Here is a 53,527-nt window from a genome sequence, read left to right as displayed (position 1 = left end):
CCAGCGCCAGCGCCCAGATGCCCAGTTGCGGCGCTTCGTCACGCAGTGCCGCCTGCCAGGATGCGCCCAGCAGGATGCGCCGCGGCGGGCGGCTGTCACGGGCGGGCAACAGGCCGAGGCCCACGTCGCGGGCTGCCAGCATCGGCAGTGCGGCCAGGATCAACACGACGGTCACACCCAGTGACAGAGCCAATGCGGGCAGGCTGGGTGCCGCGGGCGGTTTGAGTTCCTCGATCCAGCCCAGTGGCGTCACCCAGCGCAGCCAACCGATTCCATTGCCGGTGTCGGCTGGCACCCGAATAATGAACGCGGCCACCAGGATTCCAGTCGCGAACAGTCGCGCCGCCCGCACCGTGTTCACCAGTTGACTGGTCACCGCGGCGACCGCGGCGAACAGCAATGCGGGCAGCATCAACTGCACGCCCAGTTCCAGGCTGTTGGTGACAGCGAGCAGATGCTGAGGGACGCCGACGGCGACCAGCGACACCATCGTGACCGCGCCGATAGCGAGAGTTTCCAGGGTCGTCGCGGTCAAGGCGGCGGCATACCAGCGGTGCCGGGGTTGCGGTGCGGCCAGCGCCAATTCGCCTCGACCCGCGTCTTCTTCACCGCGCAGCGCGCCGGTCGTGATGATCACCGCCCACACCGCCATGATGATCCCGACGCTGGTCATCGACCGCCACGAGACCCAGCCGGTCGGGTCGGCAATGTCGTATGGATAGCCGTAGAGAGCGCGTAGCGCACCGTTGTTCACCAGCGGTGTGAGCGCGGCCGCGCGGGTGGCCTCGTTCGGGAACACCGAATGGTAGGCCTGCAACTGCACAGTCGTGAAGACACCCATCAGCACCGCCATCGACAGCAGTGACATCTTGTTGGCGCGCAGCCGGAAACGCGTCATCGTCCAGAAGGTGCGGGCCTCGCCGCTGTTCATCGCGGTGATCCGTCGTTGTAGTGGACGAGGAAGATCTCCTCGAGGCTGGGCTCGCGGCTGTCGAGGGTGGTGACGGGCATACCGTTCAGCACTGACAGCAGTGGTCCCATGTCGCCGCGCACCTGCAAGGCCAAATGGTGATCGGTGGCGTCGGCGACCTCGACTCCGTTCAGCTGCCGCAGCGGGGCCAGGTCGACCTGCCCGGTAAAGTTCACCTCGACCGTGCGCGCGGACAGGTGCCGCAGCTGTTCGAGGGTGCCTTCGTCGATGAGCTTTCCCGAGCGCAGGATTCCGACCCGATCGCACAGCGCCTCCACCTCACTGAGCACGTGCGAGGACAGGAAGACCGTCTGCCCGCGCTCGCGGGCCTCGGCGACGGTATCGCGAAAAGCAGCTTCCATCAACGGATCCAGTCCGGCGGTCGGCTCATCCATGATCAGCACGGCCGCTCGGGTCGCGAACGCCGCGACCAGTTGCACCTTCTGCCGGTTCCCCTTCGACAGTGCGCGAATCTTCTTGCTGCTGTCGAAGTCGAACCGGCGCACCAGCCGATCCCGGTATGCCACATCGCAGCCGCCACGCAGATTGGCCAGGTACTCCAGGGTCTCCGCACCGGTGAGCCCCGGCCACAGGGTGGGTTCGGAAGCGATGTACGCGCAACACCGGTGTACGGCGACCGGATCGGCCCAGGCGTCGCGCCCCGAGATGCGAACGTCTCCGGCGCTGGGACGGTGCAGGCCCAGCAGCAGCCGGATGGTGGTGGTCTTGCCCGCACCGTTGGGACCGAGGAACCCGAACACCTCACCGGCGGCGATGTCGAGATCGAGTCCGTCCAGCGCCAGGGTTTCCCCGTAACGCTTGGTCAGCCCGTGCGCCTCGATGACACCCATGGGACACCTCCGTGCAGTCGAACCGTGTGCCACTCGGTTATTGTCGGCCGCGCGACCCCCTCCGAGCCACCCGACAACCACCACGTGACGATCGGGCCATGAGCCTGACATTTCAGCCCCGTGGATCTCATGGGCAGTCCCGCACCGCTGCCAGAGCCAACCCATGCCTCCTCGTCTTCATGGTAGAACCGGCCACCCTGAATCGTTTCCGAGTCGGCACCGCTGAGCGGAACATCCGCCCAGCTCGACACTCGAGCTATCGCACATGTGCGGCTATGTGCGCTCTGCCGCGGACGTGACTTCGAAAGCGGGCTGGGACAAACCCGAAAACCGTTCCGGCCCGGCAGGTCCGGCGCTCGTCCTGCCGAAGGCCGAACAGGGCCTATGGCAGGGCACAAAGACCTCGGTCAACGCCGGATAGCGCGAGTACTGTCACCGATGAGTGCCTTCAAACCGAGAATCTCCGATTCAAGAAGATCTCATGACCGACATCCGGATCGGTACCGAAGCTCAGGCCGTCGATCGCAGCGGTGACGCAGCCACCGCCGACACCGGTGCGGCCGATCGCGGCCCGGCCCGGTTCGCCGAGGTGGACGCAATGGTCGACACGGCGAGTGCCGCGGCGAGGGCGTTTCGCGAACTCGATCAACAGCAGGTCGATGCGATCGTCGAGGCGATGGCCCGCGCCGGGATCAGGGCGGCGGCCGAGCTGGCGCGGGTGGCTATCGAGGAGACCGGTTTCGGCGTGTTCGAGGACAAGGTCGTCAAGAACTACGTCGCCACCGAGTTCCTCTACGACTATCTGCGCGACAAGAAGTCCGTGGGCGTCATCGAGGAGGACGTCGAGCGCAGCATCGTCCGCATCGCCGATCCGATCGGAGTGGTGTTGGCCATCACCCCGGTTACCAATCCGACGTCCACCGTGCTGTACAAGGCGATCGTGGCCGCCAAGACGCGCAACGCGATGCTCTTCCGGCCGTCGCCCGTCGCCGTGCGGTCGTGCGAACGCACTGTCGAGATCCTTCGGCGAGCGGGGGAGGCGGTGGGTTTACCCGCAGGCGCGTTGCAGGTGATTCCCGACGCCGCCCGTGAGGTGACCCACTATCTGTTCAGGCATCCGGGGGTCGACTTCATCTGGGTGACTGGCGGTCGCAAGGTCGTCGACCTGGCCAACGCGGCCGGAAAGCCCACGCTGAGTGTCGGTCCCGGCAACGCGCCCATCTACCTGCATCGCACGGCCGACATCAAGGCCGCCGTCGTCGATATTTTGATCTCGAAGACTTTCGACGCATCGGTGATCTGCCCCGCCGAGCAGACCTGCATCGTCGACGACGCGATCTATGACGCCACCGTCGCCGAATTCGAGCGGATGGGCGCGCACCTGCTCACCGAGGAGCAGTCCGATGCCCTCGCGGAATTCGCGTTCGGCTGCGGCGACACGGCCAACCTCGAGGCTCTCGGCCGCCAGGCACCCGACCTGGCCGCCCGGGCCGGATTCGGCGTGGACCCGTCGGTCAAGATCCTCCTCGCGCCGCTGCCGGCCGAACTCGACCGGCTCGACACGCATCCGCTGGTGCGCGAGAAGCTGATGCCGGTTCTCGGGCTCGTCCGCGCCCGCGACGTCCAGCACGCCATAGATGCCGCGGTCCTCGTCACCGAGCACGGCGGCCTCGGTCACACCTCCGCGATCTACGCCAATGACAAGGCTGTCGTTGACGCCTACAGCCTGGCCGTGCGCACCGGGCGGATCCTGGTCAACGCGCCCACCGCGGTCGGGGCCCTCGGCGGGATCTACAACAACCTCACCCCGACCTTCTCCCTCGGCTGCGGCACCTGGGGCGGTTCGAGCACCACCGAGAACGTCAACTACACACAGTTGCTCAACATCAAGACGGTATCGCATCGGCGCAGCCCGCCCCAGTGGTTCCGGGTCCCGTCGAATACGTTCTTCAATGCAGGGGCGCTCGAGAACCTGCGCGATCTCGACTGCGACAGCGTCGTCATCATCACCGACGCACCGAGCGAACAGCGCGGCGTGGTGGACGAATTCCGCGGCAAACTGCGCGCCCGGCACACCAAGATCTTCAGCGAGGTCGAGCCGGAGCCGGGCGAGGCCACCGTCCGGCGCGGCGTCGAGTTGCTCGAGGCATACCAGCCCGACGTGATCATCGCCGCGGGCGGCGGATCGGTGATCGACGCGGCCAAGGCGATCCGCCTGTTCTACGAGCACCCCGAGAAGGACCTGTCCGAACTCATTTTGCCGTTCCTCGATCCGCGCAAGCGCATGGCCGACTACCCCCAGGATCCGCACACGGTGCGGCTGGTGGCGGTTCCGACCACCGCGGGCACCGGATCGGAGGTCTCCCCCGCGGCGGTGCTGACCTTGGAAGACCGTAAGGAAACATTGGTCGACTATTCCCTGGTGCCCGATATGGCGATCGTGGATCCGCTGCTCACCGTCTCCATGCCGCAGACCCTGACCGCCGACACCGGTATCGACGCCCTCACCCACGCCCTCGAGGCCCTGGCCTCGGTCTTCGCCTCGCCCTATACCGATGCCTTCTGTGTGCAGGCGGCGCGGCTGATCTTCGAGGCGCTTCCCCGAGCCTACGACGATCCCCGGGATCTGCCCGCCCGCACCGATATGGCCAATGCCGCCACGCTGGCCGGCCTGGCGTTCTCCAATGCCTTCGTCGGCACCAACCATGCGCTCGCCCACACTGTCGGCGCCCGGTTCGCCATCGCCCACGGCCGTGCGAACGGCGTCTTCCTGCCGCACACCCTGCGCTACAACGCCGGCCTGCCGACGAAGTTCATGCCCGCTCCCGGCTACTCGGCCTATGTCGCCCCCGAGAAGTACGCCGAACTCGGGCGGATCGTCTTCGGCGGGCGCGAACCCGGAGAGAGCCGCCGCCGGCTCTTCCAGGGTGTGCAAGATCTGCTCGACCGGCTCGAGATGCCGCGCACACTCCGGGAAATCGATATTCCCGAGGACGAATTCCTCGCGGCCCTACCGGAATTGGCGATGACCGCATTCCAGGACCTGAGCAATCGCACCAATCCGCGGATGCCGCTGATCAGTGAGATCACCACCCTGCTTCGACTCGGCTACTACGGGGACGGTGACCATGCCGACCGATAGCGCCACCAGGACCGTACGGGTCCAGGCCCCGCTGGCGACCGTGCTCGCGACGATCCGCGATCTGAACAGCCAGCCGGAATGGATCCCCGAGATCCGCCGAGCAGAGGTGCTGGAGGTGGACGAGCGGACCGGACTGCCGGTGACCGCCCGGTTCACGGCATCCGCGCCGGTCGGCACCGACAGCTACACCCTCAGATACCGTCATCGTGACGACGGCATGAGTTGGTCCATGGTGCAGGGGCGGCTGCAGACCGGTCAGGAAGGCCGCTACCAGCTCGACGAAATCACTCCGGACACCACCTCCGTCACCTATCAGCTGACCATTCATCACAATCTGCCGCTGCCCGGCTTCATCCGCAGCCGAGTCATCAAAGGGCTGGTAGGCGGCACGCTGACCGGTTTGCAGCAGAGGGTCGAATCCTGACCGATTCCGCCGGGGCGCGATGGACCCGGAGGACAGTCCCCAGCAGGCCGCCTTCCCTCGCTTACGGCACCACCACCTGCAGCGAACCCCCGCGGGCAGACGCTGGTCGGCGATCTCGAAAGGGTCTGCACGAGGATCACCCGCGCGGGACTGTCGGGGGGTGTCTGCAGCCGGTTGGTCGGCCGGGCGGCGTGGCCGGAGGTCGGCCGAGGTTGGTCCCAATCAGCCTGCCGCGCAATAGAACCGCGGATGGGCCAGCGGTGGTGATCAGCCGCCTCAACCGTGTGATGAGCGCGCCCGACCACACGATGACCGCCGAACAGGCCCAGAGGAAGCTCGATTCTTCTCTGGAGTAACCGAGGCAGCTGCGGGACGGGCATGGCCGTTGCCTGGAGTTATAGTTGTGAATGGCAGCGAAATAGGCCGCCGTGGGTAACCCGCGATCGGTGACTGATGTCCTGTCTGGGCTGTTGAGCAGGGGTCTACGAGTCCCGCAGTTGGCGCCGTCGCCGAGTTCTTCGGCCGCGTTTCATGATCTGGTCAATGACATTTCGCATACGAGCTAACTCTCAGCCAGGAATGGAGGAGGAAGCGGTGATGGAGTCCTACGCCGGTGAGGGAGACCAGCTGGTGATGGCCCGCGGTGACTTCGACATGCTGCTGGAGGCGATTACCCGGCGAGGCTTCCGGCTCATTGGGCCGACCGCCCGCGACGGCGCCATCGTCTACGACGACATCTCTTCGTCAGACGACCTGCCGGCGGGGTGGACCGATGACCAGGACGGTGGGACATACCGCCTCCGCAGGCGTGGTGATGACGCGCTGTTCGGGTACAACGTCGGCCCGCAATCGTGGAAACGTAACCTGTTCCCGCCGTCCAGCCTGCTGTCGCGGGTCCGAAGCGACGATGGCGTGTCATTCGCAGCCGCGGGCACGGAGACGGAAACTCCGCTGGCTTTCATTGGTGTGCGGTCCTGCGATCTGCACGCGATCGGGATCCAGGACCGGATATTCCTTGGCGGCCAACATGTCGACCCGATCTACGCCGATCGCCGTGAGGGTGCGTTCATCGTTGCGGTGAACTGCGGCCAGGCAGGCGGGACATGTTTCTGCGTGTCGATGCAGGCCGGCCCACGGGCGGAGTCCGGTTTCGACCTGGCGCTCACGGAACTCCTCGACGACGACCAGCATGAGTTCCTGGTGGAAATCGGCACCGGACGCGGCGCCGAGGTCATGGCCGAGGTCACCTGCCGGGCCGCGCAGGCCGTGGATACCGAGACGGCTGGCCAGATCATCGATCGCACCGCCGCGTCCATGGGCCGACAGATGGACACCGGTGGGATCAAGGAGTTGCTGTACGCGAATTTCGAGCATCCCCGCTGGGATGAGGTGGCCGGACGGTGTCTGGCGTGCGGGAACTGCACCATGGTGTGCCCGACGTGTTTCTGCTTCAGCGTCGAGAACGTCACCGATCTGACCGGGACTCGAGCGGAGCTGCACCGGTCCTGGGATTCCTGTTTCACCATGGACCACTCCTACCTGCACGGCGGCTCGGTGCGGGTCTCCAACCGCTCCCGCTACCGGCAATGGATGACGCACAAGCTCGCGACCTGGATCGACCAGTTCGACACCTCGGGGTGCATCGGCTGCGGGCGCTGCATCACCTGGTGCCCGGTCGGCATCGACATCACCGAAGAGGTCGCCGCGATCCGAGCGGACGATGGGGCGGTCGTGGGCGGACCACCTGTGCAGGAGGCAGAGACCGGTGACGCTTGAACCGCTGCTGCGCGAGCATCCGTTTTTGGCGGGTCTGGCACCGGAATATCTGGCCCTGCTCGCCGGATGTGCCCGGAACATCCGGTTCGGTGAGGGTACCTTCCTGTTCCGTGAAGGCTCGCCCGCCGGCCAGTGTTTCCTGATCCGCGAAGGCAAGATGGCGCTGGAGATCGCCGCACCCGGCCGAGGGCCGAGCATTATCGAGACCTTGGGGCCTGGTGAGGTAGCCGGGTTCTCATGGCTCATGGAGCCGCAATGGTGGGAGTTCGACGGCCGGGCTGTCGAGCCCGGGCGCGCCATCGTGCTGGACGGTGCCTGCCTGCGCGGTAAGTGCACTGCGGATCCGCGGCTGGGCTTCGAGCTGATGCAGGTATTCGCTCGCCTGGCCGTCCGACGGCTGCAAGCGACACGACTGCGGCTACTGGATGTGTACGGGAACGCCAGTGCACCCGCTGGCTGATCGGACAGCGCCGGTGTCCCATCCCTGGACTGAAACCGCGTCCTGGCGGGTGACCGGCACGCGGCGGGAATCGGCCGACACTTTCACGCTCGAGCTCGAGCCGCCACAGGGACACACGTTCGTGTTCCGGCCGGGCCAGTTCAATATGCTCGGCGCATTCGGCACTGGCGAGGTACCGATTTCCATCAGCGGCGACCCCGCCGCGTGCGGACCGGTACTGCATACCGTCCGCGACGTCGGGATGGCCACCCGTGCGCTGTGCGCCCTGCAACCGGGCGACCGCGTCGGTCTGCGTGGGCCGTATGGCACCGGCTGGCCGCTGCAGGAGGCCGAGGGCGCAGACGTCCTGGTCATTGCGGGCGGGATCGGGCTTCCTCCACTGCGCTCGGCGATGTATCACATACTCGCTCACCGCGACCGCTACCAGCGGGTCGCGCTGCTCTACGGTGCCCGCACCCCGACAGATCTGCTGTTCACCGACGAATTGGACCGCTGGCGCAGCCAGTTCGACATCGACGTGCGGGTCACTGTGGACGCGGCGGCAGGCGACTGGCGCGGCGAGGTCGGTGTCGTGCCGGACCTGATCGCCACGACGCGGTTTCAACCGGCAACCGCGACGGCGTTCATGGTCGGTCCGGAAATCATGATGCGGTTCACCGTCCGCACGCTCGAGTCAGCCGGCGTGCCCGCTGACCGGATCTTCCTGTCGATGGAACGCAACATGCAGTGCGCAGTTGCCCTGTGCGGGCACTGCCAGTTCGGCCCGTTCCTGATATGCCGCGACGGCCCAGTGCTCTGCTACCGGGTACTGGCCCAGTGGCTGCGCTTACGGGAGGTGTGATGACCAGTCCAGACGACACACGGCCGATGCCACGCAGACCGACACAGGCGGTATGGAAGTTCGCATCCTGCGATGGCTGCCAGCTCACCCTGCTCGACTGCGAGGACGAACTCTTGCAGATTGCCGAGTCGTTCCAGATCGCGTACTTTCCCGAAGCGTCCCGAGGGATGGTCGAGGGTCCCTATGACCTCTCGCTGGTCGAGGGATCGATCACCACTCCGGCCGACGCACAGCGGATCCGCGAGGTGCGTGCGGCGTCTCGGCATCTGGTCACGATCGGCGCGTGCGCCACCGCGGGAGGCATTCAGGCGCTACGGAACTTCCGCGACGTGGAGGAATTCCGCCGCATCGTCTACGCCCGCCCCGACTACATCGACACGCTGGCGAACTCCACCGCGATCGCCGACCATGTGCCCGTCGACTTCGAACTGCAGGGCTGCCCCATCGACCGAGGGCAACTTCTCGACGTGATGGCAGCGTTCCTGCACGACCGCAGGCCCAACGTCCGCGCACACAGCGTGTGCATCGAGTGCAAGCGGGCTGGGATCACCTGCGTGATGGTCGCGCACGGCACGCCCTGCCTGGGCCCCGTGACCCACGCCGGCTGCGGTGCGCTGTGCCCTTCATACACACGCGGATGCTACGGCTGCTTCGGGCCGATGGAGGCACCCAACACCGCCGCTCTCGCGTCCTGGTTGCAAAAACTCGGTGTGGACCACCCCGATCTGCTCCGAGTCTTCCGGACCTTCAATGCCAACGCCGCCGCGTTCCGCGCAGAGTCCGAATCCCATGACCGACAGTAGGCTGCCCACAGCAGCCGGTCAGCTGGCCGGGCGGGCCGGCAGCGATTTCCCGACATCCCCAACCCGTACTGTCATGCCCTGCACGCGCTCGAGCGGCTGGACCTGGGCGACGTCCGGCTGCGCCGTGTGTCACGACAACGCCGCGGGGCCTCTTCGCGCTCGGCCGGACACCGTTGCACCGGCGTCGAGTAGGAGGCGTCGGGACCTATGGCACGCGGCGTGTCGACCTGTGCCCCTGTGGAGCGGGCGCACGGCACGCGACCATCGAATTCATGCTGCGGTGGCGAGATTTCCTCGATAAATTCCGCCCGGCGGGCGCGCCCGGAGCGGCGGGACCGCACGGGGTGCCCGCTGATCGGGCTGCCGAAGCGGCTGCGGAGCTCACGCCGCTGCTGCGTCGGCTCGATACCGTTCAGGACGCGGCCGATCGGCTGCGGGCCGAGGCCGAGCGCCAGGCCGAGCGCATTCGCGCCGACGGTCTCGCCGAGGCCCGATCCATCGTCGAAACCGCAAGCGCCGCAGCCGAATCCGTATCGGATGCGGCCATGGCCGCGGCGCTGGCGCGGGCCGCCGCCGACGCGCCGGATGACGCGACGGTGGCCGTCGCGGCACTGCGCACGCGCGCGGACGAGCGTCTGCCCGAATACGTTCAGCGGGTCGTGGCCCGCGCCCGCGCCGACCTGGATGCGCTGTCCGCGCCCGATCGAACGGCAGCGCCGTGAACGCGCTCTGGGTGGCGGGCAATGTGCGCGCGACCGGGATGCTGGTGCGACGCCTCGACGCCGCGGCCGTGCACGAAATCGCCGCCTCGGGGTCGCTGCCGGCCGCGCAACGACGGCTGGCCGAGAGCTCCTACGGCCGCCGTGTCCGGGTCGGCGCCACGCTGATCGAGACCGAGCACGCCATCGGCGCGGAAACCGTGTGGCGGCTGCGGGTCCTGGCCGGATGGCAGCCGCGCACCGGGGTCACTGTGATCCGCTTGCTGGCCGGGGCCTTCGAGGTCGCCGATATCGCCGCACTCGCCGCCACACTCGCCGGGGCCGCACCGCGCCCGCCCTACGAGCTCGGCGCGCTCACCACGGCGTGGGGCCGGGTGCGTGACCGGCGATCGCCGCACGAACTGCGCGCGGCGCTCGCCCGGACCGCCTGGGGCGACCCAGGCGCGGACGACGTCTCCGATATCGCCGACGGTGTGGCGGTCGGCTGGGCGACCCGCGTGGCGAGCACCGTTCCCGACGCCGAGCGCTGGGCGATGGGCGCGCTGGCGCTGCTGACGGCCCGGCGTCACCTGCTGGACGGCCGCCCCTTCCCCGAACCGACCGCACGGCGGCTGACGCGGCTGCTCGGGCCCGCCGCCGCGACCAGCCGTGAGCTGACCGCCCTCCGGACTACCCTGCCCGCGTCGGCGCGCTGGGCGCTCGATGGCGTGGAACACCCCGAGGACCTGTGGCGCGCGGAGTTCCGCTGGTGGCGGCGACTCGAGCAGGACGGGCGAGAACTGGTGCGCGAGCGTCGATTCGGCGCGTCCACGTTGGTGGGCACCGTGGCGCTGCTGGCCGCGGATGCCTGGCGGGTGCGGGCCGCGCTGCAGGTCGCGGCGGGCGAGACGCCGGCCGGGGAGGACTTCGATGAACTTGCAGGATGACCTCGGACCCGTCCGCATGCGCCGCGTCGCTTTGATAGCGCCCTCGGATGCGGTGCGCGCCATGCTGATCGAGATCTCGGCCGCCGGGGTCGTCCAACTCGACGATCCCGCCACGGGCACCCCGGCCGGAGCCGGTGCCGATACCGCCGAGCTGGATACGCGAGACGCTGACGCGGTGCGCCGGCGCGGAGTGGCCGCACTGGCCGGGTGGTGCCCGGAACCCGAATTGGCCGGGCTCACCACACGATTGACGGCGCTCGGGGCCGGGGTAGTCCCGCTGCCGACCCCGCCCGGCATCGACCCGCCGACGCTGCTGACGGTACAGCGGCCGCTGCGCAAGGCATTCGCGCCCCTGGTGGGCGTGTACGGGGTGCTGCCGTACCGCGATCTCGACCCGACCGTTCCGGCCGGGATCGCCTACGTGGTCATGTTCGGCATGATGTTCGGCGACGCCGGGCACGGGCTGCTGCTGCTGGCCGCCGCGGCGGTGCTGGCCAGCGGGCGGGTGCGGCGGGTGGTCCGGGCACGGCCGCTGTGGCCGTTCGTCGCCGGTGCGGGATTGACCGCGACCCTGTTCGGTCTGCTCTACGGAGAATTCTTCGGCCCCACCGGCGTTCTGCCGGTGGTGTGGCTGAGCCCGCTGGAGGCGCCGCTGCCCCTGCTGGGCGCGGGTGTCGCGGTGGGCGCGGCGCTGCTGGCGCTGGCGCATGCGGGGGGCGCGGTGAATCGCTGGCGCGAGGGTGGTCTGCGCCTGGCGCTCTATTCCGCCACCGGAATCGCGGGCGCGGCACTGTTTCTCGGGCTCGCGCTGGTCACGGCCGGTGCGCTCGGCCGCTCGACGGTGCTCACGGGCGCGGGTATCGGGGTGGCCGTGGTCGGCGTGATCCTCTCGGTGGCAGGGACTTTCACCGAATCCGGCGGCGGTGCGGTCGGCGCGGCCGCGGCCGGGATCGGTGTGTTCGACCTGCTGGTGCGCTTGGGCTCGAACCTGGTGTCCTTCGCCCGCCTGGCCGCGTTCGGCATGACGCACGCGGCTCTGGGCTGGGTGGTCTGGTCGGGCACTGTCGCGGCGGCCTGGTCCGGGAGGGCCGGTCCGGTCCTGGCGGTCGTGGTGTTCGTGCTCGGCAACGCGGCTGCCTTCGCGCTGGAGGCGCTGGTGGCGGGCGTGCAGGCGCTGCGACTCGAGTTCTACGAGCTGTTCTCCCATTTGTTCACCGGTGCGGGGAAGCCCTTCGTGCCGTGGCGAATCCGAATCGAGAACCCGGAGGGTTCATCATGCTGACCTTGATCCTTTTCGTGCTCTCGGCCGCGCCCGCGGCCGCCGATCCGCTCGCGGCCAGCGGTGGCGGGTCGGGCGGCAACTGGGCCGCGCTGCTCGGGGCCGCTATCGCCGTCGCCGCCTCGTCGCTGGCCGCGGCCATCGCGGTCGCCTACACCGGTGCCGCCGCTCTGGCCGCCGTCAGTGAACGGCCCGAACTGTTCGGCCGCGCCATGGTGATCGTCGGTCTGGCCGAGGGCATCGCCATCTATGGCCTGGTGGTGGCGGTCCTGCTGATCGGGAAGGCCTGAGATGGGCACGGTGGTGGTACTCGGTGAGGCGAGTCAGGTATCCGGCTATTGCCTGGCCGGGGCGACGGTGCTGGCGGCAGAGGACGCCGAGGCGGCGCGAAAGGCATGGGCGAGCCTGGATTCCGAGGTCGCGGTCGTGCTCATGAGTGCGAGGGCGTCCGGGTTCCTCGCCGCCGAACTCGCCGACACCCGCCTGCTGACCGCGGTGATGCCGTCGTGAGTGAACTCGCCTGCACGACAGCGCCGTCCACCGGGCCCGCCGCCCGCCGGGGCGAGGCGGACACCGAGGCGGCGCTGCGCCCGGTCGGCACGGAATTGCTCCGGCGCGCCGTCGCGGACGCCGACGCCATCGTGGCGACGGCGCGGGCGGCAGCGCGGGCGGCGGTCACTGACGCACAGGAGCAGGCCGCGGCCATCACCGAGCGGGCCCGCGCGGCCGGAGTCGCCCGCGCCGCCACGCACCGGGCCGCGGAGCAGTGGCGCCTGCGCCGCGAAGAGCGGGCGGCGCTACTCGCGGCCCAGCGCGACGTGTACGACCGGTGGCGGTGCCAGGGCGCAGCCGCCGTGCTCCGGCTGAGCGTCGAACCGGACTGGCCGCATCTGCGAGACCTCCTGCGCGCCAAGGCCATCCAGCTGCTCGGCCCGGAGGCCGAGATCGTGGCGGATCCGGCCGGGGGATTCGTCGCGCGGTCCGGGGGGCGCCGTCTGGACCTGCGGCTGAGTACCATCGCCGCCCGTGCGCTCGACACGGTCGAACCCGAATTGACGGGACTGTGGACATGAGCGCGACATCGGTGCGGACCCGGATCAGCCGCGTGGCCGGACCGCTGGTCGAGGTGGACGCCTTCCCCGGGATGGCCATGAACGACCTCATGGCGCTCGGGCCGCAGGCGGTGCCCGGGGAGATCGTGGCGATCGGCGAGCAGCACGCCGCCGTACAGGCATACGAGTACACCGGCGGCCTGGGTCCGGGCGATCCCGCCACGCCGACGCACCGGCCGCTGTCGGCGCACCTGGATCCCGGTCTACTCGGCGGCGTCTTCGACGGGCTGCTGCGGCCCCTCGCAACCGCGGGCGTGTGGCTGGATCCCGGTGCCGCACCGGGAATCGACGGGCGGCGCTGGAGTTTCCGTCCCGTCGTGGCGGCCGGGGACGTCGTCGAACCGGGGACCGTCCTGGGTGTGGTGACAGACGCGGGCCCGCTCGAGTACCGGATCCTTGTCCCGCCCGACGCCGGCGGCCGGGTCGAAACCCTCGCGGCCGCCGGTGTTTACGGCCAGCACGATACCGTGGCCACCGTCAGCGGCACACCGGTCGGTTTGACCGCCTATTGGCCGGTGCGGACGCCGCGGCCGTGCCGCAACCGCTCGACCGCCGCCGAACCCCTGCACACCGGCCAGCGTGCGGTGGATCTGCTGTTCCCGGTGCTGCGCGGTGGCAGTGTCAGCGTGCCAGGCGGTTTCGGCACCGGCAAGACCATGCTGTTGCAGCAGCTCGCGAAATGGTGCGACGCCGACGTGATCGTCTACGTGGGTTGCGGGGAGCGCGGCAACGAAATGGCCGAGATCGTGGCCGAATTGACCGCCCAGACCGATCCGCGCACCGGTGGGCTGCTCGGAGATCGCACGGTCATCATCGCCAATACCTCCAATATGCCGATGATGGCACGGGAGGCCAGCGTGTACACCGGTGTCACGGTGGCCGAGCATTTCCGCGATATGGGCTATCACGTGGTGCTGGTGGCGGATTCGACCTCACGGTGGGCGGAAGCCTTGCGCGAGTTCGCCTCTCGCACCGGGACGCTGCCCGCCGAGGAGGGCTACCCGGCCGATCTGGCCTCGGCGCTGGCCGCCTTCTACGAGCGGGCGGGGGCGGTGACCACGCTGGGCGGCGAGTCAGGGTCGGTCACGATCGTGGGCGCGGTGTCGCCGCCCGGCGGTGATGTCTCCGAACCCGTCACCACCCACACCGAGCGGTTCGTCCGCTGCCGATGGTCGCTGGACCGCGAACTCGCCTACGCCCGGCACTATCCCGCTGTCTCCTGGTCCGCGTCGTTCTCCCGCGACGCCGAGATAGTGGCCGCGAGTTACGCCGCCGCGGGCGATCCGGACTGGGGCGAGCGGCGCGAACGCATAGTCGGGCTGCTGGCCGAATCCGACCGGCTCAGCGCGCTCACCGAACTGGTCGGCACCGCCTCCCTACCCGCCGATCAGCGCATGATGGTGCTGGCCGGGCGACTGCTGCGCGAGGCGATACTGCAGCAGAACGCCCTGTCCGACAATGACGCCCGCTGCTCGATGGCCAAGACCACCGCCCTGGTCGACGCCGTGCTGACCGTGGTGGGCCGCTGCCGTGAACTCGTCGCCGCCGGCGTCGCTCCTGAGCGGATCGAGAGCCTGGACTTCGGCCCGCTGGTGCGCGCCCGGGAAGCGTCCGGGCCCGACGACACGGGTGCGGCCGGGCAGTTGCGCGACCGCATGCTGGCGCGGCTGGGGGAACTGTCGTGAACACCGCGTCACAGTGGATGCGCTACACCGACATTCGTGAAGTGCACGGCCCGCTGCTGGTGGTGGCCGGTGTCGAGGGCGTCGGCTGGGACGAGTCGGTGCGCATCCGATTCGACGACGGCACGATTCGCAACGGCCTGGTCCTGGAGGTCGACGGTGATCTCGCGGTGGTGCAGGTGCTGGAGGGCACCGCCGCCGTGGATCCCGCCGCCACCGCGCTCGAATTCACCGGCGGCCCGGTGCGTATCGCGGTCGGCGAGGGCTGGCTCGGCCGGGTGTGCAACGGCCGCGGCGTACCGCTGGACGGCGGCCCGCCGGTGCCCGGCCGACTCGAACCCATCACCGGGTCGCCGCTGAATCCGGTGCGCCGGGATCCGCCCGCCGACCCGGTACTCACCGGGGTGTCGGTGGTCGACGTGCTCGCCACCCTGGTACGCGGGCAGAAGCTGCCGGTGTTCTCGATGCCCGGTCTGCCGCATCTGCGGCTGGCGTGTCAGATCGCCGCGCAGGCCACCGCGGGCGGGGAACCGTTCTGCGTCGTCTTCGCCGGTATGGGTCTGACCCACGCCGACGCCGCCTATGCCCGCGACGCGCTCGAAGAGCGTTCCGCGGCGGGTGAACTCGTGTTGCTGCTCAACCTGGCCGATGATCCGGTCATCGAGCGGCTGCTCAGCCCGCGCCTGGCGCTGACCATCGCCGAGCACCTCGCCTTCGAGAGCGGACGGCATGTGCTGGTGGTGCTGACCGATATGACCAATTACGCCGACGCCCTGCGTGAGGTGTCGGCCGCTCGCGGCGAATTTCCCGGCCGCCGTGCCTATCCGGGCTATCTGTACAGCGACCTCGCCTCGCTCTACGAGCGCTGCGGCCGGATCATCGGGCAGCCCGGTTCGGTGACCATCCTGCCGGTGCTGACCATGCCGGGCGGCGATATCACCCACCCGGTGCCCGATCTGACCGGCTATATCACCGAGGGCCAGCTGATCCTGTCGGCCGAGCAGCACGCGCGCGGGGTCTATCCGCCCGTCGATGTGCTGTCCTCCCTCTCGCGCCTGATGCGCAATGGCGCGGGGCCGCACCGGACCCGGGCCGATCATCTGCCGCTGGCCGCACAGCTGCTGGCCGTGCTCGCCCGTGCCCGCCAGTCGCGGGAGCTGGCCGAGCTGATCGGACCGGACGCGCTCGGCGATCTCGATCGCGCCCATCTCGAAGTCGAGGAGGCGTTCGCGGCCGAGCTGATGCGGCAGGGCTTCGATGAGTCGCGCCCGCTGGAGGATTCGCTCGATCGCGCCTGGCGGGTGCTGGCCCGGCTGCCGCGCGGCGCGCTGACCATGCTGCCCGACGAGCTGCTCGATGCCCATGGGCTCGCCGCCGAGCCGGAGTGAAGGACGGTGTCGACCATGCGTATCCCCCCGGGAAGAGCCGGTCGCCAATGGTTGCGGGAGCGACTGGCCGTCGCCGAACGCGGTGCGGCACTGCTGGATCGCAAGCTCGTCGTCCTCGACGAGGCCGCCGCGCGACTGACCGGGCTGTGCGACGAAGCCCGTCACGACTGGGAGTCCGCCCACCGCGAGGCGGTGCGAAGGCACGCGCGCGCGGCCCTGCTCGGGGGCCGTAGTTCCCTCGAGCTGGCCGCCGCGCCCCCGGCCCGGGTCGAGGTGTCGACCACGGTGCTGGCCGGGGTCCGGTACCCGGATCAGGCGGATTGCCTACTGCCACAGGACTTCCGGGACGCCGTCACCGGCAGCGCCGCGCTGGTCGCGGCCCGGACCGCGCACTGTGAGGCGCTGGCCGCCGGAGTCCGCTACGCGGCGGCCGCCGCCGCGGTCCGGGCCATCGACCGCGAAATACTCGCGACCCGGATCCGGGTGCGCGGTCTGCGCCACCGCCGCATCCCCGCGCTGCGAACCGCCGCGGCGGCATTGGAATTCGCGCTCGAGGAGCAGGAGCGCGCCGACCGCGTACGCCTGGGCCGCGCCCTCGGTGGTCGTCCTACCTGACGAATCCGTCGGTAGTCGGGTCAGTTCCGGCGTCGGTCTCGCCGGCGTAGAAGATAACGGCGTATTTCGTCGGCTCTACACACGACGAGCGGAACGGGCAGCAGCAACGCCGGGTCGGTGGCAGGGAGGGGGGTCGTACCCAGCAGCGACCGCTCGAGCGCCGGGTTCGCCGTGATGCCCGAGGGGCTGCTGCCGGTCATATCCATGGCCGGAGGCGACGCTCCTCGACACCGATCAGTCGACGACCGAACCCTCATCGACGCGCTGCGCGCCTGGGAACGTGGACCGAAGCGGTCTTAGGTCCCCTGGACGGACGACCACTGGACCTCCCGCCGTGCGCGGACATCGAAGATGCTGGAGGGGAGCAAGGTCGCAGAGGGACTCGGTGGGTCGCTCATGAGAAAGGCTGGTCGTTCGAATGATCACCAATATTCTCGCCGTGGCCGCTTGGGCCTTCCCGGCGCCACTGTGGTGGGCGGCCCGAGGGCCCGCCGAGCCCGCCGGTGGCCTGGCGCGCCCGACACGGCGCCGTCACGGCCGGTCCGGCGTCTGCTTCGCCGCGCCGACGTCGGAGAACGGCGATGCCCGCTTCGCCGAATTCGCGGATCGGGGTGTCACGTGGCCCACCTCCAGACTCGTGTGGCCCGCGCTCTCGACGGAGAACGCCCTGCTGTCCGAACTGCTCGCGGGCCGGCTACCGGCCGACCGCTACCGCGAGCGGATCGCCGAGCTCGCCCGGCGTTGTGAGTCGACACAGCCGATTTCCGGCGACGACTAGGAGCACTGCCATGAGGCACATGCGAGTTCACGACGTCAACGAGCTCACCGACGACGACGACACGCATCTGCCCCGCCGCCCCCCTGAAAATGTCGGAATCCTGCAGGGATTCACCGGACACCGGCCCAACTCGAGGAGATGACCATGACCAAAGAGACCGTTCTCGTCGCCTACGGCTCGAAACGCGGCGGCACCGCGGAAATCGCCGAGTGGATCGGCGCATCGCTGCGCGCGGACCATATCTCGGTCGCGGTGAAACCGGCGCGGGAGGTGCACTCGCTGAGCGGGTTCGGGGCCGTAGTGCTCGGCGGCGCATTGTATTCCGGTCGCTGGCATCGGGATTCGCGCCACTTCGCCCGCAGGTTCACCCGGCAGCTGCGTGAGCACCCGGTGTGGCTGTTCGCCAGCGGCCCGCTGGACGACTCGACCGACGCCGGCACGGACGGAAAGGCATTCGGCGCGAGAGCGGTTCACCGAACCGCCGACCGGCTCGGCGCGCGCGGCACCGCGATCTTCGGCGGCCGCCTCGAGCGCACGGCCACCGGATTCCCCGCCTCGGCCATGGCCAAGAGCAGCGCCGGGGACTTCCGCAACCGCGCTCGGATCGAGGCGTGGGCCAAGGACATCGCCACCCGGCTCGGCTGAGCCGCACACGGATCGGGAGACGACAGTGAGCAGACAGGTCAGCGCACCACCCCCGCCGGATCGGCCGACACCGAAAACCACACCGCCCTCATCGCAATCGCCGTGGCAGAGGTGGCTGGTCCCGATCGCCGCCGTGCTCATCGCGATCGTCGTGTCGATTTTCGTGCCCGTACCGCGGACGACGACTCCCGCCTCGGTCGGCCTGGACTACAGCCAGTTCCTGACCGACGTCGACGCCCACCAGGTCAAGACCATCACCATCCAGACCTCCGGCCAAGCTTCGGGGACCCTGACCAACGGGCACGACTACTCCACCATGATTCCCGCCCAGGCCGGATCGGCGCTGCTGGACCGGTTGGAGAAGTCCGGCGTCGCCGTCACGGCCGCGCCGCCGCCGACCAACAAGACCTCGGTGTGGTCCCAGATCGTGATGTGGGCGCTGATCCTCGGGCCGTTCGTGTTGCTGTTCTGGTGGATTCAGCGCATGGGACGCGGCGCCGCGGGCCCGTTGGGGAGCGCCATGGGGGTGGGCAAATCCAAGGCGAAGGTGTTCGATACCGAACGGCCGGGGACCACCTTCGACGAGGTCGCCGGATACACCGGAGCCAAGGCAGAGATCACCGAGGTCGTCGATTTCCTGCGCGCACCGGAGCGCTATCGACGCGCGGGCGCGGTGGCGCCGCGCGGGGTCTTGATGATCGGTCCGCCCGGCACCGGCAAGACATTGCTGGCGCGTGCGGTGGCGGGTGAAGCGGGAGTCCCGTTCCTGTCGGTCGCCGGCTCGAGTTTCGTGGAAATGTTCGTGGGAGTCGGTGCGGCCCGGGTTCGGGATCTGTTCGCCGAAGCGCGTAAACGGGCCCCGGCGATCGTGTTCGTCGACGAGATCGACGCTATCGGCTCGCGCCGCGGCGGGTCCTCGGCGATGGTGTCGAACGACGAACGTGAGCAGACGCTGAACCAATTGCTCTCGGAGATGGACGGATTCGACCCGGCCGTGGGCATCGTGGTGCTGGCCGCCACCAACCGGCCCGAGGTGCTCGATCCGGCGCTGCTACGGCCGGGACGTTTCGACCGGCAGGTCACCATCCCGCTGCCGACCCTCGCCGAACGCGCGGCGATCCTGGCGGTGCATTGCCGCGGCAAGCACCTCGGGCCGGATACGGACATGCAGGTGGTGGCCCGGGGTACCCCCGGTTTCTCCGGAGCAGACCTGGCCAACCTCGCCAACGAGGCGGCGATCTGCGCGGTCCGCGACGACCGGGACACGATCCGCGCCGCGGACTTCGACGCGGCTCGCGACCGGATCCTGCTCGGCCGTCGCGAGGGTTCCAATGTCCTGCTCCCCGAGGAGAAATACGCCGTGGCCGTCCACGAGAGCGGGCACGCCCTGGTCGCCGCGCTGTCGCCGCACGCCGATCCGGTCGCCAAGGTCACCATCTTGCCCGCCGGGCAGACCCTGGGCACCACCGAACAACTGCCCTTGGTCGAACGCCACCTCTACGCCGAGAACTACCTCACCGACACCCTCGCCGTGCGGCTCGGCGGCCGAGCCGCCGAACTGGTCGTGTTCGGCCAGGGCTCGACCGGGGCGGCCAACGACCTCGCCCAGGCCACCGACCTGGCCGGCAAAATGGTTCGGGAATTCGGTCTTTCGGCCGCGCTCGGCCCGGTCGGTTACCCCCGCGGCGGATCGGTGTTCCTCGGCGGGGGCGGCTCGGAACTGTCCAGTCGCCCGTTCGCCGAAGCCACCCAGGCGACCATCGACGCCGAGGTATCGCGTCTGCTGCGTGAGGCCGAGCACCGCGCCGTCGATCTCGTCGAATCCCACCGCGACGCGCTGCAACGACTGGTCACACTGCTGCTCGACCACGAAACCGTCGACGGCGCAGACGTTTACCCGCTGATCGGCGTGGACGTACCGGCCGAGCACCCCGGCACTGTCCCGGCGACCGTCATCGGACCGCGCGCCGGTGCACTCACCGCCCCGGCCCACGCGGACAACGGCCGGCCGAGCGCAATCGAATGAGCCCACGCTAGTTCGTGGCGTGATGGGGGGTTCGTTGGATTCTCGGCATGCCAGCGGCGCGCACGACACGGACCGCACCATCGAGATTCACCCGCACATGGCGGACCTATCGACCAGCGCCTCACCGTATGCCTCTGGCATCACAACTCCAGGTCGAGCACACCCTCTCGCAACGCACTACATCACGAAGTGATGCTGAAGTACCAAGGCGGCTTCGGTTTCCGGGATCGTCGCCTATCCACAGGTGGGGTCGTCGGTGGGCAGATGTCCGCCGGCGAAGAAGGAGATCAGGGCGGCCTGGACACAGGTATCGCTGAAATCGACTCCGTGACCGGTGTTTTCGACTGTCACCATCGCGGCCCGCGTGCCCAGGGCCGTCAGGGTTTGGCGGGCACCGGAATACGGAGTCGACGGGTCGAAGCGGTTCTGCAGCAGCAGGATATCGGCCGGGCCGTTGTCGCCGATCCGGACCGGTTCCTGTTTCGGCGGGTAGTGCCAGTAGTTGCAGACCCAGGGGCTGCCGCCGAAGCCGTTGCCGATGGGGTACTTCGCCTTGTCCGCGGCGACGGCACCGGGGAACTGGCCGGTATCGGGTTGCCAGTGCACGTCGTCGCACATGACGGCGTATTGGGCGGACAGGAAGTTGTCGGGGATCTCGGTCGGCAGCGCGGCCGAATTCGACGCCGCGCCGGTGCTCGCCGGTGCCGTCTCGCCGTTCGCAATTCGGAACGCGTTGGCCACTAAGGGATAGAGCTTCTCGTTCTGCTCGCACTCGTAGACGAGGATGCGTAGTCGGTTGCCATCCAGGACGCGGCCGTTCCCGAATCGGATCGGCGTGTGGTCGAGTCGTTCGGTGGTCCGGTAGTAGGAGTCCTCGACCTGGGATTCGTCGGTGCCGAGGTGCAGTGTGGCGTCCGCGGCCGCCAGCCACCGCGCCAGCGCGGGGAAGGCATCCTGGGCTCCTCGGCTGAACATGTCGCGCGCCGAGGTCTGCATGCCCAGCGGGTTGACGACGCTGTCGAGCACCACCCGGTCGGTGCGCGACGGGAACAGGGTCGCGTACACCGCGCCGAGGTAGGTGCCGTACGAGGTGCCCAGATACGACAGCGTGGGTGCGCGAAGCGCTGCCCGGAACCGGTCGATATCCCGCGCGACATTGGCCGTGGTGATGTCGCGCAGGTAGTCACCCGCATTGCGGGCGCACGTGTCGGCGACCCGTTTCGCATAGGCGATATTCGCGTCCACCGTGCCATCCGGCGCGGGAAACGGCACCCCCGCCACGGCTGCCGCGCGATCGGCGTCGTTCAGCCCGCAATGCACCGGCGTGCTGTTCCCGATGCCTCGGTCATCGAGGCCGACCAGGTCGTAGGTATCGGTTATCGCGGCAGGCAACTGGCCGCGCATGACACCCGGCTGATCCAACCCCGGCATGCCCGGCCCTCCCGGCGACACGAGCAGAAAACCCTTTCGCGCACCGGGCTTCGCCGTTGCGATCCGCGACACCGTCACCGTGATGGTGCCCCTGCCCGCCGCCGAATAGTCACGCGGTACCGTCAAGGTCGCGCACTGTTGCGCCGGATCACGCTGTGCGGCAACGCCTTCGGCATTCGGCGTCCCCGGCGGGCAGGCACTCCAGTGCAACTCCTCAGGCCCGCTCGCACCCGGCGTGCGTGCGGTGCACCCCGCCGCGACGAGCACGGCCGCCGACACCGCGCCGATGAGCCGGATCCGGCGAAATTCCATCCCACACCTCCGATGACTGTCGATCAACCCGGAATCGAAGTCTGCCGATCTCGCTCGCCGACCGGCTCCATCCGAGGGTGGGGCAAGGGTGGAAACGGTTCCGGCACATCAGCCCTGGCGGGCGGCCGATGCGATGCCGACGGCCGTGATGAGCAACCCGAGCCACATGCACAGGCGTGTGGGTTGATGGAGCAGAGGTGCGGCCCCCACCACGGTCAAGGGCGGGACCAGGAGACGATACGGGTTGGATTCGTCTCGTTGATCCGAGGCAAAATCGTGTCCCGCTACGGCCGAGGCAGCCCTCGCGGTGGCTCTGTTCGGTAGCGACCGAGGAAGGTGGCGACTGCCTCTCGGGCGACGAGCGAAAGGTCGTCGTCGTGAATCCGGTCGCCACACAACGAAAGCCGGTTGAGCGGTGCGCCGATCGCCAGCCACACGAACTGCTCGGCCGCGATGCGCGGGTGTTCGAGGCGCAACTCGCCGCGCTCGGTGAGCTCGGCGAGCACCTCGGCAAGTGTGTTGATATTGCGGTCCCAGCTCCGGGCGACATAGTCCCGAGCGACGTCGGGAAAGGATGCCGCCTGGGCGGCGACCAAGGTGCGCATCTGCATCACCCCGGCACTGAGGATTCCCGCCTGCAGCACAGTGGCCAGCCGATAGAGGCCCTCGACGAGATCGGTCGAGTCCAGCAGGGCGAGGGCGTGCGGGCGCAACGCGTCGTGCCCCCGATCCACCCAGTCGCGGACCACAGCCGCGAAGAGCAGGTCCTTGGATCGGTAGGTCCGGTACAGCGTCTGCTTGGACACGCCCGAATGCGCCGCAACGGCGTCCATGGTCGCTCTATCGAACCCATGTGTGACGAACTCGTTTCGAGCGATGCTCAACAACTCCGCACCACTACTTCCTCGGGGACGGCCCCGTCCGCGCGTACTCGACATGACGACATTTTAGTACTTGACAGTTCAAAAATGCATGAATACTGTACGAATAGGTACTAAAATAGAGGAGTTCGGATGCTCGTCGTCGGAATCGCGGTAGCCGCGTTGGCGGCATTTGTAGCCAGTTCCGTCTACTACACAGTCGTCACTCCGCTGGAGCGGCGGGTGCTCGGCGCCGCGGCATTGGATCGTGGCGGACGGCCCGCACCCTGGAAAGTGGTATGCGAACTGCTGCGGACAGTTGTCCTGGCGGGCGTGTTCCATTGGGTCGCAGCTCGCTCGGGCATGCAGTCGGTATCCGGAGGTCTGCTGCTCGCGGTCATGCTGTGGATCGGCCTGCCAGTCATCCTGCTGACCGGGTCGATCATGTGGGAGCGTGTCGCGCCTGTCACTGCCGGCATGCACGCAGGTGACTGGCTGCTCAAACTGGCGTTGCTGGGGGCTGTCCTCGGCCTCATCCATTGACGCCTGATCGAGCGCGGAAAGGACAGACCATGACGGCAACACCCCACAGGCAAGGCCCTCTCGATGTCGAGTTCAGCGCGGTTCTGCAGCGCAGCCCCGCCCCGGGCGGCTGGACATATGTCGTCATGCCCGGCTCGGCGGAATACTTCGGCACCCGCAGCTCGGTAAAAGTACGCGGCACCATGGACGGCAAACCGTTCCGCAGCTCATTCATGGCGCTCGGCGACGGAACCCACAAGCTGCCGGTGAAGGCGGATCTCCTTCGGGCCCTGGGCAAGTCGCCTGGCGATACCATCACGGTCCGACTCGATGAACGGACCGCCTGACCGTGACGCCCACCCTCTGCCGTCAGTGATCGCGGGTCCGTTCCACGGCAGGAGCGGGTCAGCGTAGATTCGCCACGTTCTCGGTCCCGCCGATGGCCGTACAGACATCGGCTCTCGAAGCCGCTGCACTACTGACCAACACGTCATCACCCAGCAGCAGCCCCCGACGCCAACGGCGCGGGCCCGGTGGCTCTCATGCAGGCCACCCTCATGGCAATGTCGTCCTCCTCATCGGTGCTCGTTCCGGCGGGGCCGGATCCGCCTATCCCGAACCCGACGCCGCGGACCTGCTCACCCTCGGCAACGGCCTGGTCCTCGAGCAACTGGCCCTGCCCGTCGACAATTTCGAGTCCACCCACCTGCGCTCGGCCATCGCCCGGTCCCCTCCGAGCGGGCGTAACCGGGGCGGCTCGATCAGATCCCGCCCGGTCGCTCACGACGGGCTACCTTCTGGTTCCCGATCCGCCGCAACCGCTTCCCAGAGGAAATGCACGCCACGCCGGACGTCGGCAGCACTCGAGCGCTGTGGCTGATACCCGCCAGCGACGGCCCGGTGGCACAGACAGGATGAGGAGGCGAGCCGGAACGGGCCGGCGGTTCGAATGGCATCAGGCTCGCCGATCGAACGGCCGCCGTCACCGTTCGGCCATGCCGCCCATCCGTGAATTCTCCTCGTGCGGAGGATCATTCGATCTTCGGAGTGAAACTGTGCCAAAACTGGAACTCGGGGCTCGGTGGGGCCTGGCCGCAATGCTCAGCATGTCGTTCATGTACCAGGCCGACGCCACGATCGTGAATGTGGCGCTGCCGTCGATTCGCGACGATCTGGGCGCCTCCAGCGCGCAACTGGAGTTGGTCATCGGCGGATATCTGCTGGCCTCTGCGACCTTGCTGATCCTCGGGGCCAGGCTCGGGCATCTCGCTGGCTATCGGCGTGTCTTCCTAGCCGGTGTCGCGCTCTTCGGCCTCGCGTCGCTGTTGTGCGGGCTGGCCCCCAATCCCCTTGCGCTGATCGCGATGCGAGTGCTCCAGGGCATCGGTGGCGCGCTCGCGGTACCCCAAGTGATGACGGGCATCCAGCTGCAGTTCGCGCCGGGTCCGGAACGCACCCGCGCACTGGGGTCGCAGGCCATCGCGCTCTCGGGAGGGGCGGTGGCCGGGCAGCTGCTCGGCGGGATGCTGGGCTCGTTCAATCTCTTCGGCTTGCACTGGCGACCGATATTTCTCATCAACGTGCCGATCGCGGTGGCGGTCATCGGGATCGGCCTGCTCGCGATACCCGGCGCCCAAACCACCGAGCGCACCCAGCGGCTCGACGTGCCGGGAGCCACGGTCCTGTCGGCAGCCGTCCTGACGCTCGTGCTGCCACTCACGGTGGGACGCGATGCCGGATGGCCACTGTGGACGTGGTTGTGCCTGGCCGCGAGCGCCGGATTCTTCGCGGTCTTCCTCGCGGTGGAATCGCGCCGGACCCGCCGCGGCGGCTCGCCGTTGTTCGACATGTCGGTGGTCACCCGGCCCTCGATCGCCTGGGGTCTGCTGTCCCAATCCCTCATGACGGCAACGTATTACGCACTGCTGTTCACCCTCGCGCAGTATCTCCAGCACGGTCTCGGCCGCAGCGCGTTGTTCTCCGGTCTCATCCTGATTCCATGGGTCGTCGCCTTCGGCGTGCCCGGCCGATTGCTGTCGCACGTCCCCGGCGACCGTCAGCGGATGGTGCCCCACCTCGGCTGCCTGGTCGTGGTACTCGCCTATCTCGGACTGAGTGCGATGCTGTTCGCCGACAGCCGATCTCCCGGACTGATGGTGGTGCTGCTCGCCGTCGGCGGGCTGGGGCTCGGCGCCAGCTACAGCGGCATGGTCGTGCATCTCACCACCACCGCGACACCCCGGCACGCTGCGGATATCAGCGGCGTGTTCATGACCAGCCTGCAGATCGCGGGCGCGATCGGCGTCGCCGCGTTCGGCGCGTTCTACCTGAACCTCACAACTCGGCACACCACCGATCCGAGCCGCCAATTCGCGTTCGTCTGTGTGACATTCGCGGTCACCGCCCTGCTGGGAGCGGCAGCGGCCCGATTTGCGACACGCGCCCGAACGGCGGGCGCGGCTCCGGTAGCCCGTTCAGCACAGACCGAATCGGTTCGATGAGTTCGCCCGTCCCGGGTGCTTCGCGCCGAAGCACCCGGGACGGAGTGCATTACCGGGGCGGATTCCAGCTCAGCACCGGATCCGGATTGCGCAGCAGCGCGCTGCTCGTCGACAGCCGGATCGCGGTGTCGCACACCAGTGTTGCCGCCGGAGGACAGCTGGGCGACGGTGCCGATGATTCGTGAGCGCCACACGAAGGACTGAGTCCGCTTGCGGCGCAACCGATCATATTCGACCAGGCCGCATTCGATCGATTACTCGTCGAGGACCGCGGCGAGGGTCACCGCATCCTCGAGCGCCCGATTGGCGCCCTGACCCAGATTCGGGGTCATGGCGTGCGCGGCGTCGCCGAGCAGGGCGACGCGAGCCGAGCTCGGATCTCACGGCTGGTGCCGCGGAATTCGGCCACGACGATGTCACCGCGACGCACGGTGACGTCGTAGATGCCATTGCGGCCGTATCGGACCCGCTCGACGGCTTCGGCGACCAGCTCGTCGCCGGCGGTCGTCGGTTCCAGGTAGGTGATCGACGCGCCGGCGGCCACCGTGGGACGGCCGTAACCATTGCACGCCACCGCGAAGGCGGTGTCGGCCAGCAGGAAGACATAGCCGCCGTGGGTGATGGCGTGGCCGTTGAGCATGTCCTCGGTGACCTTCATGGCGAGGGTGGCCGATCCGGGTCCATTGCCCAGCAACTGAATTCCGCAGTCCGTCGACGCGTGATCTACGTCGAACATGGCGCGGGCGAAGTTGGTTCCGGTGGCATCCTCGCCGACGTGTTCGTTCATCGTGTACTCCCTCAGACGAGTTCAGCGAGGGCGGCTGTCGATCAGGCGGCGGACCTTGCCCGACGACCGTTCGAGGGTCTCGGGCGCGAGTACCTCGACGCTCACGGTGACGCCGATCCGCTGTTTGACCAGATGGATCAAGGTCGCGGACGCTGCCTCGCGATCCGCGGCGGTGGCGTCCGGGCGGGCTTCGGCTCGCACGGTCAGCCGGTCCATCCGGCCGGGTTTGTCCAGCACGCATTCGAATTGGGGGGCGAGGCCGGGCACGGTGAGGACGATTTCCTCGATCTGGGTGGGGAACAGGTTCACGCCGCGCAGGATGATCATGTCGTCGCTGCGGCCGGTGATCTTCTGCATTCTGCGCATGGTGCGGGCCGTGCCGGGCAGCAGGCGGGTGAGATCGCGGGTGCGGTAGCGAATGACCGGGAACGCCTCCTTGGTCAGGGAGGTGAACACGAGCTCGCCTTCGGCCCCGTCGGGCAGTACCTGCCCGGTCTCGGGGTCGATGATCTCGGGGTAGAAGTGGTCTTCCCAGATGTGCAGTCCGTCTTTGGTTTCCGCGCATTCCATGGCGACGCCGGGTCCGATGACCTCCGACAGCCCGTAGATGTCGAGGGCGTCGATGGCCAGTTGCGATTCGAGTTCGCGGCGCATGGCCTCGGTCCACGGCTCGGCCCCGAACACGCCGACCCGCAACGAGGTCGACGCCGGGTCGATGCCCTGGCGGGTCATGGCGTCCAGCAGGGTCAACATGTAGGACGGCGTCACCATGATGGCGTCGGGTTCGAAGTCCTGGATCAGCTGCACCTGGCGCTCGGTCATACCACCCGACATGGGAATCACGGTGCAGCCCAGCCGTTCCGCGCCGTAGTGGGCGCCGAGTCCCCCGGTGAACAGCCCGTAGCCGTAGGCGATGTGCACCACGTCGCTGGAGCGCACTCCTGCCGCGTGCAAGCTGCGGGCGATGAGGTCGGCCCAGTGCCCGAGATCATTGGCGGTGTAGCCGACGACCGTGGGCTGCCCGGTGGTGCCGGAGGAGGCGTGGATACGCGAAACCTGTTCGCGCGGAACGGCGAACATCCCGAAGGGATAGTTGGCCCGCAGATCGGCCTTGGTGGTGAACGGGAATTTCGCGAGGTCGGACAGTTCTCTCAGATCCGACGGGTGCACGCCCACCGCGTCGAACGCGGTGCGGTAGTGGGGAACATGGTCGTAGGCGTGCCACAGAGACCAGCGCAGCCGTTCGAGTTGGAGTGCGGCGATGCGGTCGCGAGAGGCGAATTCGATATCGTCGGCGGGAACCGTGGCGGGAGTGGGAGCGACGGTGCTCAAGGGAATGTCCTGTCGGTGTGCTGGATCAGGCGTCGAAGTCGACGGTGAGGGTGTCGGTGGTCGGGTAGCTCTGGCAGGTGAGCACGAAGCCCGCCGCGATTTCGCTGTCCTCGAGGGCGTAGTTGCGCCGTAGGTCCGCCGACCCGTCGGTGATCTTGGCGCGGCAGGTGCCGCACACGCCACCCTTGCACGCGAAGGGCAGATCGGAGCGCACCTGTTCGGCGGCATCCAGAATCGTGCGGTCCCGCGGCAGGTCGGCGGTGGTCGAGCGGCCGTCGAGAGTGATGGTGACCCGGCTGCTCGGCCCGGTCGTCCCCGGTTCGCGATGCGTCTCCGGCGGCGGCGGAGTGTCGCCGACATAGAACAGCTCCCGGTGGACGCGATCGGCGGCCATCCCGAACTCAGCGAGGACGGTGACGGTGTCGTCCACCAAGCCGTGCGGCCCGCAGATCCACGCGTGATCGATGCCCTCGACATCGACCAGCTCCGTGAGGATCTCGCGCAGCCGGCCGGCATCCAGCCGACCGCTGAACAATTCGACGTCGCGTGGTTCGCGGGAGAGCACGTGGATGAGCGAGAAGCGTTCGCTGTAGGCGTCTTTCAGGTCGGCGAGCTCGTCGGCGAACATCACCGAGCGGGTGCGCCGGTTGCCGTACAGCAGCGTCACCCGACTGTCGGGGTTGGCGAGCAGCGAGGCGGCGATCGACAGCAGCGGAGTGATGCCGGACCCGGCGCCCACCAGCAGATGCCGTCCGGCGCTGGACGTGTCGGCGACGAAGCTGCCGGACGGGGGCTGCACCTCCACGCGATCGCCCGGCGCGACCTCGTGGACCAGCCAGTTCGAGAACAGGCCGCCGGATACCTCCCGCACTCCGACCCGGGGCGCCGCGCCTTGCGCAGCGCAGATCGAATACGATCGCCGCTGCTCGACGCCGTCCACCGTCCGCCGCAGTGTGAGGAATTGCCCCGGCCGGAAACGGAATTCGTCGGCGAGCCGATCGGGCACGGCGAAGGTCACGGCGACGGCGTCGTCGCACAGGCGCTGCACGGCCGCGACCTCGAGCGTATGGAATGCGCGGGATCGGCCGGTGGTGGGTGCCGTGGTCGTGGTCACCTCAGATCTCCTTCACATGATCGAACGGTTCGAGACAGTCGCGGCAGCGATACAGCGCCTTGCACGCGGTGGCCGAGAACGGCGAGACGAGTTCGGTCGCGGCCGAGCCGCAGTACGGGCAGCGCACGGCGCGCGGCGGCGAGGTCAGGGTGAGCGGGATGGGCCCGCCGGTTCGCGCCGGCGCCGGGCCCGGCGGGGAGTATCCGTGTTCGCGCAGCTTGCGCCGCCCGTCGGGGGTGATCCAGTCGCTACTCCACGGCGGCGACAGCACGGTGTCCACCCGCACGGCCGCGAAACCGTGTGTGCACAGGTCGTATTCGATGTCGGCTCGAATGGTCGCCATGGCTGGGCACCCCGAGTAGGTGGGGGTGATGGTCACGACGACCACGCCCTCGGGTTCGACCCGCACGTCGCGTAGGACGCCGAGGTCGGCGATGGTGAGCATCGGCATCTCCGGGTCCGCGACCGCTGCGGCTACCGCCCGAGCACGATCTTCCTCGACGGTGGAGGCCGCCGTCACCATGACGCTTCCGGATGGGCGCGGGCCACGCTCTGCATCTCGGCCAGGATCAGCCCCAGCGCTTCGGTGTGCAGGCCGTCGCGTCCGGCGCGTCCGGCGACAGTGGCGGCCGAAACCCGCTCGGGTGCAGTCGTTTCCGCAGCCCGGAGAATCGTGCTGAGCGTCTCCTCGACCTCGGTGCGCACCTGTGCCGGGTCCACGGCCACCCCGGTCGCCGCGAGCGCCGCCTCGTCCGCGGAGGTGCTGAACAGTTCTGGAACGAAGGGCCAGACCTGGTCGAGCGCCCGGACCAACCGGCCGTGCGACTCGTCGGTCCCCGCGCCGAGCACAACCGCCCATCGGGCCGCGTAATCACGGTGGTAGGTCAATTCCTTGACCCCCTTGTGCGCCACTGCCGACAGCACCGGATCCCGGGAGTCCCGCAGACGCGCGAGAACCGCCAGCCGCCAGGTCGAGAAGACGAGCAGCCTGGTGACCGCCTGCGCGAAGTCGCCATTGTCGAGTTCGCACAGGCGCACGTTGCGGAATTCCGCGTCGGTACGGAAGAACGCCAGCGCGTCCTCGGGTGGAATGGGTGAGGTATCCGAGAGGTACGGCACGACTACGGGATCGGCGGCCGCGGCGCGGGCCAGCAGCAGCCGTGCCTGCCCGAGCAGGTCCAGGCCGATATTGGCCAGCGCGATCTCCTCCTCCAATTCTGGTGCGTGCGTGACCAATTCGGTCAGTCTCTGGGCGCTGATCAGAGCATCGTCGGCGAGCATGAGGCAGTACCGCGCCAGCGCCGAGGCGTCCGCGTCCGCAGGCACGGTCGTGTCCACCCCGGCCAGGGGGTCGTCGAAGCTGGTCCCGAAGGCCCAGCGGCCGTCGTCCTCGGCGGCGGCCAGACCGTCGAAGGGATTGTCGTGGTCGATCATGGCGGCGCCTCACATGTGGGGAACGGTATCGGGGATCTCGTAGAAGGTCGGGTGGCGGTAGACCTTGTCGCGGTTGGGCGCGAAGAAGGGATCCTTCTCGGCCGGGCTGGATGCGGCGATGGCGTGCGAGGGCACCACCCAGACGCTCACGCCCTCGTTGCGGCGGGTGTAGACGTCGCGGGCGTGTCGCAGTGCCATCTCGTCGTCGGCGGCGTGCAGCGAACCCACGTGCACGTGGTTGAGTCCGCGCTTGCCGCGTACGAACACCTCGTACAGCGGCCATTCCGAACGAGTAGCGGTCATGGTCATGCCTCCTGACTTCCGTTGCGGTGGGCGAATGCCGCGGCTGCTTCGCGCACCCACGCACCGTTGTCGTGTGCGGCGCGCCGGACCGCGATCCGCTCTGTGTTGCAGGCGCCGTTGCCCGCGACGACCTGCGCGAACTCCGCCCAGTCGGGTTCGCCGAAATCGTGGGCGCCGCGGTCGGCGTTCCATGCCAGCTCCGGATCGGGCAGGGTGACACCCAGCGTCGCGGCCTGCGGAACCGTCATGTCGACGAATCGCTGCCGCAGTTCGTCATTGGTGTGGCGTTTGATCCGCCAGCGCATGGACTGCGCGGTGTTGGGCGAGGCGTCGTCGGGCGGGCCGAACATCATCAGTGCCGGCCACCACCACCGGTCGACGGACTCCTGCACCATGGCCCGCTGGGCGTCGGTGCCGCGCATCATGGTCATGAGCAGCTCGTAGCCCTGACGCTGATGGAACGACTCCTCCTTGCAGACCCGGATCATCGCGCGCGCGTAGGGACCGAACGAGCTGCGGCACAGCGGAACCTGGTTGCAGATCGCCGCGCCGTCCACCAGCCACCCGACGACCCCGACATCGGCGAAGGTCAGGGTCGGATAGTTGAAGATCGAGGAGTATTTCTGCCGGCCGGACAGCAGCTTGTCGGTGAGGTCGCCGCGGTCCGCGCCCAGGGTTTCCGCCGCCGAGTACAGGTACAGACCGTGCCCGGCCTCGTCCTGGACCTTGGCCAGCAGGATCGCCTTGCGGCGCAGCGAGGGCGCGCGGGTGAGCCAGTTGCCTTCGGGCTGCATGCCGATGATCTCGGAGTGGGCGTGCTGGGCGATCTGCCGAATCAGGGTGGCGCGGTAGGCGTCCGGCATCCAGTCGCGCGGCTCGATGCGCTGATCGGCGGCGAGTGTGGCGTCGAATCCCGCCTGCAGATCGTCGGAGACAGGGGTGTTCATGACCGAACCCTTCAGTGACCGGTGAAGACCGGGGTTGTCTTGGACAGGAAGGCAGTGACCGCGGCGCGATGGTCGGCGCTCGCGCCGAGCCGCTGCTGGGCGTTGGCTTCGTGTTCCAGCGTTTCGGCCAGATCGGCGTCCGACCGCTCCAGCAGCGCCTTCACCTCTCGGTAGGCGGCGGTCGGTCCTGCGGCCAGGCGGGCCGCGAGTTCGCGTGCCGCGGTGTCCAATTCGGAGTCGTCGACGACCCGATGCACCAGTCCCCATTCCAGGGCCCGGGCGGCGTTGATCCGATCGCCGAGCAGCATGAGCCCTGCGGCGCGCGCGGTGCCGAGAGCACGTGCCAAGCTGTGGCTCAGGCCCGAATCGCTGGCCAGGCCGATGCCGGTGAACGCGGTGGCGAAGGTCGACGACCGGCCGCTGATCCGGATATCGCCCGCGAGCGCGATGCCGAGTCCCGCACCGACACAGGCGCCCTGGATCGCGACGACCACCGGCACCTGGATTCCCGCCAACGCGGTGATCAGGGGGTTGTAGTGTTCCCGGACGGTCGCCATGGCAGTGGCCGCGTCGGTGTCCAGGGCGGTCACGTGCTCGGCGAGATCCTGTCCGACGCAGAAGTTCCGGCCCTCCGCACGCAGCAGGACCGCCCGGACGCTGTCGTCGGCAGCGAGGGATCGCAGGGCGTCGAGCAGTCCCTCTTTGAGGGCGCGGTCCAGCGCGTTGGATGCCGCGGGCCGCGCCAGCGTGAGGACGGCCAGACCATCACTCAGTTCCATGGTTGCGGTGGTCATCGAGTCGTTCCTTTCGTTCCGCCGTTCCAGTCGTAGAACCCGCGTCCGGTTTTGCGCCCGAGCTCGCCCCGGGCGACCTTGTCGCGCAGCAGCTGTGGGGGTTCGAAGCGGGGTCCCAGTGTGGCGGCGAGGTGTTCGGCGATCGCGAGCCGGACGTCGAGCCCGACCAGATCGGTCGACCGCAGCGGACCCATCGCATGCCGGTAGCCCAGTTCCATTGCCCGGTCGATGGATTCGGCGTCCGCGACACCGTCCTCGAGCATGCGGATGGCCTCCAGCCCCAGACACACCCCGAGACGGCTGGTCGCGAAGCCCGGGGCGTCGTTGACCAGCACCTCGGCCTTGCCGAGCGCGGCAACCCAGCCGCGCACTCGCTCCGTGACGCCGGGGGCGGTGCCGGGGGCGCGCACCACCTCGACAAGTTTCGACGCGGGAACGGGATTGAAGAAGTGCATGCCCAAGAAGCGGCTCGGGTCCTTCAGCACCGCACCCAGTTCCGTGATGGACAGCGAACTGGTGTTGGAGGCGAGCACGGTGTCCGGCCCGACCGCCCGCTCTGCCGCAGTCAGCACGTCGGCCTTCAGCCGCGGATTCTCCGGCACCGCTTCGATCACCAGGTCCGAATCGGTGGGCAGCTCGGCGATCGCCGCAGCCAGGGTGACTCTCCCCATGATCGTGTCGATATCACTGCCGCCCAGCGCATTTCGTTCCGCTGCCGCAGACAGGCCATTGCGAATACGCTGCCGTGTTGCGGCGAGATCGCCTGATTCGAGGACGGTGACATCGCTGCCGAGGGCGGCGAAGGACTGGGCGATGCCCGCGCCCATCCGTCCTCCGCCGATCACCCCGATCCGCAGGGCTACCGCAGTGTCGGTCATCGTGTCCTCTTCTCCAGGAATGCGGTCATCCGCTCGTGTTTCTCGGCGCTGTCGAACAGCACCGCTTGGGCGATGTCATCGGCGCGGGAGCCGTCGGCGACCAGCTTGGTCAGCCGCAAGGCCAGCGGTGACTGGCGCACGATGTGGTCGAGGAGTTCGTGTGCGGCGGTGAGGTGTGTCCCCGCCGGGACGACGTCGAGCACCAGCCCGCACCGCAGTGCGCGGTCGGCATCCAGCCGCGCACCGCCGAGCAGGACCTGCTTGGCGATCGAGGCGCCGACCAGCTCCGCCAGCCGATAACCGGCGCCCGCCGCGGCCATGATGCCCAGACCTGGCTCCGGATTCGCGAAAACGGCCGTCGGCGTGGCGATCCGGATGTCGCAGGCATAGGCCAGTTCGGCGCCGCCACCGAAGGCGTAACCGCTCACGGCGGCGATCGTCGGGAGCGGCAGCCGCGCCACCCTGTCGAACAGGGTGCGGTTGATCCCGGCCAGCGCTTCGTTCAATCCCCGGTCACGCAATTCGGCGATATCGGCGCCACCGGCGAAATGGTCACCACGACCGGTGAGCACCAATGGTTTCGGCGTGCGCTCCAGCCGCTCGCAGACCCGGTGCAGCTCGGAGATCATTACGGCGTCGATGGCATTGCGCCGTTCCGGCCGATCCAGGACCACCACCATGCGGTCGTCGGACTCGGTGACATCGAGGGTGGAGAACGGGCGGCTCACGGGACCTCCACCAGCATCGCCACACCCTGTCCGACACCCACGCAGAGGGTCGCGAGTCCACGGCGCGCGCCTTCGCGAATCATGGCGGCGGCGGTCGCGACGGCTGTCGATCCGCTCGCGCACAACTGGTTGACCGTGAATCCCGTCAACGAATCCGGCAACCCGGCCACCAGCGCCGCCATGTCATCGGGCCGGACCTCGGCCAGAGCGCCGCCGTAGCGGCCCTGGGGCGTTCGCGCCCCGTCCACCAGAAAGACCTCGCGCATCCTCACACTCCTGTCCTCGCTTCCATAATTACCGAATGTTCGGTTGGTAATCAACCCCCGCGCGGGTCTGCGCGACATGCTCGCCGGGTACTGGGAAGATGGTCGGATGGCTTCTCCGCGCGTCACCCGCAGGTCCGGCCCCGGCCGGCCCGGCTACGACCTCGACTCCCTGCTGTCGGTCGCCGTCAAGGTTTTCAACGAGAAGGGCTACGACGGCACCAGCATGGAGACCCTGGCGCAGCGGCTCGGAATCACGAAATCCTCCATCTACCACCACGTCTCCGGAAAAGAGGAGCTGCTGGAGCTGGCGCTCGGGCGCGCACTCAACGGGCTGTTCGCGGTTACCACCGAACCCGAGGTCACCTCGGGCCCCTACATCGACCGCCTCGAGCATCTGGTGCGCCGCAGCGTCCAGGTGCTGGCCACCGAGCTGCCGTATGTGACATTGCTGCTGCGGGTGCGTGGCAACAGCCCCGTCGAACGCCGCGCGCTCGCCCGCCGCCGCGAATTCGACGATGTGGTCGCGCGACTGGTCAGCGAGGCCGTTTCCGAGGGCGATCTGCGCCCGGACATCGATCCCGCGTTGATCAGCCGCCTGCTGTTCGGCATGGTCAACTCCCTCATCGAGTGGTACAGCCCGCGGGGGGGCACCTCTGTGGACCAGCTCGCCGACGCCGTGGTCCACATGACCTTCGAGGGCCTGCGCACGCACTGACCGGTCGTGGTTCCTTGACACGGGCGAGGGCTGCGCGCGATCGTAATTACCGACCGAATGGACGGTAGATCGGAGTTGTTGTGAGCAGGTTTTTGCAGAGTTATGTGAGCGGGCGGTGGCACACCCCGCCGGATGCGGGCCAGTCGATCCTCAGCGCCGTGGACGGCACCGAGGTCGCGCGGGTCTCCTCGACCGGCGTCGACTTCGCCGCAGCGGTGAACCACGCGCGCACGGTCGGGGGGCCCGCGCTGGCGGAGCTGACCTTCCACGAGCGCGCGGGGCTGCTGAAGGCGCTCGGGCAGTCCATCCTGGCGCACAAGGACGAGTTCTACGCGGTGTCGCGGGCCACCGGCGCCACCGACCGGGACTCGGCCATCGACATCGACGGCGGCGCGGGCACCCTGCTCAGCTACGCGAGCCGGGCCAAGCGCGAATTGCCCAATGGCACCGTGTATCTCGATGGTGGGGTAGAGCAGCTCGGCAAGCGCGGCACCTTCGTCGCCCAGCACATCTTCACCACCCGCCCGGGCGTGGCGGTGCAGATCAATGCCTTCAACTTCCCGGTCTGGGGTTTCCTCGAGAAGCTGGCTCCGGCGTTCATCGCGGGTGTGCCGACCATCGTGAAGCCCGCGTCACAGACGGCGTATCTGACCGAAGCCGTCTTCCGCCACATCATCGAATCCGGCCTGCTGCCGGAAGGTTCGGTGCAGCTCGTGTGTGGCAGTACGGGCGACCTGCTGGATCAGCTGGGCGGGCAGGATTCCGTCTTGTTCACCGGCTCCGCGCAGACCGCGGCTCTGCTGCGGACCCACCCCGCGGTGGTGGCCAACGGCACCCGTTTCACCGCGGAAGCCGATTCGCTCAACGCCTCGATCCTCGGCACCGACGTGGCCCCTGGCTCTGCGGAGTTCGATCTGTATGTGCGCCAACTGGTTACCGAGATGACCGCGAAGGCGGGACAGAAGTGCACGGCCATCCGCCGCGCGTTCGTTCCGGAAAACATGGTCGACGCGGTGATCGACGCCGCCCGGAAGCGGTTGGACAAGGTTGTCGTGGGCGCGCCCGGAGACGAGGGCGTCACGATGGGCGCCCTGGCCAGCGTGCGGCAGCGCGACGAGGTGCTGAAGGCAGTGCAGGCACTTGCCGCGAGCAGTGACATCGTGGTCGGTCGAGCGCAGACGCCGGACGGTCCCGGCGCGTTCCTGTCCCCCATTCTGTTGCGCTGCAAGGACAACAGCGCCTGCGAACCGCATGAGATCGAGCCGTTCGGTCCAGTGGCGACGGTCATCGGCTACCGCGATGCCGCCGAGGTGATCGACCTGACGGCGCGCGGACAGGGCAGTCTGGTCGCGTCCCTGGTCACCGCCGACGCGGCGCTGGCGCGCGAGATCGTACTGGGCCTGGCCCCGTTCCACGGCCGCGTCCTGGTTCTCGACACCGAGGACGCGAAGGAGTCGACCGGCCACGGATCCCCGCTACCGGTGCTCGTGCACGGAGGACCCGGCCGGGCCGGGGGCGGTGAAGAGCTGGGCGGTGTCCGCGGCGTACTCCACCACATGCAGCGCACGGCCGTACAGGCGTCACCGGACAAGCTCGCCGCAATTACCGGGCAGTGGATCAGCGGCGCCACCCGGCACATCGGCGCGGTGCATCCGTTCCGGAAGAGCCTCGCGGAGTTGGCCATCGGTGACACCATCGTGGGCGGTCCGCGGCAGGTCACGGGCGCGGACATCGCGCACTTCGCGGAGTTCACCGGCGACACGTTCTACGCCCACACCGATCCCGTTGCCGCGGCGGCCAATCCACTCTTCGGCGGTATCGTCGCCCACGGCTACCTGGTCGTCTCGCTCGCGGCCGGGCTGTTCGTGGACCCCGCGCCGGGCCCCGTCCTCGCCAATTTCGGCGTCGACAACCTCCGATTCCTCACCCCCGTCAAGGCCGACGACATCCTCACCGTGACCCTCACCGCGAAGGCCATTACGCCCCGGGCCACCGCCGACTACGGTGAAGTCCGCTGGGACACCGTGGTGACGAATCAGAACGCCGAACCCGTCGCGACCTACGACGTACTCACCCTGGTGGCGAAGTCATGACCTACCGCATCGCCATCTGCTACGGCCGCCCGGCGGATCCCGCGGCCTTCGACGCTCACTACGCCGAAACCCATGTCCCGCTGGCTCGGAAGATCCCCGGCCTCTCCGCATTCACCTGGGGCAACTGCTCCCCGCTCGGCAGCGGAGAACCGCCGTACTACATGGTGGCAAGCCTGCATTTCCCAACGGCCGAAGCACTCGAGCGGGCATTGACCTCGGCCGAGATGAAGGCCGCCGGACGCGATGTCCGAAACTTCGCCACCGGCGGCGTCACCATGTTCACCCAGTCCGAGCGATCAGCACTGACTCCCTGATCCGCACGCCGGCCGGGCGGGCGGGAGTCTGGGCTTCTGCCCGCCGGTTCCCCCACCACCTGGTGAACTATTGGGTGCCGCGCGGGAGGCCGCCGTAGGCGTCATCGAAGGCGTGCTCGGCGAAACGCCTCGCGCACCAGAGCCTCACGACAATCGAACAGCGGTCCGCTCAGCGGTCCACACCGTCGAGAAGCCTTACAGCAGAAGGAACCTGGCCGACACACCGCACGGCTGTAGGGGCGACTGGGGCAACGGTTGCGGGCCTTGGGAATGCCATCGGCCCGCCCCGATTGTTGCGGGGCGGGCCGAACGTTGAAGAAGGGATCAGGTCAGGCGCCGTAGATCTGGCGGATCTCGCTGGCGCCGTTCCAGCCGGGCCAGTGTTGCTTGTGCAGTTCCAGGAACTCGGTGGCGCGGCCGATCGCGTCCTCGGTGGTCGTGACCTCGATGATGGAGGTTCGCCCCGCTTTCACGGAGCGCTCTCCAGCCGAGCGGGGAACCTCATACTCGCGGTAGCACATGATGGCGCATCGGCCGTGCCTCGACGTGCCGGACACCCTACGGATTACCGAGCAATGCCTGGGATGCGAAGCGACGACTGCAGAGCGGGCGCGGGGCTTGGCTACACCATGAGAGTGTCGATGAGTGCCTCGATTCGAGCGTTCTGGCCGCGAGGGAGGGCAATCGGGACCGCTGAGGTAGTCGGTCCAGACGTGCAATTGGGCTACACCACAGAACATCAGGGCGATAGCCCGTCCGCTGCCGCGATTCACTCGCCGGGATCGACCAGGCACAGAATTGTCGGGTCGGGTTTCGGGTAGACGACCGCGTTGTGGGCGTCGGTCGCGTCGCCGCACGCGGTCGGGTCGGTGGAGCCCTTGATGATTCGGCCGATCTTGAAATAGGTCAGTTGCGCCTGGTGCCCACTCTGGGCCGCGGCAGTGCCGCAGTCGACCGGCTGCGCCGAGTTGTCGAGGCTGTTCTGGGCCACGCATTCGCCCTCGCGCACCTGCAATTCCAGGCACAGGGTGGTGTTGCGCATGCCGCCGATGGAGCGCACGGTGTCGTAATCGGTGCCGGGACACGAGCCGCCAGCAGGATCCTTCAGCACTACGCCGACGCGGTATATCGTCGTCGGGTCGTCACAGGACACCGTCGTCACGTCGACCGTGGCGGGCCCGCCGCTGACCTTCACACAGTCACCGGCGGACACCTTCCGTAGCGGATCACGGCCGCCGTCTCGAACATGGCCATGATCGGTGACGTGCTGCCAGCCATACACGACGATGATCGACAGCACCACGCCGACCAGGCCGCCGACCCCACCCAGCCACCTCCGGTGTCGCCTCGGTGGCTGCGGCGGCCACGGGGGCGGATAGCCGGTGACGGGCTGCGGCGTCGCAGGCCCATAGCCCTGTGGCGCGCGATGATCGGACGAACTGGTCATGAAAAGCCTTCTTGCTCACTGATTGTGGATTCGGATGAGCGCGAGCGGAATCCGTCGCGAAACCCCCCGCGCTCGCACCATGAGTTTTACTTACCACTAGGTAAAATTCAAGACCCTTCAGGGCCGGCGAACCATATGCGGAAGCTGCCTGAACACTTGCTCGGCAGTGCCGGCCTCGAAGCCGCTCCCCCGGGCCGCGAGGTACCCGTCCGGTCGAACGAGGATCCAGTCGCCCGGCCCGGCAGCGAGCGTTCGACCGACCTGTCGGTCGGGATCGTGGATGGCGGCCGGATCGGCCTGCCGGTCCGACATGATCGCGTGCACGCGCATCCAGCCAGGAGCGGCGTCGGGTGCGGCAGGGCCGAAAACGAGCAGATGCCAGGCCGGATCACGCAGTGCCGCACGCAGTCTCGTCCAGCCGGGGCTGTCGGCCTGCGCCGCGTCGATCTGTGTCAGCCGCTGTCCGGGCCGTGGACCGGCACCGTCTGGATTCGGCAGGGTGAGCGGGCTGTCGCGGTATTCGAGGGCGAGACCGGACATGCCGCGCACCAGCCCGCGCAGGAAGTCGAAGTCGGAATCGCGCGAATCCTCGGCGGTTTCGGGGAACATCGCGATCTCCATGACCTCACCGGTCGATGCGAGCAGGGCCTGCCCGACCGGAACCCGTTCGATGTCATAGGTTTCCAGCAGCTCCGCAGCCGCGTCGCCGTTCAGCACCATGGCCAGCTTCCAGGCGAGGTTGACCGCGTCCTGCATGCTGATGTTCATGCCCTGGCCGGAGGCGGGCGAATGGACATGGGCCGCATCGCCGGAGACGAAGACCCGGCCGACGTGCATGCCGGGCACGGCCCGCTGCTGAATGGTGAATGCCGACGCCCATGTCGGTGTGTGCACGGCGGTGGCGCGGCCGGTGGCCAGGGTGATCTTTTCCGCGAACCGGGCCCCGATCCCCGCCAGATCGCGCGGATCACCCTCCCCTGTGGTGTCGAGGAGCCGCCATTTGTGCGGATCGGGGAAGGGGAACAGCATCACCAGCCCGCCGGGCGGGAACATCCAGTGCAGGGCGTCGCGCGCGAGCGGGGTGTCCACGATGGCGTCCGCGATCAGCCAGGTGTAGGCGGATTCGCCCTGCAGTGGCAACCCGATCGTCTTGCGCACCAGGGAATGCCCGCCGTCGCAGCCCCAGAGATACCGCGCCCGAACCGATTCGGCGCGTCCGTCGGCGTGCTCGAGGACCGCGTCGACACCTGCGCCGTCCTGGGTGAACGAGCGCAGCCCGGTATTCCACTCCACCCGCGCCCCGGCCACGGCCGCGTGAGCACGCAGCACCCGCTCGGTGATGACCTGGTCGACCATGAACATGTACGGGAATCGCGTTGCCAGGCCGTCGTATTCGTACTCGAGGCGCACCGGGCCGTGCTCGAGGTGCCGGACGAAGGCGTTGACACGTGTCCCGAACGGCGCGATATCGCCGAGAATCCCCAGCTGGTCGTACATCTCCAGCGTGCGCGAATGGGTGTTCAACGCCCGGCTCGTGGTCGCCGGACCGGCCGCGATATCCACGATCCGCACCGTGATCCCCCACCGCGCCAGCTGTAGCGCCGCTGTCAGGCCGACCGGCCCGGCGCCGGAAATCAGGACGTCCACATCGTGCTCGGGCATTACCGCTCCTTCAGTGTCAGCTATGCTGACACTGAGTCTTTCCCAGGCGGTCGCCTACAGTCAAGCAATGGCTCGAACCGATTCCTCCGCTGCGGAACTCTCGCTGCTGGCCCTGCTGCAACGGGCCGTCCGGTGGTTTCAGGACGGACTGACCGAGGGCATGACCAACGCGGGCGTGGAACCGATAACGCCCGCCCACATGCTGGTGCTCGGCCACCTGCGCAGTCGGGATCCGATCAGCATCGCGGAATTGGCGAGGCTGGCCGGAGTGACCCGCCAGACCATGCATCGGGCAGTTGGCCAACTCGACCGCGAGGGGCTGGTCACCGTCGACCAGGCCGCGGGATACCCGCGCACGGCACAGGTCCGCATCACCGCGACCGGCGCGGACCGCCGCACCCGCGCCACGCGCATCCTCGCGACTCTCGAGGCCGAACTCGGCAGCGTCCTCGGCAGCGAGGCCACCCGACAGCTGCGAGCCACGCTGGCCAGCCCCTGGCCGGACAGCCGACAATGACGATCCCGTCAGGCGCGGAGGGAGATTCGGTTACCGAGCGTCGGATTCCAGACGCGCGTCGATGGATTCGATGCTCTCGCCCCGGCCGCGCGGGCGAAAGGTCACACCCACGAGGCCGGACATCGCGGTGACGACGACCATCATGCCCACCAGCACAGCGAAGCCGCGGTGCAGCAGTGTCGGCACGAAGACCAGCATCATGGCGGAGGCGATGCGGGCGAGACCGAAGCTGAGGCCGATCGCCGTGCTGCGCAGTCGCGTCGGGAAACTCTCCTGGCACCACAGCTTGTAGTGCGCCTCACCGGCCAGGGTATTGCCGATTCCGTAGGCGATGAAGGCGGCGACGAGCGTGGGCGCGCCGGTTTCCACCACGAGCAGCGCAGCCCACGACAAGGTTTGCGTGACCGCGCCCGCGACGAAAACCGGTGTCCGGGCCCGGGTGTCCATCAGCGGCATCATCGCCAGCACGGTGACCGCGATGAGCGGGACCATCAGCAGCGAGGCCGTCAGCGCTCGGGACGAGTCGAGATGGCCCACGGTCTCGAGCGCGTAGAGGCCGAAGGATCCGTAGAAATTGGTGCCGAGGGTGACGGTGACATAGAAGACGACCAAAAAGATACTGCCGCGCCGCAGATTCGGCGCGAGCAGCTCCCGGGGGCTGCTGTCCGACGGTTGCCAAGGCAGGGATTCGACCATGCGCCGCCGCAGCAGCCAGGTGATCAGCGCGAGCGCCAGCAGGTGCGCGAAGATCGCGCGCGGCAGCTGATCACCGAGCCGGGAACCGGACAATTCCAGCCCGATCACGGCCAAAGGTCCCAGTGCCCACAGTAATTGGGTGAAGGTCACCAGCCGCCCGCGCTCCGACGCCGGAGCATTCTCGCCGACCAGCGCCAGCGCCGCGGGCACATCCGCGCCGATTGCCAGGCCCACGGTCACCACACCGACGAACAACATGACCGGGTGGACTGCCAGCACCAGCCACAGCAGCCCGGCGATATACACCACCAGGTCCACGGCGTAGACCCGTTTGCGGCCGTAGCGGTCGCCGATCCGCCCACCGGCGATGGATCCCAGACCGATACAGATGGTCAGCGCGGCGGAAAGAAAACCCAACTGCCACTCCGACATTCGAAAACTCGACCGCCAATGCGACAGCGCCGCGGATACGGCGATGATGGTGCCGGCGTCCAGATAGGACGCCATGCCCGCCAAGGCCGCCAGCGACCAGGGCCGCGCCACGGCGACGTGAGCGGTCGTCGCGGTCATCGGCGAGCGAGCCAGGTAGCGGACTGCCGATCCAGGACGGCCGCCAGATCACCCAGCGCGACACTGTAATCGGCCACGTGCAGGCCGAGTTGTGTGTCGCCGGAAGTGCCGAGGACGGCATCGAGATCGCCCCCGATCTCCAGCCACGCGGCGGAGCCGTCACTACCCGGACCGTAGCGGCAGGTGGCGGTCAGCACGCCGGGATAGCGGGTGAAACCCGTTGGGGTGCTCGGCACCCGGTAGTCGTGCAGCACCACCGTCAGGTGCCCGGCGGGCGCGATATCGGTGCCCTGCAGCAGATTCCGCGTCGGCATGACCGTGTCGAGTGGGGTGCGCGCGGCCGGATCGGCGGCGTGGCGCAGCGCGGCCGGATCGACGCAGGCGATGCGGTGACCGGAGGCCGCGCTCCAGGCCAGGCTCTTCGACCCCGGCTCATGCCCCGCAGCATAGGCGGAATAGGCGATGACGCATCCGGCTGGAACGGGTGCGCTCGCGCCGCACAGCGGCAGGTACTGGAAGGTGGAGTCCGGGTCCGCGCCGCCGCCCGTTGGACGATCGTCGGGCACCTGCACCTTTCCGCCCAGTAGCACGGCGCTGACCAGCTGTGCAGTGGTGTCGGGCCGCCCGTCGACCCGATCGCGAATCAGCTGTTCCAGCGCCACGCTGCCTTGCGAATGACCGAGCAGGATCACCCCACGCCTGCCGCCGCCCGGCGCGACATTGTCGTGGGCCCAATAGTCGTCCCACGCCGCGAGCACGTCGGCGAATCCGGGCCCGGCGTAGCCGTCGGAGCCGGTGTCCACATGCTGGGCCAACTGCGGCACGGTGTCCTGCCGGTAGAGCGGGGCGAACATACGACAGCGACCGAGCAGCGGCCCCACCTGTGCGAGCAACACCGCGAGTTCCTCGGCCCGAGGCTGCGGCCGATCTCCGGCCACCGGGTTGGGCACGAGGTCCACCGTGGGATAGACGTAGAAGCAGTCCACGCCCGGAAGTGCTGAGGCGGTACCGGTTTCGTCATCGAGGTCGCTGTGACCGACAGTGGTGACGGACAGTGCGGCTCGGCTGCCATCCGGATAGCGTGCCAGCCCGGGCCGGGCCCCGGGCCTGCCGTCGGCATCCTGGTCGCAGGGATCGAGTGCCATGCCGGGTTTGCACAACCAAACGGTCCCGGTCGTGGTGTCGGGTGGGGAGGCCGCGGCCATCCCCGATACCGAGCCGACCGCGAGCGCGGCCGCCGTGATCATGCGGATCACGTGTTTCATCGGATACTCCACAAGATTTCAGAAGCGCGCGCTGATCTTTCCGGCAGCGTGCGGGGTCGCCGTGCCCGACCTGTCGACGATCTCCACCGGAACCGGCGAGTCGACCACGACACGGTCACCATCGATCTCCACCGACACGACGCCGTACGGCGTCGGCGCGGCGCCCGCTGCCGCGGTCAGCACGCCGGGGCGCGGCGCGATGCGGGCCCGCGTGAATCCGGGTGCGGCCGGGGTGATGCCGAGGGTGTAGCAGACCAGATCACGGGTGGGCGTGGCCGACCAGCCGTGACAGTAGGATCCGCCTTCCCAGCACTCCCGGAACGCGGTCGGGGCATCGGCGCGCAGGTGATCCCAGTCCAGGCACAGTTCCGCGATCCGGTCGGCCGCACCCAATCGTGCGATGGCGTCGTGCACGACATAGCGGAAGAACGGCTGCGCCCCGACCACCGAACGCTCTGTGTCCCAATCGGGTTCGGGTCGCACGGACACCGGCTGACCGGCGCTGGGTCCCAGCGCGTCGCCACCGTGATCGGCCAGTGGGCTGGTGGTGAACATGGCCGATCGGTCCAGCAGCAGCCGCAGGGCCTCCGGCTTGCGTTCGGGTGGGACGAGATCCGCGCAGACCGCCGCGGCCGCGACGTGCTCGCTCACCGACGTGCCACGGCGGCCGTCGGCCAGATTGTCGCGATAGGCGCGCCGCCCCGGGTCCCAGAAGGACTCGAACCCGCGGAGCAGGCGACCGTGGAAGCCGGCCGCCCAGGTGGCCCGGCCATGATCACCGACCCAGCGCGCCATCTCGGCGAAATCCCGTAATCCGCGTGCCAGCAGCGCATTCAGCGCCGCGCTCGCGCCCGACACCTGCACCGGCGACCAGTCGATGAGGACCCACCCGGGCACCTCCTCCACGAGACCGGCGGGACCGCGATAGGGTTCGAAATAGCGCAGGATTCCTTCGGCGGTGGACAACAGACCGCCGACCAGTTCTCGATCGCCGGTGTAGCGAAACAGGTTGTGCACGGAGCGAATCCAGTGCAGCGACCAGTCCGGAATCGTCGGCACCTGCGTGGTCGCGAAATCACCGGCTACCACCATGGGCAGCAGGCCGTCGGCGCGCGGCTGCGCCGCCAGCTGCGGGTTCCATCGAGCCAGCCGCCAATCCTGGTTGGCGATCAGATCGACGGACTGATGCACCACGGCGTCCCCGGTCCAGGACCGCTGTTCCCTTGTCGGGCAGTCGATGTAGGCATCGTGGGAGGTCAGGTCCACGGTGCGCAGACCCGTGCGATAGACGGCGTCGAGGCGCGGGTCACTGGAGTCGAACGGGGCGACCGGGTCTCGCGGGCGCAGCAGTTCACGGATCCGGAGCGTGACCGGCGTCGTCGCGTCCCCCAGCGCGAGAACAAGGTAGCGTCCGCCGACCGAGTCAGCCGAAAGATAGGTGTCGGCCGAGCCGCGGGCCACGTACCGGAATACCGGCGCGCTGTCGAGCGCGGCCACTGTGGGTACCTCGACCAGCGCGCCGTCGATGACCTGACCGCGGGCTGCCTCGAAATGCAGTTCCAGCCTGCCGCTCACGATCATCTCGAAATCGGCGACCAACAGGGCGCGGTCGCCGCCCGCCCCGCCGAGGGCTGCGACCAGGGCGGCGCGCGGATCATCGCCGGAAGGCGGGGCCGCCCGCCTGTCCGTGACTGTCGCGGTGCGAATTTCACCGGTCAGAGCCGGAATAGGTCTGGGCCGCAGGATGCCCCACGGCTCGGTGGGCGGCCGCGTCCCACCGCGCGGGCCCACCACCGAGTACTCGGCCAGCACTCGCGCGTGCGACCAGGACGAATCGTCGAAATCCGGTGCCATCCAACGTGGTTCGAGTAGCCGGGCATCGAGGTTCTCGGGCAGCTGGGTCAACAGCATGCCGGGCGGATGACCGGGGCGCCATGCGTCGCCGTGTGCGAACCGCCACGAGGCGTCGGTCCCGATGATCTCCTCGTCGAGCCGGATCTCCGCCACCAGGGCGCCGCCACCCATCGTGAAGCTCGGCGGCGACGGCTCCCACCACGGCACCGGATATCCGTAGAAGCGGGCGAGTACCGCGACCGTGTTGCCGCCCTCGCGCAGTGTGTGGCGAATGTCGTATTCGTCGAAGCACAGCTGGCGCGGCCCGTGCCGCACCGGCCCCACGCCGATGTCGATTCCGTTGACGTACAACCGATACCGGGAATCGGCGGTGATTCGCACCATGGCCCGGGCGGGCACGCTCGTCAGCTCGAAGCCACGCCGGAACAGCACCCGTTGGTCGAAGCGACGCGGGTCCAGGGATCCGTACGGCTGTGCCTGACTGGGTCCGCCCAGTGCCGGGCGATCGGACCAGATCCACTGTCCGATCCAAGTATCTCGCGTGGTCGCCACACCCAGAGTTTTACTTACCACTCGGTAAAACTCAAGATGGTGTTGTAAGAAGAATCCATGAAACCGCAGCCGACAGCGCCACGCCGGAGAGGCCGCAAGGAGCGCGCCGACGGCCGTTCCCGCCGCGAGGAGCTGCTCCAAGCCGCGGCCACCCTTTTCGCCGAGCGGGGCTACCGCGACACCAGCATCGCCGACGTGGCGATGCGCGTCGGCGTCACCCAGCAGGCCCTGCTCTATTACTTCGGCAGCAAGGTCGGCCTGCTGCACGCGGTGATCGACGCCCGCGACGACGAAAGCCTCCGATTCGTCGAGGAACTCGCCGCCCTGGGCGGCGTCCGCGCCCTGGACAAACTGCCCGACTTCGCCCGCCGCAATATCGCCGACCCCAACCTCGCCCGCCTGTTCGCGGTCCTACTTGCCGAGAACCTCAACCCCGGCGACCTGGCCCACGACCACTTCGTCCAGCGCTACCGCAACCTGCGCGACGTCGTCGCCGCACTCGTCGAACAGGGCCAGCACACCGGCGACTTCGCTCCCACCATCGACCCCACACTCAAAGCGATCGAAATTGTCGCCTTCATCGAGGGCGTCAACACCCAATGGCTACTCGACCCCGACTCGATCGACCTGCAAGCCGTCACCGACTCCTTCACCCATGACCTGATCCGCACCCTCACGGCCAATTAGCCAGTAGGGCAACCCCGCGCGCAGGCGTCGATTCCACAGCGTGCGAAGGGTTTTCCTGCCCTCCGCAGGGCGGTCGGCCAGTACCGGGCCGGGCCGCGGGCTTGTTCCGCTCGGCGGCGAACTGATCGCGTAGCCGCAGACCCCGGGCCCGGGTGATCCCGGAGGGATTGTTACAACACGATCATGGAGTTGCGTCAGCTGCAGTACTTTCTGGCGGTGGCCGAGGCGGGGACGTTTACCCGGGCCGCGGAGCAGGTGCATGTCGCGCAGTCGGGGATCAGCGCGCAGATCAAGGCGCTGGAGCGGGAGCTGGGGCAGGCGCTGTTCGAGCGGGGGGCCCGGACCGCGCGGCTGACGGCCGCGGGCCGGGCCCTCGTTCCGCATGCGCAGGCGGTGCTGGACGCGGTGGCGGCGGGGCGGGCGGCGGTCGTGGCGCTCACCGGGTTGCTCCACGGGCATGTGTCGGTGGGCGCCATTCAGCTCAGCTCCACCCGCGGGGTCGACCTGCCGTATCTGCTCTCCTCATTCCATCACGAGCATCCGGGTGTGGACGTGTCGCTGGTCGAGGACACCGCGGCCGTATTGATGCGCCGGTTGCGTGAGGGACAGCTCGATGTGCTGATCACGAGCCTCACCGAGGCGGAGCCGCCGGGCGTGTGCATCCGGGAACTGCACCGCGAGACGGTGGTCGCGGCCATGCTGCCCTCGGACCCGCTGGCCGCGCGGACACATGTCACGCTGGGCCAGTTGAGCAGCCGGCGGTTGATCGCCCTGACCGAAGGGTCCGGTCTGCGGCGGCAGCTCGATCGTGCTGTCGCGCAGGCGGGTACGCGGATGCGAATCACCTTCGAGGCCGGGCATCCCGGCCTGCTGGTCACCATGGCCGCCCGCGGGCTCGGAATCGCCCTCGTGCCGGAATCCGCACTGGCGCACGATGATCGAGTGGTGGGAGTGCGGGTTCCGGAGTTGCCGCCGGGACGGATCGGCATCGCCTGGCGCGACGCCGGCGCGGCCGATCCGGCGACGGAGATGTTCATCGAACATGCCACGAGACTGACCGGCGGGCAGCTCAGCTGACCGGATTCCGCGCTCCCGCATGGTGCCGACGAGCGTCGGCCAGCCCGGTCCAGCGCCGCGCCCGCGGCGGGTCGAGATCGAACTGGTCGAGCACCCGTACCGCGATGTGATCGACGATGTCGTCGACGGTTCCGGGGTTGTTGTAGAACGCGGGCATCGGCGGCACCATGCGGGCTCCCATGCGGCTCAATGCCAGCATGTTCTCCAGATGTATGTCGTTGAGCGGGGTTTCGCGCGGCACCAGTACCAGGCGGCGGCGCTCTTTGAGCACCACGTCCGCCGCCCGGGTGATGAGATTGTCGGCCAGGCCGTGGCGCACGGCAGCGAGGGTGCGCATACTGCAGGGCACGATGATCATGCCGTCGGTACGGAAGGATCCCGAGGAGATGGCGGCACCCTGCTCCCCGAGCTTGTAGGTGACATCCGCGAGCTCGGTCACCTCCCGCACCGACAGCGATGACTCCATCTCGATGGTCGGGTGCGCCCAGGTACTCAGCACCAAATGTGTTTCCACCTCGGGCATTTCGCGGAGCATTTCCAGAATTCGCACAGCCAGCGGTGCCCCGGTGGCGCCGGTGACACCGACAATGAGACGCCGGGTTCGCATGTCCCTCATCGGATCCGCCCGTTCAGCCGGTCCAGCAGATCGGCGACGCGCCCCCATCGTTCGCGTTCGGCGAGCTCGGGCGACGTATGGAACATCATGGGGGTCAACGCGATTCCGATATCGTCACGCTTGTACTCGACGGGTTCGAACACGCAGCCGAGCAGGTCGCCGTCCTCGAGGCAGGAGATCATGCGCAGCTTGGCGTGGTGGCAGACGGTGCCCGCCACCGCGATCAGGCCGGCGGACCCGGTCCGATGCAGATTCGCTCGCGTGCGCGGGCTCGCCACCACGCCGAACAACCGGCTGCCGTCCGCCGCGGGCTCGAGTTCCGATCTCGACAGCAGCCCGCTGTGCGGGAGCCCGTGCTCGTCGACCGAGAGGAACGGAAAGGCTTGCTCCCGCGCCTCCGGGTGAGGGAAACCGCGTAGAAGTCCTGCGAGATCGTCGGGCAAGATGGCCATTGTCGTCACATACCTTTCCGTTTCGTCCCGGCCCTCGAATCGCGCCGCTTACAGCGGCAGGATCGCCTTCCACCTGTCGCGGATCTCGCCACGGGATACGTCGTCGAAACGGTTCGCCTTCGGGTAGGAGTCCTTCCAGGCGAAGGGTTTACAGGCATCGATCAGCACGATGCCCATCGACATGTCCCCGGCGGCTCGCTTCTCGGGAGACAGGCGCGGGTCGATGGCCGTGGTGGGCGTGCGCAGCACGTGAATCGACTCGGCGGGATCGACCCGGGTGAACAGCGCCCACAGCACATGGTTGATATCGGTGATGTCGATATCCTCGTCTACGACAACGAAATACCGTTCCATTCCCCCGCTGCGCTTGCGTCCGGCCGCGGCCAGCAGCGCGTGCATGGCGTCGCCGGCTCCGGTCTGCTCGATCGAGACGACCATCATCAATTGCCGGGCATACGCCCACACGCCGCGGATGTTCTGCACCCCGGACGCTTCCAGGTGATCCCAGGTGACCGAGGCGGAATACAGCGGCACCGCCTGATCGCCGGCCGGCACCGTCGGAATCATCGGCGGCGCACCGAGAATGATCGGATCGTCGCGGTGCAGGATGCGCTCGACCCGCACCACCCTTTCCCGTCCGGCGTGCGTGTAGTACCCGGTCCATTCCCCGAACGGACCCTCCGCCACCGATTCCTCGGACAGCGGCGGCATGACGCCCTCGAAGACGATCTCGGCATGCGCCGGAATCGGCAGGTCGCTGCCGGGGGAATACAGCACCTCGACGCCGCGGCCGCGCAGCCCACCGGCGATGTCGTACTCCGACACTCCCTCTGGTGCCGCGATCGCGGCGGCCGTCGACAGGATCGGATCCGAGCCGACCACCACCGCGATCGGGCACGCCTGGCCACGGTCCCAGTACTTCTTCGCATTCGCGAGGGCATGGCGGTTCCCGAGCATCCACAGCGAGAGCCGATCCCGGCCCTGCAGGCAGATGCGATAGGTGGCGACATTCACCCAGCCGGAATCCGGGTCCCGGGTGATGACCATGCACGCCGTGCCGATATACCGCCCGCCGTCGCCGTCATGCCAGCGCGGCGCCGGAAATTTCGACACGTCGATGTCGTCGCCCTCGAGGACGTTCTCGAGCACCGTCCCGGTCTCGACGACGACCGGCGGTACGGGCTCGATGCGCTTGCTCATGTCCTTCCAGGCCCGGATGATATCCATTTCGGCGGTGTCCGCGGGAAGCCCGAGCGCGACAGCGCATCGCGACGCGGTACCCATGAAATTCGTGAACACCCGATATCCCGTGGGATATCCAGGGATATTGTCGAAAAGGAGTGCGGGCCCTTCTTTCTCCGCCGAAAGCTCGGTGATCCCGCCGATTTCCAGGTCCCAGTTCGCCCCGTCGACAACGCGCACTTCTTCCGGGCCGAGTTTTTCTGTCAGGGTGCCGATGTAGTCTCGCAGATCTCGAAACAAAGCCATGACTGTATCCGGGTGATCGGCTTTTACGGCCGTACCCGATCCCCTTTCGTGCAGCTGAATTACAGAGCCGAAGGCTGCCGGATATCACGGAGTTCGCCTTCGCCTCAACCCTGCCTGCCGGGCTCGGTCGCGTCCAATATCGATCTATGCTGTCTCCCATCCGATTTCCAGATGGGTAGTCGCGGCATCTGCGGCCCGGCCCGTTCTCATCGAAGGTGCCGAGCTCGGCCCGAAAATCGCTCTCCCCCAACCTCTCGCAGTGCCTCGAGCCGCTCGGCGAGGGCGGTCACGAATTGAGCCTCGGCATCCAGCATGTGGCGCTCGAATTCGGCTTCGACCATGACCGGGGCGGGAAGGCCACTGTCGGATGAACTGTGGATCACTGCGTCGAGGTCGGCGATTCGGCGCGCGAGGTATTGCCGGCGTCCACGGAGCAGTGCTGTCACTCGGTCCGGCGGCAACCATCGGATCGGAGCCAAGGGGGACCATGACTGGTCGGATGTGGTCAGCATTCGCTCGAGGCAGGCATGGAACTCGACAGCTCCGGACTCGGTGATCCGGTAGATCGTCCGTGGGGGACGGCGACCGGCGCGTTGCACGCCGATGGCTTCGACGAGGTTCCGGCGCTCCAATGCGCCCACGACGTTGTAGAGCGAACCGATGTTGACACGACCTCGGTATCCGATCTCGTGTTGCCGTATCGTCCGCAGCATCTCGTAGGGATGCATGGGTTGCGTCGACAACAACCCGAGGACGGCGGGAGCGAGCGGGTGGCCGATCGCCACTTCCCCCGGTGTCGCCCCGCCGGAATTCTCGGTCGCGGTCACCTGGTGTAACGGGCGGGCAGGACCAAGCGGGGATTCGGATCGAGAACGATATCGGCGGGGCCGAATTTGTCTGCCAGGCGGCGGATTTCGGGATCATCGAGGAGACGGAGCCGCCCCTCCCGATGAAGGGTACGCCGTCGAGGGTGATCGTCGGCCGGTCGAACTGGCAGTCGCAGTGCGCGTGCCCGGGGCCGCCGCGGTCCACCTCTCCGTCCGGCGTCAGGGCGTCGAGTCCGAAATAGAAGGCACCAGAGTGCTTTTCGCGTTCGAATTGCGTGCCGCCCGCGGAGCGGATCTTGGGATTCAAGCCGATCAGCGCGTGGCGCATGTAGTAGCCGGTCGGCGCGTAGCGCTGGAGCTCGGCGGCGGCCACGCCGCCGTGGATGGCGGTGACGCGGTTGTCGTTCAGCTCCACTGTCGTTCGCTCGCCGGGTACGCCGGTGACCGTGGACTCCTCGATCACGACGACACCGTCGGTGCGATCGGGATAGAAGTTCACACCGCCGTAGGGGAAGGGCCGCCACATGCCGGAGGTCAGTGGAGCATGGTGTCCGGCGGTGGCGAAGTCGCGGAAGGTCACGTCGGTGCCCAGCTCGGTCGTCACTCTGACCTCATCGGCCGCGGTGAGTTGCGCGGTGGCCTTGGCCTCGATCGCGAAGTAGAGGTCGAGGGGGAACCGGGCGCCGGTGGCCAGCGCCGCGGCTGTCGCGGTTTGGTGCAGGGAGACGAATCGTGCACGGTGCTTGGCGATTTCGTCGAAGAACAGCTCGGCGGTGTGCACCTCACCCCACCAGGTCAGCGAGATCACCACATCGACGGCGGAGTGCGTGGCCGACAGCAGTGGCGAGGGCGCCGAGCGATCCCATCCGCCCGCACTGAAGGGTGGCACGGACAGGATGTGAACGTCGGCATTGCGGTACGCGGCCGCCGCGGCGATGGCCTGGACCACCACGGGATCGGCGCCGTGCTCGGCGAGGATAAGCACCTGTTCGCCCGCCGTGACCGCGGCGTACTCCATCAGGTTGTAGGCGCCGGGCATCAGCTCGGGGATCGAGAGCGGTGCCGCCGTCGGAGTATCGAGGTAGCTGAACGGAGCGGTCGTGGTCATGGGGTCAATCTCCGATCGAATGTGACTGAGCGAGAGGAATTTTCAGGTGAATGTCACGGCCGGCACGGGTTCCGACTGCGGCTTGGACGATGGCGAGTCCCACGAGCAGCAGCAGTGGGAGCCGCCATCCGCCGGTGCGGTCGTGCAGCGCACCGAGAACCAACGGCCCGACGGCGGCTACCAGGTAGCCGACGGACTGGGCTATCGCCGCGAGCGCCGCCGCCTGTGCGGGGGTGGCCGCGCGCTGGCCTTGGAAACTCAGCGCGAGAACCAGACAGGCCCCGCCACCCAGTCCGATCAGGATGCTGGCCATGACGGCCAGCCCCGGCGCCACCGCCAATATCGCGAAGCCCAGCGCGGACAGCATCGAGGCCGCCACCGCCGGAATCCGCTGGTCACGCCATCGGCTTGCGAGTATCGGGAGCACGATGCCGGCGACGAGCCCCGCGATCTGGAAGAGGAACAGCTGCCATCCCGCCGCGGTCTCCCCCACGCCCTCGGCGTGAACAACACTGGGCAGCCATGCGATCGTGGAGTAGAAGGCGAGGGACTGCAGGCCCATGAATACGCTGACCTGCCAGGCCAGCCCGGAACGCCACGGAATCCGTTCCCGCACCATGGAAGTCGGCCCGGCATCGTGTCGGTCGCGGTACTGCGGAATCCACGCCAGCAAGGCCACTGCGGCGAGGATGATCCAGCAGCCCAGCGCCGTGCGCCAGCCGCCGGGCAGGTGATCGGCCAGTGGTACCGACACTCCCGACGACACCGCGGCCACCAGTCCCATTGCGGTGACGTAGATTCCCGTGACCTGGCCGATCCGGTGCTCCGGCACCGTACTCTTGACCACCGACGGCAGCAGCACGTTCCCGTAGGCGATGGCGGCCGCGATTACCACGGTGCCCGCGAACAGGAAGAACACACCGGGCATCGACCGCAACACC

General features: G+C 68.3%; 54 protein-coding genes and 1 pseudogene (1 of these 55 cut by a window edge). 28 read left to right on the top strand and 27 right to left on the bottom strand.

All coding sequences use genetic code 11. The features are described 5' to 3' along the window. A pseudogene (locus ACIRRA_RS37375) lies at nucleotides 1–931 on the bottom strand (hypothetical protein); the annotation flags it as partial. Next, nucleotides 928–1,821 (bottom strand): ATP-binding cassette domain-containing protein, encoded by an 894-nt coding sequence (locus tag ACIRRA_RS37370; protein WP_402778304.1) that lies wholly within the window; start codon nucleotides 1,819–1,821, stop codon nucleotides 928–930. The gene ACIRRA_RS37370 and the pseudogene ACIRRA_RS37375, both read right to left, overlap by 4 nt. Nucleotides 1,822–2,302: 481 nt before the next feature. Here ACIRRA_RS37370 and adhE point away from each other — a divergent pair, with 481 nt between their 5' ends. From adhE to ftsH, 18 genes are all read left to right on the top strand, one after another. After that, nucleotides 2,303–4,963, top strand: coding sequence for a bifunctional acetaldehyde-CoA/alcohol dehydrogenase (adhE, locus tag ACIRRA_RS37365; RefSeq protein WP_402778301.1), 2,661 nt, complete (start codon nucleotides 2,303–2,305; stop codon nucleotides 4,961–4,963). Beyond that, nucleotides 4,950–5,387 carry an SRPBCC family protein gene (locus ACIRRA_RS37360; protein WP_402778298.1) on the top strand — a complete coding sequence of 146 codons (438 nt, stop codon included), beginning with the start codon at nucleotides 4,950–4,952 and terminating at the stop codon, nucleotides 5,385–5,387. The genes adhE and ACIRRA_RS37360 overlap by 14 nt, the downstream gene beginning before the upstream one ends. A gap of 597 nt (nucleotides 5,388–5,984) precedes the next feature. Beyond that, nucleotides 5,985–7,163: a 4Fe-4S dicluster domain-containing protein gene (locus ACIRRA_RS37355; protein WP_402778320.1), complete on the top strand. Its 1,179-nt coding sequence runs from the start codon at nucleotides 5,985–5,987 to the stop codon at nucleotides 7,161–7,163. Further along, nucleotides 7,153–7,623, top strand: a complete 471-nt coding sequence (locus ACIRRA_RS37350; protein ID WP_402778295.1) for a cyclic nucleotide-binding domain-containing protein — start codon at nucleotides 7,153–7,155, stop codon at nucleotides 7,621–7,623. Before ACIRRA_RS37355 ends, ACIRRA_RS37350 begins: the two co-directional genes overlap by 11 nt. A 13-nt stretch (nucleotides 7,624–7,636) precedes the next feature. Next, entirely contained in the window at nucleotides 7,637–8,464 is an 828-nt protein-coding gene (locus ACIRRA_RS37345; RefSeq protein WP_402778292.1) for an FAD/NAD(P)-binding protein, read from the top strand. 26 nt (nucleotides 8,465–8,490) lie between these two features. Further along, nucleotides 8,491–9,267, top strand: a complete 777-nt coding sequence (locus ACIRRA_RS37340; RefSeq protein ID WP_402778289.1) for an oxidoreductase — start codon at nucleotides 8,491–8,493, stop codon at nucleotides 9,265–9,267. Between the two features lie 272 nt (nucleotides 9,268–9,539). Continuing rightward, a complete protein-coding gene (locus ACIRRA_RS37335; RefSeq protein ID WP_402778286.1) occupies nucleotides 9,540–9,989 on the top strand; it encodes a hypothetical protein in 450 nt (149 codons plus the stop codon). Continuing rightward, nucleotides 9,986–10,912, top strand: a complete 927-nt coding sequence (locus ACIRRA_RS37330) for a hypothetical protein (RefSeq protein ID WP_402778283.1) — start codon at nucleotides 9,986–9,988, stop codon at nucleotides 10,910–10,912. Before ACIRRA_RS37335 ends, ACIRRA_RS37330 begins: the two co-directional genes overlap by 4 nt. After that, on the top strand, nucleotides 10,896–12,194 hold the full coding sequence (locus tag ACIRRA_RS37325) for a V-type ATPase 116kDa subunit family protein (protein WP_402778280.1): 1,299 nt from the start codon (nucleotides 10,896–10,898) through the stop codon (nucleotides 12,192–12,194). The genes ACIRRA_RS37330 and ACIRRA_RS37325 overlap by 17 nt, the downstream gene beginning before the upstream one ends. Beyond that, complete coding sequence (locus ACIRRA_RS37320) at nucleotides 12,188–12,481, top strand: ATP synthase subunit C (RefSeq protein ID WP_402778277.1); 294 nt, start codon at nucleotides 12,188–12,190, stop codon at nucleotides 12,479–12,481. Before ACIRRA_RS37325 ends, ACIRRA_RS37320 begins: the two co-directional genes overlap by 7 nt. Before the next feature lies 1 nt (nucleotide 12,482). Beyond that, nucleotides 12,483–12,701, top strand: coding sequence for a hypothetical protein (locus ACIRRA_RS37315; protein WP_402778275.1), 219 nt, complete (start codon nucleotides 12,483–12,485; stop codon nucleotides 12,699–12,701). Further along, nucleotides 12,698–13,264: a hypothetical protein gene (locus ACIRRA_RS37310; protein WP_402778273.1), complete on the top strand. Its 567-nt coding sequence runs from the start codon at nucleotides 12,698–12,700 to the stop codon at nucleotides 13,262–13,264. The genes ACIRRA_RS37315 and ACIRRA_RS37310 overlap by 4 nt, the downstream gene beginning before the upstream one ends. Continuing rightward, entirely contained in the window at nucleotides 13,261–14,988 is a 1,728-nt protein-coding gene (locus ACIRRA_RS37305) for a V-type ATP synthase subunit A (protein ID WP_402778270.1), read from the top strand. The genes ACIRRA_RS37310 and ACIRRA_RS37305 overlap by 4 nt, the downstream gene beginning before the upstream one ends. Then, nucleotides 14,985–16,373 carry a V-type ATP synthase subunit B gene (locus ACIRRA_RS37300; protein WP_402778268.1) on the top strand — a complete coding sequence of 463 codons (1,389 nt, stop codon included), beginning with the start codon at nucleotides 14,985–14,987 and terminating at the stop codon, nucleotides 16,371–16,373. Before ACIRRA_RS37305 ends, ACIRRA_RS37300 begins: the two co-directional genes overlap by 4 nt. Before the next feature lie 15 nt (nucleotides 16,374–16,388). Continuing rightward, nucleotides 16,389–16,988: a V-type ATP synthase subunit D gene (locus ACIRRA_RS37295; RefSeq protein ID WP_402778265.1), complete on the top strand. Its 600-nt coding sequence runs from the start codon at nucleotides 16,389–16,391 to the stop codon at nucleotides 16,986–16,988. 418 nt (nucleotides 16,989–17,406) lie between these two features. Then, nucleotides 17,407–17,766 (top strand): hypothetical protein, encoded by a 360-nt coding sequence (locus ACIRRA_RS37290; RefSeq protein WP_402778262.1) that lies wholly within the window; start codon nucleotides 17,407–17,409, stop codon nucleotides 17,764–17,766. A gap of 144 nt (nucleotides 17,767–17,910) precedes the next feature. Beyond that, nucleotides 17,911–18,411 (top strand): flavodoxin domain-containing protein, encoded by a 501-nt coding sequence (locus ACIRRA_RS37285; RefSeq protein WP_402778259.1) that lies wholly within the window; start codon nucleotides 17,911–17,913, stop codon nucleotides 18,409–18,411. Between the two features lie 25 nt (nucleotides 18,412–18,436). After that, nucleotides 18,437–20,437, top strand: a complete 2,001-nt coding sequence (ftsH, locus tag ACIRRA_RS37280; protein ID WP_402778256.1) for an ATP-dependent zinc metalloprotease FtsH — start codon at nucleotides 18,437–18,439, stop codon at nucleotides 20,435–20,437. Between the two features lie 234 nt (nucleotides 20,438–20,671). Here ftsH and ACIRRA_RS37275 read toward each other — a convergent pair whose 3' ends face one another. After that, a complete protein-coding gene (locus ACIRRA_RS37275; protein ID WP_402778253.1) occupies nucleotides 20,672–22,180 on the bottom strand; it encodes an alpha/beta hydrolase in 1,509 nt (502 codons plus the stop codon). 284 nt (nucleotides 22,181–22,464) lie between these two features. Then, the gene (locus ACIRRA_RS37270) at nucleotides 22,465–23,118 is read right to left on the bottom strand and encodes a TetR/AcrR family transcriptional regulator (RefSeq protein ID WP_402778250.1); all 654 of its coding nucleotides are present in this window, start codon (nucleotides 23,116–23,118) and stop codon (nucleotides 22,465–22,467) included. 75 nt (nucleotides 23,119–23,193) lie between these two features. On the opposite strand from ACIRRA_RS37270, the gene ACIRRA_RS37265 reads away from it, so the two are divergent. The 4 genes from ACIRRA_RS37265 to ACIRRA_RS37250 all read left to right on the top strand — a co-directional run bounded on the left by ACIRRA_RS37265 (nucleotide 23,194) and on the right by ACIRRA_RS37250 (nucleotide 26,248). Then, on the top strand, nucleotides 23,194–23,583 hold the full coding sequence (locus ACIRRA_RS37265) for a DUF1761 domain-containing protein (protein WP_402778247.1): 390 nt from the start codon (nucleotides 23,194–23,196) through the stop codon (nucleotides 23,581–23,583). Nucleotides 23,584–23,612: 29 nt separating this feature from the next. Continuing rightward, nucleotides 23,613–23,909, top strand: a complete 297-nt coding sequence (locus ACIRRA_RS37260; RefSeq protein ID WP_402778244.1) for a DUF1905 domain-containing protein — start codon at nucleotides 23,613–23,615, stop codon at nucleotides 23,907–23,909. A gap of 708 nt (nucleotides 23,910–24,617) precedes the next feature. Next, complete coding sequence (locus ACIRRA_RS37255; RefSeq protein ID WP_402778242.1) at nucleotides 24,618–26,063, top strand: MFS transporter; 1,446 nt, start codon at nucleotides 24,618–24,620, stop codon at nucleotides 26,061–26,063. Further along, nucleotides 26,060–26,248 carry a hypothetical protein gene (locus ACIRRA_RS37250; RefSeq protein WP_402778239.1) on the top strand — a complete coding sequence of 63 codons (189 nt, stop codon included), beginning with the start codon at nucleotides 26,060–26,062 and terminating at the stop codon, nucleotides 26,246–26,248. The genes ACIRRA_RS37255 and ACIRRA_RS37250 overlap by 4 nt, the downstream gene beginning before the upstream one ends. A 69-nt stretch (nucleotides 26,249–26,317) precedes the next feature. Here the strand turns inward: ACIRRA_RS37250 and ACIRRA_RS37245 are convergent, their stop codons facing one another. From ACIRRA_RS37245 to ACIRRA_RS37190, 12 genes are read right to left on the bottom strand one after another with little or no spacing between them, the layout of a single operon-like run. Beyond that, nucleotides 26,318–26,395 (bottom strand): hypothetical protein, encoded by a 78-nt coding sequence (locus ACIRRA_RS37245; RefSeq protein ID WP_402778318.1) that lies wholly within the window; start codon nucleotides 26,393–26,395, stop codon nucleotides 26,318–26,320. Then, nucleotides 26,392–26,850 (bottom strand): hydroxyphenylacetyl-CoA thioesterase PaaI, encoded by a 459-nt coding sequence (paaI, locus tag ACIRRA_RS37240; RefSeq protein WP_402778236.1) that lies wholly within the window; start codon nucleotides 26,848–26,850, stop codon nucleotides 26,392–26,394. Before paaI ends, ACIRRA_RS37245 begins: the two co-directional genes overlap by 4 nt. A 21-nt stretch (nucleotides 26,851–26,871) precedes the next feature. Further along, entirely contained in the window at nucleotides 26,872–28,182 is a 1,311-nt protein-coding gene (gene paaK / locus ACIRRA_RS37235; RefSeq protein WP_402778233.1) for a phenylacetate--CoA ligase PaaK, read from the bottom strand. 25 nt (nucleotides 28,183–28,207) lie between these two features. After that, on the bottom strand, nucleotides 28,208–29,296 hold the full coding sequence (gene paaE / locus ACIRRA_RS37230; RefSeq protein ID WP_402778230.1) for a 1,2-phenylacetyl-CoA epoxidase subunit PaaE: 1,089 nt from the start codon (nucleotides 29,294–29,296) through the stop codon (nucleotides 28,208–28,210). 1 nt (nucleotide 29,297) lies between these two features. Next, nucleotides 29,298–29,819, bottom strand: coding sequence for a 1,2-phenylacetyl-CoA epoxidase subunit PaaD (paaD, locus tag ACIRRA_RS37225; RefSeq protein ID WP_402778227.1), 522 nt, complete (start codon nucleotides 29,817–29,819; stop codon nucleotides 29,298–29,300). Continuing rightward, entirely contained in the window at nucleotides 29,813–30,730 is a 918-nt protein-coding gene (gene paaC / locus ACIRRA_RS37220; RefSeq protein ID WP_402778224.1) for a 1,2-phenylacetyl-CoA epoxidase subunit PaaC, read from the bottom strand. Before paaC ends, paaD begins: the two co-directional genes overlap by 7 nt. A gap of 9 nt (nucleotides 30,731–30,739) precedes the next feature. Then, nucleotides 30,740–31,033: a 1,2-phenylacetyl-CoA epoxidase subunit PaaB gene (gene paaB / locus ACIRRA_RS37215; RefSeq protein WP_402778221.1), complete on the bottom strand. Its 294-nt coding sequence runs from the start codon at nucleotides 31,031–31,033 to the stop codon at nucleotides 30,740–30,742. A 2-nt stretch (nucleotides 31,034–31,035) separates the two neighbouring features. Continuing rightward, nucleotides 31,036–31,980, bottom strand: coding sequence for a 1,2-phenylacetyl-CoA epoxidase subunit PaaA (gene paaA / locus ACIRRA_RS37210; protein WP_402778218.1), 945 nt, complete (start codon nucleotides 31,978–31,980; stop codon nucleotides 31,036–31,038). Between the two features lie 11 nt (nucleotides 31,981–31,991). Continuing rightward, the gene (locus ACIRRA_RS37205; RefSeq protein WP_402778215.1) at nucleotides 31,992–32,774 is read right to left on the bottom strand and encodes an enoyl-CoA hydratase/isomerase family protein; all 783 of its coding nucleotides are present in this window, start codon (nucleotides 32,772–32,774) and stop codon (nucleotides 31,992–31,994) included. Then, nucleotides 32,771–33,652, bottom strand: coding sequence for a 3-hydroxyacyl-CoA dehydrogenase family protein (locus ACIRRA_RS37200; RefSeq protein WP_402778212.1), 882 nt, complete (start codon nucleotides 33,650–33,652; stop codon nucleotides 32,771–32,773). Before ACIRRA_RS37200 ends, ACIRRA_RS37205 begins: the two co-directional genes overlap by 4 nt. Then, nucleotides 33,649–34,332, bottom strand: coding sequence for an enoyl-CoA hydratase/isomerase family protein (locus ACIRRA_RS37195; RefSeq protein WP_402778315.1), 684 nt, complete (start codon nucleotides 34,330–34,332; stop codon nucleotides 33,649–33,651). Before ACIRRA_RS37195 ends, ACIRRA_RS37200 begins: the two co-directional genes overlap by 4 nt. Before the next feature lie 44 nt (nucleotides 34,333–34,376). Beyond that, nucleotides 34,377–34,646, bottom strand: a complete 270-nt coding sequence (locus ACIRRA_RS37190) for a hypothetical protein (protein ID WP_402778209.1) — start codon at nucleotides 34,644–34,646, stop codon at nucleotides 34,377–34,379. Nucleotides 34,647–34,752: 106 nt separating this feature from the next. On the opposite strand from ACIRRA_RS37190, the gene ACIRRA_RS37185 reads away from it, so the two are divergent. The 3 genes from ACIRRA_RS37185 (at nucleotide 34,753) to ACIRRA_RS37175 (ending at nucleotide 37,768) form a co-directional block, all read left to right on the top strand. Next, complete coding sequence (locus tag ACIRRA_RS37185; protein WP_357011584.1) at nucleotides 34,753–35,361, top strand: TetR/AcrR family transcriptional regulator; 609 nt, start codon at nucleotides 34,753–34,755, stop codon at nucleotides 35,359–35,361. An 80-nt stretch (nucleotides 35,362–35,441) separates the two neighbouring features. Beyond that, a complete protein-coding gene (paaZ, locus tag ACIRRA_RS37180; protein WP_402778204.1) occupies nucleotides 35,442–37,454 on the top strand; it encodes a phenylacetic acid degradation bifunctional protein PaaZ in 2,013 nt (670 codons plus the stop codon). Next, on the top strand, nucleotides 37,451–37,768 hold the full coding sequence (locus ACIRRA_RS37175; protein WP_402778201.1) for an EthD family reductase: 318 nt from the start codon (nucleotides 37,451–37,453) through the stop codon (nucleotides 37,766–37,768). The genes paaZ and ACIRRA_RS37175 overlap by 4 nt, the downstream gene beginning before the upstream one ends. A 329-nt stretch (nucleotides 37,769–38,097) precedes the next feature. Here ACIRRA_RS37175 and ACIRRA_RS37170 read toward each other — a convergent pair whose 3' ends face one another. The 3 genes from ACIRRA_RS37170 to ACIRRA_RS37160 form a co-directional block, all read right to left on the bottom strand. Then, the gene (locus ACIRRA_RS37170; RefSeq protein WP_402778198.1) at nucleotides 38,098–38,241 is read right to left on the bottom strand and encodes a hypothetical protein; all 144 of its coding nucleotides are present in this window, start codon (nucleotides 38,239–38,241) and stop codon (nucleotides 38,098–38,100) included. A gap of 296 nt (nucleotides 38,242–38,537) precedes the next feature. After that, nucleotides 38,538–39,215, bottom strand: a complete 678-nt coding sequence (locus tag ACIRRA_RS37165) for a hypothetical protein (RefSeq protein ID WP_402778195.1) — start codon at nucleotides 39,213–39,215, stop codon at nucleotides 38,538–38,540. A gap of 117 nt (nucleotides 39,216–39,332) precedes the next feature. Beyond that, a complete protein-coding gene (locus ACIRRA_RS37160; RefSeq protein WP_402778192.1) occupies nucleotides 39,333–40,877 on the bottom strand; it encodes an FAD-dependent monooxygenase in 1,545 nt (514 codons plus the stop codon). A gap of 67 nt (nucleotides 40,878–40,944) precedes the next feature. Between ACIRRA_RS37160 and ACIRRA_RS37155 the strand changes: the two genes are divergently transcribed. Further along, nucleotides 40,945–41,394 carry a MarR family winged helix-turn-helix transcriptional regulator gene (locus ACIRRA_RS37155; RefSeq protein ID WP_402778189.1) on the top strand — a complete coding sequence of 150 codons (450 nt, stop codon included), beginning with the start codon at nucleotides 40,945–40,947 and terminating at the stop codon, nucleotides 41,392–41,394. A gap of 30 nt (nucleotides 41,395–41,424) precedes the next feature. Here ACIRRA_RS37155 and ACIRRA_RS37150 read toward each other — a convergent pair whose 3' ends face one another. From ACIRRA_RS37150 to ACIRRA_RS37140, 3 genes are read right to left on the bottom strand one after another with little or no spacing between them, the layout of a single operon-like run. After that, the gene (locus ACIRRA_RS37150; protein ID WP_402778186.1) at nucleotides 41,425–42,660 is read right to left on the bottom strand and encodes an MFS transporter; all 1,236 of its coding nucleotides are present in this window, start codon (nucleotides 42,658–42,660) and stop codon (nucleotides 41,425–41,427) included. Then, complete coding sequence (locus ACIRRA_RS37145; RefSeq protein WP_402778183.1) at nucleotides 42,657–43,925, bottom strand: DUF3089 domain-containing protein; 1,269 nt, start codon at nucleotides 43,923–43,925, stop codon at nucleotides 42,657–42,659. The genes ACIRRA_RS37150 and ACIRRA_RS37145 overlap by 4 nt, the downstream gene beginning before the upstream one ends. Before the next feature lie 18 nt (nucleotides 43,926–43,943). Further along, nucleotides 43,944–46,331: an alpha-L-rhamnosidase N-terminal domain-containing protein gene (locus ACIRRA_RS37140; RefSeq protein ID WP_402778180.1), complete on the bottom strand. Its 2,388-nt coding sequence runs from the start codon at nucleotides 46,329–46,331 to the stop codon at nucleotides 43,944–43,946. Between the two features lie 57 nt (nucleotides 46,332–46,388). Between ACIRRA_RS37140 and ACIRRA_RS37135 the strand changes: the two genes are divergently transcribed. Continuing rightward, complete coding sequence (locus ACIRRA_RS37135) at nucleotides 46,389–47,018, top strand: TetR/AcrR family transcriptional regulator (protein ID WP_402778177.1); 630 nt, start codon at nucleotides 46,389–46,391, stop codon at nucleotides 47,016–47,018. A 183-nt stretch (nucleotides 47,019–47,201) separates the two neighbouring features. Further along, nucleotides 47,202–48,095 carry a LysR family transcriptional regulator gene (locus tag ACIRRA_RS37130; protein WP_402778174.1) on the top strand — a complete coding sequence of 298 codons (894 nt, stop codon included), beginning with the start codon at nucleotides 47,202–47,204 and terminating at the stop codon, nucleotides 48,093–48,095. Here the strand turns inward: ACIRRA_RS37130 and ACIRRA_RS37125 are convergent. From ACIRRA_RS37125 to ACIRRA_RS37105, 5 genes are all read right to left on the bottom strand, one after another. Continuing rightward, nucleotides 48,088–48,702 (bottom strand): non-oxidative hydroxyarylic acid decarboxylases subunit B, encoded by a 615-nt coding sequence (locus ACIRRA_RS37125; protein ID WP_402778171.1) that lies wholly within the window; start codon nucleotides 48,700–48,702, stop codon nucleotides 48,088–48,090. The genes ACIRRA_RS37130 and ACIRRA_RS37125 overlap by 8 nt on opposite strands. A 5-nt stretch (nucleotides 48,703–48,707) precedes the next feature. Continuing rightward, nucleotides 48,708–49,163 carry a hypothetical protein gene (locus ACIRRA_RS37120; protein ID WP_402778168.1) on the bottom strand — a complete coding sequence of 152 codons (456 nt, stop codon included), beginning with the start codon at nucleotides 49,161–49,163 and terminating at the stop codon, nucleotides 48,708–48,710. A 48-nt stretch (nucleotides 49,164–49,211) separates the two neighbouring features. Then, nucleotides 49,212–50,633 carry a UbiD family decarboxylase gene (locus ACIRRA_RS37115; RefSeq protein WP_402778312.1) on the bottom strand — a complete coding sequence of 474 codons (1,422 nt, stop codon included), beginning with the start codon at nucleotides 50,631–50,633 and terminating at the stop codon, nucleotides 49,212–49,214. A 224-nt stretch (nucleotides 50,634–50,857) separates the two neighbouring features. After that, nucleotides 50,858–51,478 carry a PadR family transcriptional regulator gene (locus tag ACIRRA_RS37110; RefSeq protein WP_402778165.1) on the bottom strand — a complete coding sequence of 207 codons (621 nt, stop codon included), beginning with the start codon at nucleotides 51,476–51,478 and terminating at the stop codon, nucleotides 50,858–50,860. A gap of 1,112 nt (nucleotides 51,479–52,590) precedes the next feature. Further along, on the bottom strand, nucleotides 52,591–53,527 hold the 3' portion of the coding sequence (locus tag ACIRRA_RS37105; protein ID WP_402778162.1) for a CynX/NimT family MFS transporter. It continues 311 nt past the right edge of the window; 937 of the gene's 1,248 nt are visible here — the last part of the coding sequence; its start codon lies beyond the right edge, outside the window; the stop codon is at nucleotides 52,591–52,593.

It is taken from the genome of Nocardia sp. NPDC101769 (assembly GCF_044766925.1).
Classification (GTDB): domain Bacteria; phylum Actinomycetota; class Actinomycetes; order Mycobacteriales; family Mycobacteriaceae; genus Nocardia.
This window is presented reverse-complemented; position numbering and strand designations above follow the sequence as displayed.

Excerpts from the sequence above, each read along its gene's own strand:
- ACIRRA_RS37370 (WP_402778304.1), bottom strand. The coding sequence starts at position 1,821 with ATGGGTGTCATCGAGGCGCACGGGCTGACCAAGCGTTACGGGGAAACC.
- adhE (WP_402778301.1), top strand. The coding sequence starts at position 2,303 with ATGACCGACATCCGGATCGGTACCGAAGCTCAGGCCGTCGATCGCAGC.
- ACIRRA_RS37360 (WP_402778298.1), top strand. The coding sequence starts at position 4,950 with ATGCCGACCGATAGCGCCACCAGGACCGTACGGGTCCAGGCCCCGCTG.
- ACIRRA_RS37355 (WP_402778320.1), top strand. The coding sequence starts at position 5,985 with ATGGAGTCCTACGCCGGTGAGGGAGACCAGCTGGTGATGGCCCGCGGT.
- ACIRRA_RS37340 (WP_402778289.1), top strand. The coding sequence starts at position 8,491 with ATGCCACGCAGACCGACACAGGCGGTATGGAAGTTCGCATCCTGCGAT.
- ACIRRA_RS37335 (WP_402778286.1), top strand. The coding sequence starts at position 9,540 with ATGCTGCGGTGGCGAGATTTCCTCGATAAATTCCGCCCGGCGGGCGCG.
- ACIRRA_RS37325 (WP_402778280.1), top strand. The coding sequence starts at position 10,896 with ATGAACTTGCAGGATGACCTCGGACCCGTCCGCATGCGCCGCGTCGCT.
- ACIRRA_RS37320 (WP_402778277.1), top strand. The coding sequence starts at position 12,188 with ATGCTGACCTTGATCCTTTTCGTGCTCTCGGCCGCGCCCGCGGCCGCC.
- ACIRRA_RS37315 (WP_402778275.1), top strand. The coding sequence starts at position 12,483 with ATGGGCACGGTGGTGGTACTCGGTGAGGCGAGTCAGGTATCCGGCTAT.
- ACIRRA_RS37305 (WP_402778270.1), top strand. The coding sequence starts at position 13,261 with ATGAGCGCGACATCGGTGCGGACCCGGATCAGCCGCGTGGCCGGACCG.
- ACIRRA_RS37295 (WP_402778265.1), top strand. The coding sequence starts at position 16,389 with ATGCGTATCCCCCCGGGAAGAGCCGGTCGCCAATGGTTGCGGGAGCGA.
- ACIRRA_RS37290 (WP_402778262.1), top strand. The coding sequence starts at position 17,407 with ATGATCACCAATATTCTCGCCGTGGCCGCTTGGGCCTTCCCGGCGCCA.
- ACIRRA_RS37285 (WP_402778259.1), top strand. The coding sequence starts at position 17,911 with ATGACCAAAGAGACCGTTCTCGTCGCCTACGGCTCGAAACGCGGCGGC.
- ACIRRA_RS37275 (WP_402778253.1), bottom strand. The coding sequence starts at position 22,180 with ATGGAATTTCGCCGGATCCGGCTCATCGGCGCGGTGTCGGCGGCCGTG.
- ACIRRA_RS37270 (WP_402778250.1), bottom strand. The coding sequence starts at position 23,118 with ATGTCGAGTACGCGCGGACGGGGCCGTCCCCGAGGAAGTAGTGGTGCG.
- ACIRRA_RS37265 (WP_402778247.1), top strand. The coding sequence starts at position 23,194 with ATGCTCGTCGTCGGAATCGCGGTAGCCGCGTTGGCGGCATTTGTAGCC.
- ACIRRA_RS37260 (WP_402778244.1), top strand. The coding sequence starts at position 23,613 with ATGACGGCAACACCCCACAGGCAAGGCCCTCTCGATGTCGAGTTCAGC.
- ACIRRA_RS37250 (WP_402778239.1), top strand. The coding sequence starts at position 26,060 with ATGAGTTCGCCCGTCCCGGGTGCTTCGCGCCGAAGCACCCGGGACGGA.
- ACIRRA_RS37245 (WP_402778318.1), bottom strand. The coding sequence starts at position 26,395 with ATGACCCCGAATCTGGGTCAGGGCGCCAATCGGGCGCTCGAGGATGCG.
- paaI (WP_402778236.1), bottom strand. The coding sequence starts at position 26,850 with ATGAACGAACACGTCGGCGAGGATGCCACCGGAACCAACTTCGCCCGC.
- paaD (WP_402778227.1), bottom strand. The coding sequence starts at position 29,819 with ATGGTGACGGCGGCCTCCACCGTCGAGGAAGATCGTGCTCGGGCGGTA.
- paaC (WP_402778224.1), bottom strand. The coding sequence starts at position 30,730 with ATGATCGACCACGACAATCCCTTCGACGGTCTGGCCGCCGCCGAGGAC.
- paaB (WP_402778221.1), bottom strand. The coding sequence starts at position 31,033 with ATGACCGCTACTCGTTCGGAATGGCCGCTGTACGAGGTGTTCGTACGC.
- paaA (WP_402778218.1), bottom strand. The coding sequence starts at position 31,980 with ATGAACACCCCTGTCTCCGACGATCTGCAGGCGGGATTCGACGCCACA.
- ACIRRA_RS37205 (WP_402778215.1), bottom strand. The coding sequence starts at position 32,774 with ATGACCACCGCAACCATGGAACTGAGTGATGGTCTGGCCGTCCTCACG.
- ACIRRA_RS37200 (WP_402778212.1), bottom strand. The coding sequence starts at position 33,652 with ATGACCGACACTGCGGTAGCCCTGCGGATCGGGGTGATCGGCGGAGGA.
- ACIRRA_RS37195 (WP_402778315.1), bottom strand. The coding sequence starts at position 34,332 with ATGGTGGTGGTCCTGGATCGGCCGGAACGGCGCAATGCCATCGACGCC.
- ACIRRA_RS37190 (WP_402778209.1), bottom strand. The coding sequence starts at position 34,646 with ATGCGCGAGGTCTTTCTGGTGGACGGGGCGCGAACGCCCCAGGGCCGC.
- ACIRRA_RS37185 (WP_357011584.1), top strand. The coding sequence starts at position 34,753 with ATGGCTTCTCCGCGCGTCACCCGCAGGTCCGGCCCCGGCCGGCCCGGC.
- ACIRRA_RS37175 (WP_402778201.1), top strand. The coding sequence starts at position 37,451 with ATGACCTACCGCATCGCCATCTGCTACGGCCGCCCGGCGGATCCCGCG.
- ACIRRA_RS37165 (WP_402778195.1), bottom strand. The coding sequence starts at position 39,215 with ATGACCAGTTCGTCCGATCATCGCGCGCCACAGGGCTATGGGCCTGCG.
- ACIRRA_RS37160 (WP_402778192.1), bottom strand. The coding sequence starts at position 40,877 with ATGCCCGAGCACGATGTGGACGTCCTGATTTCCGGCGCCGGGCCGGTC.
- ACIRRA_RS37155 (WP_402778189.1), top strand. The coding sequence starts at position 40,945 with ATGGCTCGAACCGATTCCTCCGCTGCGGAACTCTCGCTGCTGGCCCTG.
- ACIRRA_RS37150 (WP_402778186.1), bottom strand. The coding sequence starts at position 42,660 with ATGACCGCGACGACCGCTCACGTCGCCGTGGCGCGGCCCTGGTCGCTG.
- ACIRRA_RS37145 (WP_402778183.1), bottom strand. The coding sequence starts at position 43,925 with ATGAAACACGTGATCCGCATGATCACGGCGGCCGCGCTCGCGGTCGGC.
- ACIRRA_RS37135 (WP_402778177.1), top strand. The coding sequence starts at position 46,389 with ATGAAACCGCAGCCGACAGCGCCACGCCGGAGAGGCCGCAAGGAGCGC.
- ACIRRA_RS37130 (WP_402778174.1), top strand. The coding sequence starts at position 47,202 with ATGGAGTTGCGTCAGCTGCAGTACTTTCTGGCGGTGGCCGAGGCGGGG.
- ACIRRA_RS37125 (WP_402778171.1), bottom strand. The coding sequence starts at position 48,702 with ATGCGAACCCGGCGTCTCATTGTCGGTGTCACCGGCGCCACCGGGGCA.
- ACIRRA_RS37120 (WP_402778168.1), bottom strand. The coding sequence starts at position 49,163 with ATGGCCATCTTGCCCGACGATCTCGCAGGACTTCTACGCGGTTTCCCT.